The 55599-nt window shown below is 70.6% G+C and carries 57 protein-coding genes (2 of these 57 only partly in view); 33 read left to right on the top strand and 24 right to left on the bottom strand.

What is annotated here, in order from left to right; genetic code table 11:
- From VF557_08885 to VF557_08870, 4 genes are all read right to left on the bottom strand, one after another.
- Positions 1-1089, bottom strand: the 5' portion of a protein-coding gene (locus tag VF557_08885) for an AI-2E family transporter (protein HEX8080312.1). 171 nt of this gene lie to the left of the window's left edge; the window shows 1089 of its 1260 coding nt (coding positions 1-1089); it begins with the start codon at positions 1087-1089; its stop codon lies off the left edge, out of view.
- A 13-nt stretch (positions 1090-1102) separates the two neighbouring features.
- Positions 1103-2323 carry a TerC family protein gene (locus VF557_08880; GenBank protein ID HEX8080311.1) on the bottom strand — a complete coding sequence of 407 codons (1221 nt, stop codon included), beginning with the start codon at positions 2321-2323 and terminating at the stop codon, positions 1103-1105.
- 203 nt (positions 2324-2526) lie between these two features.
- On the bottom strand, positions 2527-3636 hold the full coding sequence (locus VF557_08875) for a hypothetical protein (protein ID HEX8080310.1): 1110 nt from the start codon (positions 3634-3636) through the stop codon (positions 2527-2529).
- Positions 3637-3704: 68 nt separating this feature from the next.
- Positions 3705-4499 (bottom strand): DinB family protein, encoded by a 795-nt coding sequence (locus VF557_08870; protein HEX8080309.1) that lies wholly within the window; start codon positions 4497-4499, stop codon positions 3705-3707.
- A gap of 212 nt (positions 4500-4711) precedes the next feature.
- Between VF557_08870 and VF557_08865 the strand changes: the two genes are divergently transcribed.
- From VF557_08865 to VF557_08855, 3 genes are all read left to right on the top strand, one after another.
- Entirely contained in the window at positions 4712-5860 is a 1149-nt protein-coding gene (locus VF557_08865; GenBank protein HEX8080308.1) for a M20/M25/M40 family metallo-hydrolase, read from the top strand.
- A 1-nt stretch (position 5861) separates the two neighbouring features.
- A complete protein-coding gene (locus tag VF557_08860; protein HEX8080307.1) occupies positions 5862-7013 on the top strand; it encodes a diaminopropionate ammonia-lyase in 1152 nt (383 codons plus the stop codon).
- Positions 7014-7188: 175 nt separating this feature from the next.
- Positions 7189-8232 carry a methyltransferase gene (locus VF557_08855; GenBank protein ID HEX8080306.1) on the top strand — a complete coding sequence of 348 codons (1044 nt, stop codon included), beginning with the start codon at positions 7189-7191 and terminating at the stop codon, positions 8230-8232.
- Between the two features lie 145 nt (positions 8233-8377).
- Here VF557_08855 and VF557_08850 read toward each other — a convergent pair whose 3' ends face one another.
- Positions 8378-9568 (bottom strand): cytochrome P450, encoded by a 1191-nt coding sequence (locus VF557_08850; GenBank protein HEX8080305.1) that lies wholly within the window; start codon positions 9566-9568, stop codon positions 8378-8380.
- Positions 9569-9755: 187 nt separating this feature from the next.
- Between VF557_08850 and VF557_08845 the strand changes: the two genes are divergently transcribed.
- Positions 9756-9896 carry a hypothetical protein gene (locus VF557_08845; GenBank protein HEX8080304.1) on the top strand — a complete coding sequence of 47 codons (141 nt, stop codon included), beginning with the start codon at positions 9756-9758 and terminating at the stop codon, positions 9894-9896.
- A 96-nt stretch (positions 9897-9992) separates the two neighbouring features.
- Here VF557_08845 and VF557_08840 read toward each other — a convergent pair whose 3' ends face one another.
- Positions 9993-10760: a DUF6008 family protein gene (locus tag VF557_08840; GenBank protein ID HEX8080303.1), complete on the bottom strand. Its 768-nt coding sequence runs from the start codon at positions 10758-10760 to the stop codon at positions 9993-9995.
- Between the two features lie 281 nt (positions 10761-11041).
- Here VF557_08840 and VF557_08835 point away from each other — a divergent pair, with 281 nt between their 5' ends.
- Genes VF557_08835 through murD form a run of 4 tightly spaced genes read left to right on the top strand, consistent with a single transcriptional unit; the run spans position 11042 to position 15330 of the window.
- Positions 11042-11344 carry a metal-sensitive transcriptional regulator gene (locus VF557_08835; protein ID HEX8080302.1) on the top strand — a complete coding sequence of 101 codons (303 nt, stop codon included), beginning with the start codon at positions 11042-11044 and terminating at the stop codon, positions 11342-11344.
- Positions 11345-11397: 53 nt separating this feature from the next.
- Positions 11398-11619, top strand: a complete 222-nt coding sequence (locus tag VF557_08830; protein HEX8080301.1) for a heavy-metal-associated domain-containing protein — start codon at positions 11398-11400, stop codon at positions 11617-11619.
- A 7-nt stretch (positions 11620-11626) separates the two neighbouring features.
- On the top strand, positions 11627-13945 hold the full coding sequence (locus VF557_08825) for a heavy metal translocating P-type ATPase (GenBank protein ID HEX8080300.1): 2319 nt from the start codon (positions 11627-11629) through the stop codon (positions 13943-13945).
- Positions 13942-15330: a UDP-N-acetylmuramoyl-L-alanine--D-glutamate ligase gene (murD, locus tag VF557_08820; protein HEX8080299.1), complete on the top strand. Its 1389-nt coding sequence runs from the start codon at positions 13942-13944 to the stop codon at positions 15328-15330. Before VF557_08825 ends, murD begins: the two co-directional genes overlap by 4 nt.
- A 30-nt stretch (positions 15331-15360) precedes the next feature.
- Here murD and VF557_08815 read toward each other — a convergent pair whose 3' ends face one another.
- On the bottom strand, positions 15361-16809 hold the full coding sequence (locus tag VF557_08815) for a hypothetical protein (protein ID HEX8080298.1): 1449 nt from the start codon (positions 16807-16809) through the stop codon (positions 15361-15363).
- Between the two features lie 158 nt (positions 16810-16967).
- On the opposite strand from VF557_08815, the gene VF557_08810 reads away from it, so the two are divergent.
- A complete protein-coding gene (locus tag VF557_08810; protein HEX8080297.1) occupies positions 16968-17696 on the top strand; it encodes a DUF72 domain-containing protein in 729 nt (242 codons plus the stop codon).
- A gap of 153 nt (positions 17697-17849) precedes the next feature.
- Here VF557_08810 and VF557_08805 read toward each other — a convergent pair whose 3' ends face one another.
- Entirely contained in the window at positions 17850-19481 is a 1632-nt protein-coding gene (locus VF557_08805) for a GMC family oxidoreductase N-terminal domain-containing protein (protein HEX8080296.1), read from the bottom strand.
- A gap of 128 nt (positions 19482-19609) precedes the next feature.
- Positions 19610-20992 carry an aspartate aminotransferase family protein gene (locus VF557_08800; protein HEX8080295.1) on the bottom strand — a complete coding sequence of 461 codons (1383 nt, stop codon included), beginning with the start codon at positions 20990-20992 and terminating at the stop codon, positions 19610-19612.
- Between the two features lie 471 nt (positions 20993-21463).
- Here VF557_08800 and VF557_08795 point away from each other — a divergent pair, with 471 nt between their 5' ends.
- Both VF557_08795 and VF557_08790 read left to right on the top strand, forming a co-directional pair.
- Positions 21464-22486 (top strand): SDR family oxidoreductase, encoded by a 1023-nt coding sequence (locus VF557_08795; GenBank protein HEX8080294.1) that lies wholly within the window; start codon positions 21464-21466, stop codon positions 22484-22486.
- A 57-nt stretch (positions 22487-22543) separates the two neighbouring features.
- Positions 22544-22906 carry a VOC family protein gene (locus VF557_08790; protein HEX8080293.1) on the top strand — a complete coding sequence of 121 codons (363 nt, stop codon included), beginning with the start codon at positions 22544-22546 and terminating at the stop codon, positions 22904-22906.
- Positions 22907-23121: 215 nt separating this feature from the next.
- Here VF557_08790 and VF557_08785 read toward each other — a convergent pair whose 3' ends face one another.
- The 8 genes from VF557_08785 to VF557_08750 form a co-directional block, all read right to left on the bottom strand.
- Positions 23122-23412 carry a hypothetical protein gene (locus VF557_08785; protein HEX8080292.1) on the bottom strand — a complete coding sequence of 97 codons (291 nt, stop codon included), beginning with the start codon at positions 23410-23412 and terminating at the stop codon, positions 23122-23124.
- Positions 23413-23487: 75 nt separating this feature from the next.
- Entirely contained in the window at positions 23488-24333 is an 846-nt protein-coding gene (locus VF557_08780; protein ID HEX8080291.1) for a PRC and DUF2382 domain-containing protein, read from the bottom strand.
- 193 nt (positions 24334-24526) lie between these two features.
- Entirely contained in the window at positions 24527-25102 is a 576-nt protein-coding gene (amaP, locus tag VF557_08775; protein ID HEX8080290.1) for an alkaline shock response membrane anchor protein AmaP, read from the bottom strand.
- On the bottom strand, positions 25102-25641 hold the full coding sequence (locus VF557_08770; protein ID HEX8080289.1) for a DUF6286 domain-containing protein: 540 nt from the start codon (positions 25639-25641) through the stop codon (positions 25102-25104). The genes amaP and VF557_08770 overlap by 1 nt, the downstream gene beginning before the upstream one ends.
- Positions 25642-25662: 21 nt before the next feature.
- Entirely contained in the window at positions 25663-26118 is a 456-nt protein-coding gene (locus VF557_08765) for an Asp23/Gls24 family envelope stress response protein (GenBank protein HEX8080288.1), read from the bottom strand.
- The gene (locus tag VF557_08760) at positions 26115-26297 is read right to left on the bottom strand and encodes a hypothetical protein (protein ID HEX8080287.1); all 183 of its coding nucleotides are present in this window, start codon (positions 26295-26297) and stop codon (positions 26115-26117) included. The genes VF557_08765 and VF557_08760 overlap by 4 nt, the downstream gene beginning before the upstream one ends.
- Before the next feature lie 215 nt (positions 26298-26512).
- A complete protein-coding gene (locus tag VF557_08755) occupies positions 26513-26965 on the bottom strand; it encodes a hypothetical protein (protein ID HEX8080286.1) in 453 nt (150 codons plus the stop codon).
- Complete coding sequence (locus tag VF557_08750) at positions 26962-27426, bottom strand: Asp23/Gls24 family envelope stress response protein (GenBank protein HEX8080285.1); 465 nt, start codon at positions 27424-27426, stop codon at positions 26962-26964. Before VF557_08750 ends, VF557_08755 begins: the two co-directional genes overlap by 4 nt.
- A gap of 265 nt (positions 27427-27691) precedes the next feature.
- Between VF557_08750 and VF557_08745 the strand changes: the two genes are divergently transcribed.
- The 4 genes from VF557_08745 to VF557_08730 all read left to right on the top strand — a co-directional run bounded on the left by VF557_08745 (position 27692) and on the right by VF557_08730 (position 30735).
- Positions 27692-28249, top strand: a complete 558-nt coding sequence (locus VF557_08745) for a sigma-70 family RNA polymerase sigma factor (GenBank protein HEX8080284.1) — start codon at positions 27692-27694, stop codon at positions 28247-28249.
- A 7-nt stretch (positions 28250-28256) separates the two neighbouring features.
- A complete protein-coding gene (locus VF557_08740) occupies positions 28257-28946 on the top strand; it encodes an Asp23/Gls24 family envelope stress response protein (GenBank protein ID HEX8080283.1) in 690 nt (229 codons plus the stop codon).
- A gap of 192 nt (positions 28947-29138) precedes the next feature.
- Positions 29139-29873 (top strand): GAF and ANTAR domain-containing protein, encoded by a 735-nt coding sequence (locus VF557_08735; GenBank protein HEX8080282.1) that lies wholly within the window; start codon positions 29139-29141, stop codon positions 29871-29873.
- A 70-nt stretch (positions 29874-29943) separates the two neighbouring features.
- Positions 29944-30735 carry an aminoglycoside 3'-phosphotransferase gene (locus VF557_08730; GenBank protein ID HEX8080281.1) on the top strand — a complete coding sequence of 264 codons (792 nt, stop codon included), beginning with the start codon at positions 29944-29946 and terminating at the stop codon, positions 30733-30735.
- Positions 30736-30813: 78 nt separating this feature from the next.
- Here VF557_08730 and VF557_08725 read toward each other — a convergent pair whose 3' ends face one another.
- A complete protein-coding gene (locus VF557_08725) occupies positions 30814-31542 on the bottom strand; it encodes a DUF2071 domain-containing protein (protein ID HEX8080280.1) in 729 nt (242 codons plus the stop codon).
- A gap of 93 nt (positions 31543-31635) precedes the next feature.
- Between VF557_08725 and VF557_08720 the strand changes: the two genes are divergently transcribed.
- Positions 31636-32028 carry a hypothetical protein gene (locus VF557_08720; protein HEX8080279.1) on the top strand — a complete coding sequence of 131 codons (393 nt, stop codon included), beginning with the start codon at positions 31636-31638 and terminating at the stop codon, positions 32026-32028.
- Here the strand turns inward: VF557_08720 and VF557_08715 are convergent.
- Positions 32025-32852, bottom strand: coding sequence for a UbiA family prenyltransferase (locus VF557_08715; GenBank protein ID HEX8080278.1), 828 nt, complete (start codon positions 32850-32852; stop codon positions 32025-32027). The genes VF557_08720 and VF557_08715 overlap by 4 nt on opposite strands.
- Positions 32853-32915: 63 nt before the next feature.
- Here VF557_08715 and VF557_08710 point away from each other — a divergent pair, with 63 nt between their 5' ends.
- The 4 genes from VF557_08710 (at position 32916) to VF557_08695 (ending at position 36309) form a co-directional block, all read left to right on the top strand.
- A complete protein-coding gene (locus VF557_08710) occupies positions 32916-33986 on the top strand; it encodes a 3-oxoacyl-[acyl-carrier-protein] synthase III C-terminal domain-containing protein (protein HEX8080277.1) in 1071 nt (356 codons plus the stop codon).
- Entirely contained in the window at positions 33980-34507 is a 528-nt protein-coding gene (locus VF557_08705) for an isoprenylcysteine carboxyl methyltransferase family protein (protein ID HEX8080276.1), read from the top strand. Before VF557_08710 ends, VF557_08705 begins: the two co-directional genes overlap by 7 nt.
- The gene (locus VF557_08700) at positions 34504-35520 is read left to right on the top strand and encodes an NAD(P)/FAD-dependent oxidoreductase (protein ID HEX8080275.1); all 1017 of its coding nucleotides are present in this window, start codon (positions 34504-34506) and stop codon (positions 35518-35520) included. The genes VF557_08705 and VF557_08700 overlap by 4 nt, the downstream gene beginning before the upstream one ends.
- 219 nt (positions 35521-35739) lie before the next feature.
- The gene (locus VF557_08695; protein HEX8080274.1) at positions 35740-36309 is read left to right on the top strand and encodes a hemerythrin domain-containing protein; all 570 of its coding nucleotides are present in this window, start codon (positions 35740-35742) and stop codon (positions 36307-36309) included.
- A 21-nt stretch (positions 36310-36330) separates the two neighbouring features.
- Here the strand turns inward: VF557_08695 and VF557_08690 are convergent, their stop codons facing one another.
- Entirely contained in the window at positions 36331-36534 is a 204-nt protein-coding gene (locus VF557_08690) for a hypothetical protein (protein HEX8080273.1), read from the bottom strand.
- Positions 36535-36630: 96 nt separating this feature from the next.
- Between VF557_08690 and VF557_08685 the strand changes: the two genes are divergently transcribed.
- Positions 36631-37428 carry an SDR family oxidoreductase gene (locus tag VF557_08685; GenBank protein ID HEX8080272.1) on the top strand — a complete coding sequence of 266 codons (798 nt, stop codon included), beginning with the start codon at positions 36631-36633 and terminating at the stop codon, positions 37426-37428.
- Between the two features lie 36 nt (positions 37429-37464).
- On the opposite strand, the gene VF557_08680 is transcribed toward VF557_08685, so the two are convergent.
- Positions 37465-37983, bottom strand: coding sequence for a DUF1360 domain-containing protein (locus tag VF557_08680; protein ID HEX8080271.1), 519 nt, complete (start codon positions 37981-37983; stop codon positions 37465-37467).
- A gap of 47 nt (positions 37984-38030) precedes the next feature.
- Positions 38031-38402, bottom strand: coding sequence for a hypothetical protein (locus VF557_08675; GenBank protein ID HEX8080270.1), 372 nt, complete (start codon positions 38400-38402; stop codon positions 38031-38033).
- A 360-nt stretch (positions 38403-38762) separates the two neighbouring features.
- Between VF557_08675 and VF557_08670 the strand changes: the two genes are divergently transcribed.
- From VF557_08670 to VF557_08620, 11 genes are all read left to right on the top strand, one after another.
- Complete coding sequence (locus VF557_08670) at positions 38763-42212, top strand: EAL domain-containing protein (protein ID HEX8080269.1); 3450 nt, start codon at positions 38763-38765, stop codon at positions 42210-42212.
- Between the two features lie 210 nt (positions 42213-42422).
- On the top strand, positions 42423-43382 hold the full coding sequence (locus VF557_08665) for an NAD-dependent epimerase/dehydratase family protein (GenBank protein ID HEX8080268.1): 960 nt from the start codon (positions 42423-42425) through the stop codon (positions 43380-43382).
- Between the two features lie 204 nt (positions 43383-43586).
- A complete protein-coding gene (locus tag VF557_08660; protein HEX8080267.1) occupies positions 43587-45356 on the top strand; it encodes a carbamoyltransferase C-terminal domain-containing protein in 1770 nt (589 codons plus the stop codon).
- The gene (locus VF557_08655; protein ID HEX8080266.1) at positions 45353-46876 is read left to right on the top strand and encodes an HAD-IIIA family hydrolase; all 1524 of its coding nucleotides are present in this window, start codon (positions 45353-45355) and stop codon (positions 46874-46876) included. Before VF557_08660 ends, VF557_08655 begins: the two co-directional genes overlap by 4 nt.
- Entirely contained in the window at positions 46873-47952 is a 1080-nt protein-coding gene (locus VF557_08650; GenBank protein ID HEX8080265.1) for a glycosyltransferase family 9 protein, read from the top strand. Before VF557_08655 ends, VF557_08650 begins: the two co-directional genes overlap by 4 nt.
- Positions 47949-48929 carry a glycosyltransferase gene (locus tag VF557_08645; protein HEX8080264.1) on the top strand — a complete coding sequence of 327 codons (981 nt, stop codon included), beginning with the start codon at positions 47949-47951 and terminating at the stop codon, positions 48927-48929. The genes VF557_08650 and VF557_08645 overlap by 4 nt, the downstream gene beginning before the upstream one ends.
- A 16-nt stretch (positions 48930-48945) precedes the next feature.
- Positions 48946-50268, top strand: coding sequence for a glycosyltransferase (locus tag VF557_08640; protein ID HEX8080263.1), 1323 nt, complete (start codon positions 48946-48948; stop codon positions 50266-50268).
- Positions 50265-50993 (top strand): SIS domain-containing protein, encoded by a 729-nt coding sequence (locus tag VF557_08635; protein ID HEX8080262.1) that lies wholly within the window; start codon positions 50265-50267, stop codon positions 50991-50993. The genes VF557_08640 and VF557_08635 overlap by 4 nt, the downstream gene beginning before the upstream one ends.
- A complete protein-coding gene (gene rfaE2, locus VF557_08630) occupies positions 50990-52411 on the top strand; it encodes a D-glycero-beta-D-manno-heptose 1-phosphate adenylyltransferase (protein ID HEX8080261.1) in 1422 nt (473 codons plus the stop codon). The genes VF557_08635 and rfaE2 overlap by 4 nt, the downstream gene beginning before the upstream one ends.
- Positions 52411-53424 (top strand): glycosyltransferase family 9 protein, encoded by a 1014-nt coding sequence (locus VF557_08625; GenBank protein HEX8080260.1) that lies wholly within the window; start codon positions 52411-52413, stop codon positions 53422-53424. Before rfaE2 ends, VF557_08625 begins: the two co-directional genes overlap by 1 nt.
- Positions 53412-54152 (top strand): SDR family oxidoreductase, encoded by a 741-nt coding sequence (locus VF557_08620; GenBank protein ID HEX8080259.1) that lies wholly within the window; start codon positions 53412-53414, stop codon positions 54150-54152. Before VF557_08625 ends, VF557_08620 begins: the two co-directional genes overlap by 13 nt.
- Before the next feature lie 21 nt (positions 54153-54173).
- Here the strand turns inward: VF557_08620 and VF557_08615 are convergent, their stop codons facing one another.
- The gene (locus VF557_08615; protein HEX8080258.1) at positions 54174-54779 is read right to left on the bottom strand and encodes a GreA/GreB family elongation factor; all 606 of its coding nucleotides are present in this window, start codon (positions 54777-54779) and stop codon (positions 54174-54176) included.
- Between the two features lie 288 nt (positions 54780-55067).
- Between VF557_08615 and VF557_08610 the strand changes: the two genes are divergently transcribed.
- Positions 55068-55520, top strand: a complete 453-nt coding sequence (locus tag VF557_08610) for an STAS domain-containing protein (GenBank protein HEX8080257.1) — start codon at positions 55068-55070, stop codon at positions 55518-55520.
- 50 nt (positions 55521-55570) lie between these two features.
- On the opposite strand, the gene VF557_08605 is transcribed toward VF557_08610, so the two are convergent.
- Positions 55571-55599: the final stretch of an ATP-binding protein gene (locus tag VF557_08605; protein HEX8080256.1), read on the bottom strand. It continues 3139 nt past the right edge of the window; 29 of the gene's 3168 nt are visible here — the last part of the coding sequence; its start codon lies beyond the right edge, outside the window; it ends in the stop codon at positions 55571-55573.

The following is a 55599-nucleotide window of genomic DNA, read 5'->3' as shown; positions in this document are numbered from 1 at the left end:
AACGGCGAGAAAGGCGCCGGTGATGCCGGCCAGCGCGCCGCCGGTGGTGACCGCCAGGATGACCAGCGCCGCGTGCAGGTCAAGGGCCCGCCCGACCAGGATCGGCTGCAGGATGTGCCCCTCCACCTGCTGCACGACCAGTACCAGGACCACCACGATCAGGGCGCTGGTCAGCCCATTGGTGACCAGCGCGACCAGGGCGGCCAACGCGCCGGTGACGAAGGCGCCGATGATCGGGATGAAGGCGCCGAAGAACACCAGCACCGCCAGCGGCAGCGCGAACGGCACTCCCAGGATCGCCAGGCCGATGCCGATCGCGACGGCGTCGACCAGCCCGACGGCGGCCTGGGCCCGGATGAACCCGCTCAGGTTGCCCCAGCTGCGCACCGAGAGCTCGCCCAGGTGGCGACCGGCCCTCGGGCCGACCCAGCGGGTGAGCCAGGGGACGAACTTCGGCCCGTCCTTGAGGAAGAAGAAGCACAGCACCAGCGCGAGCACCCCGTGGACCAGCAGGTGGCCGACGGTGGTGACCCCGCTGAGCACGCTGCCGACGATCGAGCCGGAGTTCGACTGCAGCCGCTCGACGGCCTGGTCGACGTACTCGCTCAGCGCCGCGGCGTCGAGGTTGAACGGAGGGCCGGCGACGTACTCCTCGAGGTCTTCGATCCCGGCGGCCACCGCGTCGGTGAGCTCGGGCCACTCGTCGCTGACCTGGGGCACCAGGATCGCTCCCAGGCCGGCCAGGATTCCCAGCGCGCCGACCAGCGTCAGCAGTGCGGCCACTGCCGGCGGGACGAACCTTCGCAGCAGGCGGGTCACGGGCCAGAGCACCGAGGCGAGCAGCAGCCCGAGCACGATCGGCAGCACCGCGTCCCACAGCTTGCCGAGCACCCATGCCACTACGACCAGGGCTGCCGCGGTGAGCAGCAACCGCAGGCTCCAGGTGGCCACGCTCGCGCCGACCCGTTCGATGACCGCGGTCGATCCGGTGGTGGCAGGACGGCGGTGGTCGGCCGTCGTTTCCGCCGCGACCGGCGCCGGTTCGGCTACCGAAGGCGCTGTGTCTGAACGAGATCGACGGGTGAACATAGGGGGGCACTCCTCAGCTAGGCGGTGCGGGGCTGGACACGGCTTCTCCTCTGGCCACCGCGGCGTCGTGGCTGGCGCGGGCACGTTCGAGCAGTTCCATCAGGGCGGGTTCGTCGCGGACCTTCTGGCGGTACTTCGGGCCCAGGGCGATGATCTGGTCGCGCTCGACCAGCAGCGCGCGGTAGATGCGCTCGCGCTCGGCCGGGTCGGCGGTGTACTCGCTGTCGAGGTAGGCGCCGGCGTGGCGGCGAGCGTTGGTGATGGCGTTCTGGGCCTTGCCCGCGGGGCTGAGCAGGGAGGCCAGGACCGTGACGAGCAGCACGCCGATGATCACCGTCAACGAGAGCGCGGTGCTGATCTCGGTCACCGGCACGGGCTCGCCGTCGTTGATGAACGCCACGTTGTTCTCGTGCAGCGCGTGCAGGATCAGCTTCACGCCGATGAAGCCCAGGATCGCCGCGAGCCCGTAGGAGAGGTAGATGAGCCGGTCCAGCAGCCCGTCGATGAGGAAGAACAGTTGCCGCAGCCCGAGCAGTGAGAACGCGGTGGCGGTGAAGACGATGAAGGTGTTCTGGGTCAGCCCGAAGATGGCCGGGACGGAGTCCAGGGCGAAGAGGATGTCGGTGCCGCCGATGGCCACCATGACCAGCAACATGGGGGTCATCGCGCGCTTGCCCTCATGCACGGTGAACAGCTTGTCGCCGTCGTAGTAGTCGGTGGTGTGGAACACTTTGCGGGCCAGCCGGATGATGAAGTTGTCGGCCGTGTGTGACTCCTCGCCCTCGGGCTTGAGCAGGTTGCCGGCGGTGAGCAGCAGGACCAGGCCGAAGAGGTAGAACACCCAGGCGAAGGACTTGATCAGCGCCGCGCCGATGAAGATGAAGCCGGTGCGCGCGATCAGCGAGAAGACGATGCCGAACAGCAACACCTTCTGCTGGTCCTCACGCGGCACCCGGAAGCTGGTCATGATGATCAGGAAGACGAAGAGGTTGTCGACCGAGAGCGCCTTCTCGGTGACGTAGCCGGCGAAGTACTCCGAACCCGCCGCGCCGCCTCCGAAGACCAGGACGCCCACGCCGAAGAGCAGGGCCAGTCCGACGTAGAGGGCCGACCAGTTCGCCGCCTCGCGCAGGGTGGGGACGTGGGCCTTGCGGACGTGGAAGAAGAAGTCGAACGCCAGCAGCCCGCCGATCGCGGCGATCGTCAGGGCCCAGACGAGGGGTGATGCCTCCACAGGTGCTGCTCCTGCCTAGCTCCGGCCGGGGTGCGGCGCAAGGTTGACCGTGCCCCGGGTCGACCCGGGGCACCCTTCACGGTAGAGGCGTGCGGTCACTGTGTCACAACGCCACCAGTGTGATGGGGATCAAGTTGTGCGAGTCCCTGGGCCGGGGGTCAGCGAGGTCAGCGGCGTCAACGGCGTCAACGGGCAGGACGCGCTCAGGGGGCGACGGCGAGAAAGAGGAAGGCCGCCAGGATCACCAGGTGCACCCCGCCCTGCAGGCGGGTGGAGCGGCCTGGCACCACGGTGAGCACCCCGACCACCACGGTGAGCGCGAGCAGGATCATCTGGGTCGGGCCGAGTCCGAGGATCAGGCGGGTGTCGATCCACAGCGAGGCGACCGCGATGGTCGGGATGGTCAGCCCGATGCTGGCCATCGCGGAGCCGAAGGCCAGGTTGAGGCTGACCTGCAGCCGGTTCTGCAGCGCGGCCCGGGCTGCCGACAGCGTCTCGGGCAGGAGCACCAGCAGCGCGATCACCACGCCGACGAAGGACTGCGGAAAGCCGGCCGCGGCGACGGCGTCCTCGATGGCCGGCGACTCCACCTTCGCCAGCCCCACCACCGCCACCAGCGAGACCAGCAGCAGCGCGAGGCTGAACAGCGCGGTGCGGGTCGAGGGCGGGGCGACGTGCCCGTCCTCGTCCTCAGGCGCGGTCCCAGGGCGGACGGTGACCGGTTCGGGTAGGAAGAAGTCGCGGTGCCGAACCGTCTGGGTGATGACGAACATCCCGTACAGGACCAGCGAGGCCAGCGCGGCGAAGGCCAGCTGCGCGGAGGAGAATTCCGGGCCCGGCCGGCTGGTGGTGAAGGTCGGGAACACCAGGGTGAAGGTGGCCAGGGTGACGACCGTGGCCAGGGCCGCCCCGGATCCCTCGGCGTTGAAGGAGACCAACCCGTAGCGCACCGCGCCCGCGAGCAGGGACAGCCCGACGATCCCGTTGCAGGTGATCATGACCGCGGCGAAGACGGTGTCACGCGCCAGGGTCGCGGTCTCGGGGCCGCCGGCGACCATCAACGTGACGATCAGCCCCACCTCGATGATGGTGACCGCCACGGCCAGCACCAGGGAGCCGAACGGCTCGCCGACCCGGTGTGCCACCACTTCGGCGTGGTGCACCGCGGCCAGCACCGCGCCCGCCAGCAGCGCGGTGACCAGGACGACCAGCACCGGATCGGAGTCCCGTCCCCACACCAGCGGCAACGCCAGCACGGCGAGGACGGGCACGATAGTCGTCCACGGCGGAACCGAAGCGGTGAGGCGAGCCATGTGATCACCTTCTCATCAAGGCTCATCCGTGCTGCCGGGCCGGTGGGGCATCCGGGCGGCTTGGCCGGCTAGCTCGCTGTCGAGCGGGCCTCCAGGACCGCCAGGTCGCGCGTGGCGTAGCGGTGATGCTCGACTTCCTCCTGCATCACCACGCCCAGGCAGCTGCCCACCGTGCGGGGTTCCTCCGGATAACCGGGCGCGGGCTCGCGCGTGCAGGGCCGCTGGAGTTCGTCGTCGGTGAGGCCGTCGACGATGCCTCGCACCAGCGCCATCCGGTCGGCGCGCACCTCCAGCACCTCCGCGTACGAGGGCCGGGCATCGGGGTCGATGCCGAGCTCCGCCGCGTCGGAGTAGGCGGTATGGGTCAGTCCCAGCCGGTGGTAGGGCATCGGCTCGTCCAGGACGGTACGGCTGGCCCAGGCGTCGGTGGCGAAGACCAGGTGGCGCAGCGTCTCGACGAAGGACCACTCGTCATCGACCCGTTCGTGGCGGGCCTGCTCGGGCAGCCGCTCGGCGCGGGCGACCGCCTCGGACCAGAGCCTTTCGAGGGTGTCCCACATCGCGCGGAAATCCTGGGCCGAGCGCAGCTGCTGCAACTGCGCGCGTTCGGGGTGCCGCCGGCACAGCTCGGCCTCGACGAAATCGGTCACGTCGACGTCGTTGACGACGACGTTCTCCAGGTAGCCGGACACGCTGACGCCGACCAGCCACGAGTCGACGATCTTGACCTGGCTCATGTCGCAGTCGCGGAACCGCGTGCCGGTGAGGTCACAGACCGTGAACTCCGCGCCCCGGAACGCGTCGGTGTGGGAGATGTCGCGATCACCGGCCGACCACCGGTGTGGACCGTATTGCGCCGCCATCACGCCATTGTGGCCGATCGGTCGCCGGTCAGGTAAGCCGGCCCGGCCGCCACCTTCGGCGGCGGTGTCTGCCTTTTCGGAGCGGTCAAGTCGCTGGACCGCGGGGGCGACGCGAGGCACAGTGTGCCCATGACGTCGATGCCTCGACCCGCGCAGCCTGCTCGACCCGCGCACTTGGCCAGCTCGCCCGCCAGCGCTTGCGGTGGTGCGGCGTGAATCCTGATCGCGAGGTGGTGGACCTGCTGGCTGAGCTGTCAGCGATCGACTCGGCCAACCCGTCGCTGCTGCCGGGCGCAGCGGGCGAGGGCAAGGTCGCCCAGCGCGTCGCTGACTGGGCGACGAACGCCGGCCTCGGTGTCGAGGTGCTCGAAGGCACGCCGGGACGTCCGAGTGTGTTGGTGCGCAGCCGGCCGGCCGGCGAGGGCAAGGGCCGGTCATTGATGCTGTGCGGGCACCTGGACACCGTCCCGCCGGGTGACATGGCTGATCCCTGGGAGGCGCGGATCGACGGCGACCGGATCTATGGCCGCGGCGTCTATGACATGAAGGCCGGCCTGGTCGCCGCGCTGATCGCCTGCCGGGACGCCGCCGCCGCCGGGGTCGCCGGTGAGGTCATCGTCGCCGCGGTGGCCGATGAGGAGCATGCCAGCCTCGGTGTCCAGGAGATCCTGGCGGCCGGGATCCGGGCCGATGGCGCCATCGTGACCGAACCCACCGAACTGGTGGTCGCCACCGCCCACCGCGGGTTCGTGTGGACCGAGATCGAGGTGGTCGGCAAGGCTGCTCACGGTTCGCGCCCGCATCTGGGTGTCGACGCCATCCTCAAGACCGGCCCGATCCTGGTGGCGCTGGAGGAGCTCAACCAGCGGCTGCGGGGGACTGCCCATCCGAGCCTGGGCCCGGGCACCCTGCACGGCTCACTGATCAGCGGCGGGGTGGGGGAGTCCACCATCCCGCCGTCCTGCCTGCTGACCATCGAGCGCCGCACGTTGCCCGGCGAGACGCTGGCCGACGTCGAAGCCGACATCGAGAGCCTGCTCGCCGGCTGCCGTGCCGCCGATGCCGGCCTCGAGGTCAGCGCTCGCACCACTCTGGCGCGCGAGCCGTTCGAGGTCACCGCCGGCAGCGACATCGAGCGGACGGTGGTCGCGGCGGCCGAGCGGACCCTGGGCCGGCCGGTGCCGATCGGCGGTGTCAGCTACTGGGCCGACGCGGCGTTTCTCGCCGCGGCGGGCATCCCCACCGTGCTGTTCGGCCCCAGCGGCGACGGCGCGCACGCCGCCGTCGAGTGGACCGACCTGCCCAGCACCGTGGCCTGCGCTCGCGCGCTCACCGCCACCGCGATCCAGTTCTGCCGCTGACGTGAGTTCTGCCGCTGACGTGCCGCACCCGCACTGGTACTCCCGCCCGGCCGCCCGGTCCTGGCGCACCACGCCGGCCCGGGCCGCGCTCACCTGGGCGTTTCACTCCGGGCTGCCCGGCTCCGCCGCGACCCCGCTGGCGGAGCTGCCGGCGCTGGCCGATGAGCTCGGCGTCGGCCGGGTGTTCGTCAAGGACGAGTCCTCGCGTCTGGGACTGCCGGCTTTCAAAGCTCTCGGCGCCTCCTGGGCGATCGCCCAGATCCTGGCCACTCGCGCGGGCCTGAGCGGGCCGTTGACCCTGGACGTGCTGCGCTCGGCGGCGGCCGTCGATCCGGTCACCCTGATCACCGCGACGGACGGCAACCACGGCCGGGCGGTCGCCCGGATCGCGGCGCTGCTCGGGCTGCCGGCGTGGGTGTTCGTGCCGCGGGAGGTTCCTGGCGGAGCCGTGGCGGCGATCGCTGCCGAAGGCGCGGAGGTCACCGAGGTGCCGGACAGCTATGACGTCGCCGTCAAGCACGCCGCGGCCGCGGCGGCTGATCACGCCAAAGCGGTGCTGGTGCAGGACACCGCCTGGGCGGGTTATGAGCAGATCCCGGGTTGGGTAGTCGAGGGGTACGCGACGCTGCTCGCCGAGACCGACGCCCAGCTCGCCGAGGCCGGCGCCGGCCCGCTCGGGCTGATCGCGGTTCCGGTCGGGGTGGGGTCGCTGGCCCAGGCGGTGGTCACCCATCACCGCAGCGCGGCATCGCCCGCGCCGTCGGTGCTGGGCGTCGAGCCCGAGACCGCCGCGTGCGTGCTGCACAGCCTGCTCAGCGGCGCTTTCAGCAGCATCGCGACCTCAGCGACGGTGATGGCCGGGCTGAACTGCGGCACCCCGTCACAGCTGGCCTGGCCGGTGCTGCAGGCCGGCCTGGACGCCGCGGTGGCGGTCACCGACGCCGCCGCTGAGCAGGCCGTCACCGACCTCGGCGCCTACGGGGTGTCGTCCGGTCCCAGCGGGGCATCCACCCTCGCCGGCGCCCGGGCCGCACTGACCGGCGCCGGCGCGGACCGACGCCGGGCGGATCTCGGTCTCGGCGCGGACAGCGTCGCGGTGCTGCTCAGCACCGAAGGCCGCGACTCCACCCGCTCCCCGGCGTCCGGTTCGTAGCCGGACTCCGGCAAATCCGGAGACGTGGCCGTCGCCCGGAGCGGGCATCCTGTCCGCTAGGGCGGGCAGCACTGCTCGCCTCTGGGGGCGGCGCGGTCGGGCCGAGCTGCCTCGCCGGCGGGCTTGCCGCGGCGTGCGCGCCTGCGAGTGTGAGCCCTAAGCATAGGAGAACCTGTTGACACACCTCGACGAGGCAGCGGCCCCGCTCTGGGCGATGGCCCATCTCGGCACTCCGATGGCCGTCCGCGTGGCGGCGACGCTGCGCATCGCCGACCACATCGCCGCCGGCCTGCGCAGCGCGGCGGAACTGGCCGCCGCGACCGGCGCCGACCCCGACGCCGTCGAGCGGCTGCTGCGCTACCTTGCCGTCCGGGGCGTGTTCAGCCTGGACGAGGCCGGCAGCTACACGCTGACCCCGCTGGGTGAGCCGCTGCGCAGCGATCATCCGGCCAGCGTGCGATCGGGCCTGGACATCGAGGGCGTCGGGCGTTCGGAACTGGCGTTCGTCCACCTGCTGCACAGCATCCGCACTGGCGAGGCGGCCTTCGCCCAGCTGTTCGGCCATGACTTCTGGCAGGACCTGGCAGCCGATCCGGCCCGCCGCGAGGCCTTCACCGGCTTGATGCACTCGATGGTGCGGTCGCGGACCTCGCAGATCCTCTCCGGCTACGATTGGGGCTCGCTCAGCCGGCTGGTAGACGTCGGCGGCGGCAACGGCGCGATGCTGGTCGCCCTGCTCACCCGCTACCCGCAGCTGCGCGGCACGCTGGTCGATCTGGCCGAGAACACCGACGACGCTCGGAAGGCGCTGGTCGCGGCGGGGCTCGCCGACCGCAGCGAGGTGGTGCCCGGCAGTTTCTTCGACCCGCTGCCGGCCGGCGCTGACGGATACCTGCTGTCGCTGATCCTGCACGACTGGAACGACAAGCTCGCTGGCCAGATCCTGCGGCGCTGCGCCGAGGCGGCCGGGAGTTCCGGCCGGGTGTTCGTGGTGGAGGAGGTCGGCGCGGACAACGACCGGCCGCACACCGGCATGGACCTGCGGATGCTGGCTCTCTACGGCGGCAAGGAACGCCGGCTCGCCCAACTCAGCGCACTGGCCCTGGACGCCGGGCTGACGGTGGCCGCCACGCACCCGGCCGGGGCCTTCTCCATCGTGGAGCTGCGCGCTGCCGATCAGGTTCGGGCGGAGCGGCGCGACCCGCCTGAGCCGGCCTGAGCGAGCCGGCCTGAGCGAGCCGGCATGAGAAGGCCGGCATAGAAAAAAGAGGGTGGCCGTGGAATCGAAACCCACGGCCACCCTCTCTGCCTCCGATCGGTCTGCCCGGTCACCCTCCAGGACCCAGGCAAGCCCGATGGCGGCCTCACCGCAGCCGCACCGGCAACTCCGTCAGTCCGTGCATGATCAGGCTGACCCGCCAGTCCAATTTCTCCGGCGGCACGTCCAACCGCACGTCCGGATAGCGGGCCAGCAGCGACCTGATGGCGATGCCGCCCTCCAGCCGGGCGAGCGGGGCGCCGAGGCAGTGGTGGATCCCGTAGCCGAAGGCCACCTGGGGGTTGTTCCGGCGGGACAGGTCCAGTTGGTCTGCCTGGGCAAAACGCTGCGGGTCCCGGTTCGCCCCCAGCAGCGACACGATGACCGATGAGCCGGCCGGGATGGTCACTCCGGCGATCCGGACGTCTTCGGTGGCGTAGCGCATCGCCGCCTGCACCGGGCTCTCGTACCGCAGGAGCTCCTCGACCGCGCTGGGGATCAGGGCCGGGTCGGCGCGCAGCCGCTCCAGTTGATTGGAATGGGTGAGCAATGCCAGGCTGCCATTGGCGATCAGGTTGACCGTGGTCTCCTGGCCGGCGATCAGCAGCAGGAACACCATCGATGTCAGCTCGTTCTCGGTCAGCCGGTCCTCGCCGTCGCGCACCGCGACCAGCGCCGAGAGCAGATCATCCTTGGGCTCGCGGCGTTTGAGCTCCAGCAGCGACCGGGTGTAGTGCAGCATCTCGGTGCCGGCTGCCACTAGCTCCCGCGTCGGCAGCGCGCTGGTCGTCAGCGCGGTCGTCCAGCCATGGAAGGCGTTGACCTGCTCGTCGGGCACCCCGAGCAGCTCGGTGAGGACCCGGATCGGCAGCGGGATTGCCAGCGCCTGGACCAGGTCGACCTGGTCCAGCTCAGACATCGCCTCGAGCAGCTCGCCGGTGATCTGCTCCACCCGCGGGCGCATCGCCTCCATCCGGCGGCGGGTGAACGCCGAGGAGATGAGGCGGCGCAACCGGGTGTGGTCCGGAGGGTCACGGTTGAGCATCTGGCTGTTCATGCCCAGCTCCAGCTCCTCGGGCAACCGCCTGCCCGCGCCGATGGCGCCGGTCCGCCCCTGCAGCCGGGGGTCGACCAGTGCCTTGCGAACCGCTTGATATCCGGTCACCAGCCAGCCGGTGCTACCAGAGGGCAAGGTGACTTGATGCACCGCGTTGTCGCCCTGCAGCCGCGCGTACGCGGCGTGCCGTTCGGCAGCGCCTTCCAGCAAGAAGTGGGCGGTGAGCAGATTCTCGGTCATGCCCGCCATCGTCTCGTCAGCGCGTCACGGAGAGCACTTCGCACGTGCCGATCACGCGCCCCGGGCCTCTCGCCAATGGCTAACGCTGGTACAAAAGGTTAAAATACCGCTTCGATTTCGGATAGGCCCGGCATCACCGTGCGTCCAGTCGACGGTGGCCGTTGCCGCCGATCGAAGGGAGCTCGAGATGGCGGAGGCAGAACGCGCAGCCCGAGCAGCCGGCCAGTCCTACGCCGCTGAGAATCGGGCGCAGCTGAAAGCGATGCGCCCGTCCCGGTTCGGGATGTTCCGCCGGCTGCTGAGCCGGTTGGGCCGCGCCGGCCGGTGAGGTTGGGCTCCAACGCAGTCCGGCGTGGTCGCATCTTGGAGGATGCGGCCACGCCGGACCGGTTCTTGCTGTCGTGCTACATCACGCCTGCCTGGGTCAGGCGCCGGCCGGCTCCGGAGTCCGCACCGGCTCAGGAGTTCCCACCGGCTCCTTGACCGCCGAGGCATCGGCGCCAGCGTCGACCCTGGTACCGGCGTTGAAGGACGCTCGGACCGTGTCGCGCTCCTTCCACAGGTGGTAGACCGCGATGGCGAACACGATCGAGCCGACCAGGTTGGCCAGGCCGTGCCACCAGATCCGGTAGGTCCACAGCCCCGGTCCGGCCGGCAGCGCGCCGAACCAGGTCGACAGGCCCCACGCCCGGCTCGCGCCGAAGACGATCGAGAGCGTCAACACCACGTGCTCCACGCCGTGGATACCCTGCATCCAGACGCCCATCTTGCCCCAGCGGCGGGCCTGGGACCTGTGGACCCGCGCCGTGATCAGCACCACGCCGGCCAGGCCGGCCAGGAAGATGAAGTTGCCGACCAGATGCAGGATCTCCATGCCCAGCGAGGGCTTCGAGTGGTCGATCTGACCGTAGCCCCTGGCCAGGCTGTCGCCCCACGGCGTCATCCAGGGCTTGGACTCGGGATTGGCGATCCAGTAGGCGGATTGCGCGACGTGCTCCTGCACGTGGCCGACCTGGCCTACCAGGCCGATCCCGATCACGCCGGCGGCGCCCCAGAACACCCCGGGCCGCACCCCCCTGCGGTTGGCTACGGCCAGCATGGCGACCGCGCCCCACATGGCCACCGCCCACCCGAGCAGCAGTACCGCTCCGATGGTGTCCCATGCCGACACCGAATGATGCATGTTGCCCATCGCAGTCCTCCTAGACTCCGGCTGAGGCTCTCCCTGAGAGGGCAAGCCCCTGGTTTGCTGGATCTCTGGCACTGGACGCTGGCTGGCTGGACCACTAGATACCGCTGAGATCTAAGAGAATTGTTGGGGACATATCCCCTCGCTGTCTTCCTTGGGCTTGCTCTTTAGGCAGCGAATTCGTCTAGCGTGGAAGTTGCCGCGGCAGTCAGCGTTTTGAACCCGATACCGGTATGGGGTACCCTGGAGGGTGGGGAAGCGTCAGCAGCTGAGGGAGTCTTCACGTGCCAGAGCAGGACCAGCACCCGCCGGGATATTCGACCACCAAGGACGCCCACCTCAAACGGCTGCGCCGGATCGAGGGGCAGGTGCGAGGCCTGCAGCGGATGGTCGAGGCCGACACCTACTGCATAGATGTGCTCACCCAGGTCGCGGCCGCCACCAAGGCGCTGGAGGCGGTGGCCCTGTCACTGCTGGAGGAGCACCTCGGGCACTGCGTGGCGGGCGCCATCCAGGCTGGCGGTCAGGATGCCGAGGACAAGGTCAAGGAAGCCTCGGCCGCCATCGCCCGGCTGGTGCGCTCCTGACCGGCCAGCCAGCGCCGGGCATATCGATCAAGGCAATTACTTAGGAGGACAGTGTGACCAGCTCCACCTACCAGGTGGCCGGCATGACCTGCGGCCACTGCGTCAATGCGGTCAGCAGCGAACTCAAAAGCATCGACGGGGTGTCCGACGTGGCGGTCGATCTCGACCCGGCAGGCGTCTCCGCCGTCACCGTGACCAGCGCGCAGCCGTTGCGCCCGGAGCAGGTGAACGCCGCGCTGGACGAGGCCGGCGATTACCGCCTGGTCGAAGGCTGACCCTTTCGTGACTCTCGGACACCGCCCCGGCCCGGTCGGGGAACTGCCCGGCGCGGACGCCCCAACGGCCGCGCCCGGTCACGCCGTCGAACTGAACATCGGCGGGATGACCTGCGCGTCCTGCGCGGCGCGGGTGGAGAAGAAGCTGAACAAGCTGGCCGGCGTCACCGCCAGCGTCAACTACGCCACCGAGACCGCCAAGGTCCGCTTTCCCGACAGCGTCACCGAGGCCGAGCTGATCGCCACCGTCGAAGCCACTGGCTACACCGCGACGCTGCCGCGCCCGTCCCGAGCCCCGGACGCCGAGCCCAACGCCCAGCCCGACTCCGACACCGCTCAGCTCAGGCAGCGGCTGCTGGTCTCGGCCGCGCTGGCCGCGCCGGTGCTGGTGCTGGCCATGATCCCGTTTCTGCAGTTCGACTATTGGCAATGGGCCTCGCTGACTCTGGCCGCGCCGGTCGTCGTGTGGGGCGGCTGGCCGTTTCACCGGGCCGCGCTGGCCAACGCCCGGCATCGGGCCGCCACCATGGACACCCTCATCTCACTCGGGGTGAGCGCGGCGTTCCTGTGGTCGTTGTGGGCGCTGTTCCTCGGCGATGCCGGCATGCCCGGCATGCGTATGGACTTCACCCTGCTACCGGCTCGCGGCGGCGCCGATGAGATCTATCTCGAGGTCGCCTCGGTGGTCACGGTGTTCCTGCTCGCCGGACGGTACTTCGAGGCGCGCGCCAAGAAGCAGTCCGGCGCGGCGCTGCGCGCGCTGCTCGACCTCGGGGCCAAGGACGTCACGGTACTGCGCGCCGACACCGGCGCCGAACAGCGGATCCCGATCGGCCAGCTCGCCGCCGGGGACGTGTTCGTGGTGCGGCCCGGTGAGAAGATCGCCACCGACGGCATCGTTCTAGAGGGAAGCTCGGCGGTGGATGCCTCGCTGCTGACGGGTGAATCCGTGCCGGTCGAGGTCGGCGCCGGTGACAGCGTGGTCGGCGCGACCCTGAACTCCGGTGGCCGGCTGGTGGTCCGCGCCAACCGTGTCGGCTCTGACACCCAGCTGGCCCAGATCGCGCGCCTGGTCACCGAGGCCCAGAACGGAAAGGCCGAGGTGCAGCGGCTGGCCGACCGGGTGTCGGCGGTCTTCGTGCCGATCGTCATCGGCCTGTCACTGCTCACCCTGCTGGCCTGGCTTCTCTCCGGCGCCAGCTCGGCCACCGCGTTCGCCGCGGCTGTCGCGGTGCTGATCATCGCCTGCCCGTGCGCGCTGGGCCTGGCCACTCCCACCGCGCTGCTGGTCGGCACCGGCCGCGGCGCGCAGCTCGGCATCCTGCTCAGGGGCCCTCAGGTTCTGGAGTCGACCCGGCGCATCGACACGATCGTGCTGGACAAGACCGGCACCGTCACCACCGGGCGGATGAGCGTGACGGGCGTGTTCCTGGCCCCGGGCGCCGACGCCGATCAGCTGCTGCGACTGGCCGGCGCGCTGGAGGCTGCCTCGGAGCACCCGATCGCGCGCGCGGTCGCCGCGCACGCCCTCGACAAGGTCGGCGCGCCGCTGGGCGCGGTGTCGGAATTCCGCAACCACGAGGGACTCGGGGTGTCCGGCGTGGTAGCCGGTCATGCGGTCGTCGCCGGCCGGCAGCGCTGGCTGCAGGAACAGCACGCGATGACCATGCCGGCCGAGCTGACCGCGGCCGCCGAGCACGCGCACAGTCTCGGGCAGACCGTGGTCTGGGTTGGTTGGGACTCCCGGGTGCGAGCCGCCATCGCCGTCGCGGACACCGTCAAGGCGAGTTCGGCCGCCGCCGTGCGCGAGTTCCTCGAGCTGGGGCTGAAGCCGGTGCTGCTGACCGGTGACAACCGCCGGGCCGCCGAGGCGGTTGCGGCCCAGGTCGGGATCTCCGAGGTGATCGCCGAGGTGCTGCCAGCCGGCAAGGTCGCGGTCGTGCGCGAGCTGCGGGAGCGGGGGCAGCGGGTGGCCATGGTCGGCGATGGCGTCAACGACGCCGCGGCGCTGGCGGCGGCCGACCTCGGCCTGGCCATCGGAACCGGCGCTGACGTCGCCATCCAGGCCGCTGACCTGACTTTGGTGCGTGGCGACCTGCGGACCGCGGCCGATGCCATCAGGCTGTCCCGCGCGACGCTGAAGACCATCAAGACCAACCTGTTCTGGGCGTTCGCCTACAACATCGCGGCGCTGCCGCTGGCCGCCTTCGGGCTGCTCAACCCGCTCATCGCCGGCGCGGCGATGGCGGCGAGCTCGGTGTTCGTCGTCTCCAACAGCCTGCGGTTGCGGCGTTTCGAACCGCGCGCCCGGACGGCGGCCGCGTGAAGCTGACCGAGCTGCGCGGGCGCCGGGTGGTGGTGTGGGGCACCGGTCGCGAGGCGATTGCGGCCGTGAAGGCGATTGCCCCGATGCGACCGGCCGAACTGATCGCGGTGCAGGACCAGGAGACGTTCCTGGCCGGCGGCGCCGGCTGGGCGGAGCTGGCCGGTTCGGTGCCGCTGCGCACCGGCGCCGAGGCCCATGCCGCGATCCTGGAGGCGCAGGTGCTGGTGCGCTCGCCCGGTGTGGCGCAGACGCATCCCTGGCTGATGGAGGCCCGCTCGCGCGGGGTGCGGGTCACCGGCGGAACGGCGCTGTGGATGGCCGATAACGCGGCGGGAGCCATCGGCGTGACGGGCAGCAAGGGCAAGAGCACCACCGCGACGCTCATCTCCCACCTGTTGACGGCGACGGGACGGCCCAACGTGCTCGGCGGCAACATCGGCACGGCGGCGCTGGCGCTGCCCGAGAGCGAGCTCTACGTCCTGGAGCTGTCGATGTACCAGTGCGCCGACCTGGAGGACTCACCACGAACCGCGGTGCTCACCTCGCTCTACCCAGAGCACCTGGACTGGAGCGGCGGAGAGCGGGAGTACTACCGGGACAAGCTCAACCTCATCGCGCACGGTCCCGAGCGCGTGGTGTTCAACTCCCACGACCAGCGCCTGACGACGGAGTTGCGCGCGTTCGGTCCCGATCTGCCGACCAGCCCGGTCGGCGGCCCGGACAGCTTTCGCGTGGCCCCGGGGGCGGGCGGGGAGCCCTGGATCCACCTCGGCGCCGAGCCGCTGCTGCCCCGGGCCGCGCTGCCCCTGGTCGGGCGGCACAACGAGAGCAACCTGTGCGTCGCCCTCGGAGCGTTGCAGGCGGTAGGAGTCGACTGCCTGGCGCAGCGGGACGCGCTGGTCGCCGGCCTGAGCGGCTTCGCCCCGCTCGCGCACCGGCTGATGCCGATCGAGGACCCGTCCGGGATAACCTTCGTCGACGACTCGATCTCGACCATCCCAGAATCGGCGATCCACGCGATCGAGGCCTTCGCGGACCGGCCGCTGACGGTGATAGTCGGCGGCCAGGACCGCGGTGTGGATTACAGTCCGCTGCGCGATTTCCTGCATTCCCAGCAGATCGTCGCCACCGTCATCGCGATCCCGGACAGCGGTGAGCGGATCCTGCAGGAGATCGCCGACGTGCCGACCCTGCTGACGCTGAGTGCTGAGGACCTGGCCGCCGCGGTCCGGCTGGCCCGCCGGCACACCCCGGCGGGCGGGGTGGTGCTGCTGTCGCCGGCGGCGCCGAGCTACGGCCGGTTCGACAACTACGAGCACCGGTCACGGGTGTTCGCCGAGGCTATCGCCCAGACCGCGCCGCCGGCTGCCGCCGATCCCGGCTGACAGCCACCGGCGCCGGCCGGATCGAGCAACCTAGGAGCTCGTGGGCGCCGCGCCCGTCAAGCCTTTCAGCGACTGGAGAAAGCTCTCAGGCGCGTAGCTCGGGCCCTGCCGCTCCAGCACCTCTGACCACGGTGGCAGCGGCCCGTCGATCTCGGTGAGCAGTCGCTGAACCACCACCGCGTCGCGCCACGACGGCAGCTCGCCGAGCCGGAGCACCGCGGCCCGGGACTCCTCGATCTCGCCGACGCACTCGAACGGCTTGTGGCTTCCGATGCCCAGCAGGGCTCGGTATCCGGGCAGCTGGGCCTCGTCCTGGAGGAGATTGGCGCCGAAGATGGCGACCATCCGCTCGACGCCGGCGAACGGGGCCAGCGCCAGGAAGACGAACCGGCACTTGGGGCAGTCCCGGCACCAGCGCCGCGTCGCCTGGCGGTCGATCGTGTACGCGTTGTTGCAACTGGTCAGCACGTCGTCATAGGCGGTGCTCGCGCAGAACAGCCGCGCGATCTGCATCTCATTGAGGTGGCGCAGCAGGGAGAAGTACAGCCCGCTCACTCCGAGCCGGCTGCGCAGGGCCGCCTGCAGCGCAAGCTCGGCCTCGGCGGACTTCGACCACTGGTGATTGACGGGCTCACCAAGCCAGTGCAGGTTGGGCGAGGACGCCGAGGACTCGTTGGACATCACCACCGGGCCGAGACCGTGCAGCACGCTGCAGGCCACCGCGATCAGTGAATTGACCGCAGTCACCGGGACATGGCCGTTGTAGACGCCCTGGCGGTTCAGCTGGAACAGCCGTTGGTCCAGCGTGCGAGTCACCTTGAGCAGCTTCAGGCCGGAGGCGCGGACGACCGCGTCGATGATGTGGTTGGGGTTCACCGCAAAGGCGACCGGAGCGCGTCCCGACCGCATCATCGCCTCGGTGCTGACAATGGAGTCCTTGCCGCCGCCGCAGGGCACCAGAGGCGGCGAATCGGCTGAGAACCATGAGGCATCGCCGCGTTCGACCGGAGCCAGGACCGGCTCGACCCCGCCGGCGGTGAACCGGGTGCTCAGCACGGCTGGCAGGTCGTTCTGGTACGCGAACTCGCGCAGGCCGTGCAGGTACACCGCCCGGACGTAGTCCAGCTCGGCAGCTGTGAAGGCAGCTGCTCCGAGGTCGATCACCGGCGGGGCCGCGGTCTTGTAGTAGCTGACCCCGGCGACGGCGTGCAGCAGCCGCAGCACCGCAGAAAACGCCTCGCGCCGCTCCTGACTCAGCTCGTGCGGCGGCGCGGGGAACCGCAGCCGCTCGGTGAAGGTGATCGGGGCGCCGCTGCCACCGCGGAGCTGGTAGTCCAGAGCCACCTCGCCCGATGAGGCGTCGATCCGCAGGTCCGCGAAGTGGAACACCGTGTGATCCAGCGGAACGGCGGGATCCGGAACCGGGTGGTCCGGCGCGACAGTCACCGCGGCTGGCGGCGACTGCGGCTGGTTGCTCATTGGGTTCACTTTACAGTGGGAGGTCGCGGCGCAGTCGGCGTGACCCGCGTCGCTGGCGGCCTCGATGCCACGGAAGAATCCACTTCTGGCAGTAGGCCGGGCTGACCGGTGAGCACGACTGACCCGAGTGTGTCGCGGGGAGTTCGGAGGAGTGGGTAATGAGCGTGCAGGTCGGCACGTCGGGGTGGAGTTATCCCCACTGGGACGGCGTGCTGTACCCGCCCGGCACCCCGGCCGCATCCAGGCTGGCCCTCTACACCCGCCAGTTCGCGACCGTCGAGCTCAACGCCAGCTTCTACCGCTGGCCGGCCGACCGGACGTTCGCGAGTTGGCAGGCGCGGCTGCCGCCCGGGTTTCAGCTGTCGGTGAAGGCAGCGCGCGGCCTGACCCACGGCAAGCGGCTGTACGCGCCGGAGGCCTGGATAGGCCGGATGGCCTCCTGCTGGCATCAGCTCGGCGCGCGGCGTGGCGTGCTGCTGGTGCAGCTGGCACCCGGTCACGCGCGTGACGACGCCCGGCTGGAGTACTTCCTCGCCCAGCTGCCGGGCTGGATGCGCGTCGCGGTGGAGTTCCGGCATCCGAGCTGGCAGGACGAGGCGGTCTTCGCCTTGCTGGAACGGCGCGGCGCGGCCTATTGCGTGATGAGCGGCGCGAACCTGCCCTGCGTGCTGCGCGCCACAGCGGATTTCGTCTACGTCCGGATGCACGGCCCGGATCACCAGCATCTCTACGGTGGTTCCTACTCCGACGCGGACCTGGGCTGGTGGAGCCAGCGCATCCGGGAGTGGGAGGCCGGCGGCCGGGACGTTTACGTGTACTTCAACAACGACGGGGCTGGTCACGCGGTCCGCAATGCCACCTCCCTGCGCCGCCTGCTCGGACAGTGAGCCGTGCCGAAGTGGCCGCCGTCGGCGCCTACGCGTTCCTCGACCTGACTGCGCTGGGTCGCCAGGAGGAGTGGGCGGAGCCCAAGGGCCGGGTTGCCAGGACGCGGAGCGCTGTGCCGGACTTCACAGGCTAGCGCCAGCCGCAGCGGCAGGTCACCGGTTCGCGGGTGCCAGCTCCGCGGGCGCTGAGGTGCGGCCCCGGATCAGGTCTGCCGCCCGCTCCGCCAGCGCCACCGTCGGAGCGTTGGTGTTGCCGCGCGGAATGCTCGGCATGATCGAGGCGTCCACCACTCGAAGCCCGCTCACGCCGTTGACCCTCAGCTCGGCGTCGAGCACCGTGCCCATCGCGCAGGTGCCGACCGGATGGAAGATCGAGTGCGTGCCGGCTCGCGCGTAGGCACGAAGGTCGGCGTCAGAATCCGAGGCCGGATAGCTGTGGCGCTGCTCGGTGTACGGGATCAGCGCGTCCTGCCGCGCGATGTTCATCGCTACCCGCAGCCCGGCGACCATGGTCTCCAGGTCTGACTCGGCCGAGTAGTAGTTGTGCCGGATCCGCGGCTTGACGGTCGGGTCGCTGGAGGCCAGCGTGACCTCGCCGCGGCTGTCCGGCTTGAGCACGCACGGCCCGAACGAGATGCCGTGCGCGGGCGGAACGCCCAGGGCGCACTCCATGAACATCACCGGCAGGACGTGGAATTGGACGTCCGGCGCCGCCAGCTCTTCGCGGGTGCGCACGAACCCGCCGGCCTCGGGGACGTTGGAGGTCAGCGGCCCGCGGCCCTCCTCCTCGAACAGCCGCACGTACTCAGCTTGGCCCGCGCTCAGCAGGCTGATCGGGTGCGAGTGGCTGAACACCAGGTAGCTGGCCGGGTGGTCCTGAAGGTTGCGCCCCACCTCCGGCTGGTCCACCCACACCGTGATGCCCAGCCCGGTCAGCAGGTCTGCCGGGCCGATGCCGGACAGCATCAACAGCTGGGGTGAGTTGTACGCGCCCGCGGACAGGATGACCTCGCGCCGGGCGTTGATCCGGTAGGTCTCGTCCAGCCGCTGGCAGTCCACCCCGCGGGCCTGGCCGCCCTCGATCACGACCCGGTGAGTCTGCACGTGGGTGTGCACGGTCAGGTTCGGCCGGTCCATGACCGGGCGCAGGTAACCGGCCGCCCCACTGAATCGCCTGCCATTGCGCTGGTTCACCTGGTAGTAGCCGAAGCCGTCCTGGGACGGGCCGTTGAAGTCGATGTTGGCAGGCTGGCCGGATTCGACCGCGGCCTGGACGAACGCCGTCGACATCGGGTTCTTCGACCGGTTCTCCGCCACCGGCAGCGGGCCGCCGACGCCGTTGTACGGCGAGGCTCCGCGCTCGTTGTCCTCACTGCGCTTGAAGTAGGGCAGCAGCTCGTCGTAGCTCCAGCCCGGCAGCTGCCAGTCGTCAAAGTCCAGCCGGTTGCCCCGGATGTGCACCATGCCGTTTATCGAGCTCGTTCCGCCGAGCACCCGCCCCCGGGGCAGGTAGAGGCGGCGGCCGTTGCAGTGCGGCTCGTCATGGGTGTCGTAGTCCCAGTCGTACTGGCTGCGGATCAGGCTCCCGCCGGCGGCCGGGGTCGTGATGGTGGCGACGGCGTCGGAGCCGCCGGCTTCGAGCAGGCACACGCTGACATCGGGGTCCTCGCTCAGGCGCGCGGCCAGCACGCACCCGGCCGAACCGGCGCCGACGATCACGTAGTCATAGGTCGATCCGTTCAGCACCGGCCCGCCGGACAGGTTTCGCGCACCGTTGGTGGCCATCAAAGTCGCCTTTCCCTGGCTAGCCGCCGCAGGGCAGTCGGCCGCCTACCATCTCGATTCGTCATTGCGGAAGACGTTCGGGCGCGCGGGCGTCGGTCACCACGGCGCTGAAGAAGTACCGGGCAGGCTCACTCACGAGCCCCGGCCAGCTGCCCGTCGGCGCCCAGCCGCGACAGCACTTCGTGCAGCGCGGTCGAGGCCTGCGCCACCTGCTCCGGCGCTATCACCAACGGTGGGGCCAGCACCAGGTTGTTGCCGTAGTCGCGAACCAGGACACCATGCCGTCGGCGCATCTCGATGGCCACGTCACCGGCCATCAGCGGTTGGCGGGTGCCGCGATCAGCCACCAGTTCGATGCCGACAGTGGCGCCGGCGATCCGGATGTCGCCGACCACTGGCAGGTCGGCCAGCGGAGCCAGCTCGGTCTTGAACCACTCGCCGATGGTGTGAGCGCGGGCAATCAGGCCCTCCTGCTGCAGCACGTCGAGGTTGGCAAGCGCGATCGCGCACGGCAGCGGATGACCGGAGTAGGTGTGGCCGTGGAACAGGTGCGCGCCCGCGCCGGCCACCGTCTCGGCGATGGCGTCGGACATCAGCACCGCGCCCAGCGGCGCGTACCCGCTGGTGAGGCCCTTGGCGGTGACCAGGATGTCAGCTGCCATGCCGCGCTCGACCGAGTCGAACCAGGCGCCGGTACGTCCGAAGCCGGTCACCACCTCGTCGGCAATCAGCAGGATGCCGTGGCTGGACAGCAGCTCCCGCACTCGGGGCCAGTAATCCGCCGGAGGAACGAGTACTCCGGCGCCTCCCATGACGGGTTCGCCGATCATCGCGGCGATGTTGCCCGCGCCGATCCGGGCGATGGTGTCGGACAGCTCCGCTATCAAGAAGTCGGTGGGGTCCTGGTCGTCGTACAGATCCGCGGCCCGGTACGGGTGCGGCAGCGACACCTTCGCCACATGCGGCAAGGGAAGCCCGATTCCCTCGTTGAATCCAGGGAAACCGGTGGCTGCTCCGCTGCCGAAGGTGGTCCCGTGATAGGCGAACTGGCGGGCGATGATCCAGGTCCGATCGGGCTGCTTGCGGTGATGGTGGAACAGCCGGGCCAGCTTCATCGCGGTCTCCACCCCTTCGGAACCGCCGGAGATGAAGAACACCCGGTCCAACCCTGCCGGGGCGAGGGCGACGAGTCGCTGCGCCAAGCGGATGGCGGTCTCGTTGGAGTAGATGTCGAAACCGGTGAAGTATTCGAGCTCGCTCAACTGCCGGGTGGCCGCCTGCACCAGCTCAGGCCGGGCGTGACCGACCTGCGCCACCCAGTTGCCGCCGCCCATCGCGTCCAGCATTTCGTTGCCGTGAGCGTCCCATACCGTGCAGTCAGCCCCTCGGACGATGACGCACCGTTCGTGATGCGCGCCGCTCTGGTGCGGGTGCACCAGCACTTGCCGGTCCAGATCTTCCAGCTGGGTGGCCGAGTACGCGATCCGCGGTTCGTTATGGGTGATTGTCATGTGGGCACTCCAATTCAGGCGCGACTGCGCCCAGAGGTGGTAGCTGCTCGTTGGGCGCGGTGACCGACTGCCGCAGCACGCGCCGGTGCTTGTCCTCGTGCGGTCATGAGTGGTTTCCCTTCGCGGCAGCGGCGGCAGTGATCGATCAGGAGGAGGCCCGGAACGGTGGCCTCTCAGACGCTGTCTTTTGCCCATCCTTGGCGCCGCAGCGGTCCGCGGCATCTTCCACGGTGCCGCTCTCCGTCCAGCGGTGGCTTGGGCATTTCCGGAGCATCGGTGGCGGTCGGCAGCTATGAGGGGTTTCGCTGTATTGTCGCCCGGACGCCCGATCCGCTGGCGCGTCAGCCGAGTCTCTACCGGGCGTGACTGTTGAGGTGGTCCCACCTTGATCGACAAGCCAGCCGGTTCTCTGAGCTGAGGGCGCGGCGCCGCCATTGCGCCGGAGCTCAGGGTCGGGGCAAACTCGCTCAGATGAGCCAACCCAGAAAAGCCCAGGTCGTCGTCATCACCGGAGCCAGCGGCGGGATCGGCCGAGCGAGTGCGGTGGCGTTCGCGGCTCGGGGAGGCACCGTGGCGTTGCTGGCCCGGGGCGAGAGAGGGCTTGCCGGGGCGGCCGCCGAAGTCGAGCGAGCCGGGGGTCGGGCGCTGGTCGTGCCCACCGATGTCGCCGACGACGAGCAGGTGTCCGCGGCCGCGGCCCGGGTCGAGTCCGAAGCCGGCCCGATCGACGTCTGGGTCAACTCGGCGTTCACCTCGGTCTTCGCGCCGTTGGACAAGATCACCCCGGCGGAGTTCCGCCGGGTCACCGAGGTCAGCTACCTGGGCTACGTCTATGCCACCATGGCCGCCCTGCGCCACATGAAGCCACGGGACCGGGGCGTCATCGTTCAGGTCGGTTCTGCCTTGGCCTACCGGGGGATTCCGTTGCAGTCGGCCTACTGCGGCGCCAAGCACGCGATCCAGGGATTTCACGAGGCGTTGCGCTGCGAGTTGCTGCACGACAAGAGCGGCATCCGGGTCACCATGGTGCAGATGCCCGCGGTCAACACCCCGCAGTTCAGCTGGGTGCTGTCCCGGCTGCCGCGCCATGCCCAGCCGGTGCCGCCCATCTACCAACCCGAGTTCGCTGCCCGGGCGATCCTGTTCGCCGCCGATCACCCCGGGCGGCGCGAGTACTGGGTGGGCTCATCCACCGTGGGCACGCTGGCGGCCAACGCGCTGGCCCCCGGACTGCTGGACCGCTACCTGGCTCGAACCGGTTTCAAGTCCCAGCAGAACGAGCGCCCTCAGGACGCGGATGCGCCGGTCAACCTGTGGGAGCCCGCCGACGGCCGGGACGGCCATGATTTCGGCGCGCACGGCGTCTTCGACGACACCTCGCATGAACGCGATCCGCAGCTGTGGGCCTCACAGCATCACGGCGTGCTGGCCGCCGGCGCGGCGAGCCTGGCGGCGGCGGTGCCTTTGCTGCGACGGCGCCGCTCGACACGCTGAGCGCCTGCGCCACGGCCGTTGGGATCGCGCGGCCCTGGTCGGTGGCAGTATGGCCGGATGAGGATCGCTCGACAAATCCTGGTATTCGACGCCGCCGACCTGAGCGCCGAGAGCACGTTCTGGGCCCGGCTGCTGGGCGGCACGGTGGACGCGGACGACGATTGGCACACGATCTACGCCGACGGCGAGCCGCGGCTGGCTGTCCAACTCGTGCCCGATCACCTTCCGCCCGACTGGCCTGACGGCACGCCTCAGCAGATGCACCTCGATGTGTTCGTCGAGGACATCGATGCGGCCCATGACGAGGTCATGTCGCTGGGCGCCCGGCTGCTGAAACCGGCCGAGGACATCAAGGCGGCCGAGGGCTTCCAGGTCTATGCCGACCCCGCCGGGCATCCGTTCTGCCTGTGCTGGGATTGAGGCTGAGATGGGACTGGGGGACTGACGCCAGGGGTGCGGCCACAAGGCTTGACGCGGCCGTGACCGCCGGCCGGCTACCCCGGGGCCGGGTGAACGACACCCCGAGGCGCTGGCTGTTTAGCGTGTTCCCTTGCGTGTTCAAGGCCCGGAGCGTGCCCCCCATGTCTATCCGAGTTGGTTCACTCCTGCCACTTCGCACACGGCAGTGCCCAGGTTTAGCGGTGGTTGATGCGGATCCGGCGATGCCGGCGCAGCGCGGTTCTGACATAACCGGCTACCACCTCATCGACCGCGGCCTGGCACTCGGCGCAGCGCGGGCACAGCGACGCCGAGCCCCAGCCCCGGGTTGGTTCGGGAAAGCCGACCCGGGGCGGCCGGCCGCCATGGGCTGCCAGCATGGCCGTCTCCAGGTCGAAGGCGTGTTCGAGCAACCCGGTCCGGGTGCCGCTGCCCCGGTCGAGGTCGGCGCCGCGATACTCGATGGCGACTATGAATGCTCCTAGCACGGCGTGCACCTCGAGTCGGTGATCCGGCGCGAGGGCCGGCTTGGATAAGCCGGCCCTCGCCCGGATCAGCCGGCTCTAACGCTGGTCGCCGCGGATGTCGGTCTGCGGCTCCTCGATCTGCTCCTTGCGCACCTGCTCGGACACCGTCTCTTCGTTGGTGACCGTCTCGGTGGCCAACCGGACCCGCTCCACCGGAACGGTCTCCTTCTCCACCACCGGGCGCTCGGCGTGCAGGGTCACCTCGTGCTCCTCTTCGGTGAGGTCCCCGCCTGACATCGCCTTGCCCACGTTTGCGTCGGTGATCGGCTCGCGCTCGATCCGGACCTCCTCGTGGCTGACCGGCACCGTCTGGGTGACGTTCTCGGTCACGATGTACTTGCGCAGCCGGGCCCGGCCGGTCTCGACGTTCTGGGTGCCGACCCGGACCCGCTCCTCGGACCGCGTCATCGCGTCGTCGGTGGTCGGGCCGGAGGTGTCGTGCCCCACCACGCCGGACTGGTCACTGAGGTCCTGACGACCGCCTTGCTCGACGTAGTCCTGATCGAGGTCAGCCCGGCCGCCGGTGTCGCCCACCATGCCGCCGGTGTCGCCCATCATGCTCTGATCGCCCAGGTAACCCTGGTAGTACTGGTAGAGCGCCTGCACCTCGGACTCGTCCAGGTGACCGTCGTTCTCGACGTTCGGCGCGTCCTTGACCATCGCCTTGGATACGGCGAGCATCAGGTTGTCACCCTCGGTGCGCGAGCCGTACAGCGGCGCGAAGGACTCCTTGGTGCCGAACATGCCGGTGCTGACAGTGACCCACTGGGGATCACCGGTGCTGTCGTCGAGGTAGATCTGCCCGATCCGGCCGATCTTGTCGCCGCTGGAGTCGACGGCGTTCTGGCCGATCATGGTCTGCAACTGCTCTGGTGACATCATGAACGTGCTCCCTCATTGGTCTGCCCTGATGGGGCCGAACACGCGATCCGCAGGCTGCGTTCGCGTTTGGGTTTGCAAATACTGGCCAAACCCAGTGTGGTTAATCCGGTGGTGTTTCACCGTGAGACGGATCGCCACCCGAGGGGGTGGTGACCCGAAGTCTTCGCGCCCTGGCGCGGCCGGCTGGCCGGCTTCAGGCGACCCGGTTGGCTTGCCGGGTGGTGACCGTCAGGTCCAGTCGCACCGGCAGCTCCGGATCAGCCAATGCCTGCCGGGCATGCTCGACGGCGTTGGCTTCGATCCGCCGGCGCAGGCCGGGCAGATCGGCGCTCTCCTCCAAAGTAGCGGTGACCACCAGGGTCGGGGCGAGCGGGTCACCGATCAGCCGGGCCCGGGCCGAGTGGACGCCGGGGTAGCTGTCGATCTCGGTGGCGACCGCGTCGGTCAGGGCGGGCGCCGCCAGGGTGGTGCGGCCGGCCGAGCGGTCACCGGTGATCGGCAGGTCACCGGCGCGGTCGGTCGAGAACAGCAGGGCGAGCAACCAGCGCAGCGCCAGCAGCGCGACGATCAGGGCGACGGCGGCGATCACCGGCCAGAGCCAGTCACCGTGCCGGCCGAAGTACGCGCCGACCCGGTTGGCCGGCAACTCACCGTGCTTGGTGACCGGGCCCAGGGCGCCGAAACCGGCGAGCGCGCCGACGGCGCCGGCGGCGATCAGCGCGATCGCGAACAGTATGAGCATCGCCCGGTTGGTGCGGTCGGCGTGCATCAGCGGCTCCTCGCGCCAGGGGTGCTGACGGTGACCGCCAACGCCGGCGGTTCCTGAAGTTCCAGGGCGTCCAGGCGCTGCCGGGCGGCCGTGGTGGCCGGCTCCTGCAGGCTTTCGGCGGTGAACGGTTGCAGGCCGGCGGTGGTGGCCTCGACCTTGACCTTGCGCCGGCTCACCGACACCGCCGCCGAGTTGATGCCGTCGACGTCGTTGACGGCTGAGCGGATGGTCGCTGCGACCCCGCGCCGGGTGTACGCGGCGTCGGTGGCCTCCGATCGGACGGCGAGCCGGCTCGGCTTGCTGCGCTTGAGCTCGGCAACCAGCAGCAGCAGGCCGAGGACGATCAGCAGGATGCAGGTCACCCGGACGCTGCCCTGCTGCCAGGGGGTGCGGTTGGCCCACTCGTACAGGCGTGGCCAGTCCACGACCACCGGTCGCCGGCCCAGCCGCTGGGCGATCACCTCGATCACCACCAGGACACCGGCCACGATCAGGGCGAGGCTGAGCAGGGCGGCAAGCAGTCGGTTGAGAAGTCTCATCGGGGCAAGTTCCTTCTCCGGTCAGCGCACGCGTCGGGGTGGTTGGGCGAGCTCGGTCACCAGGTCGCTCACCCGGATGGTCACCTCGGCCACGATCAGGCCGGTCAGTTCCGCCACCCGGGTCCGGACATGCTCGCGCACGGCCGCGGTCACCGCGGGCACCGAGACCGGCCACCGGACGCTGATCTCCAGCCGGATCAGCGCCATCGAGCCGTCGACGTGGGCCGATGCCTTGGGCAGCGCGGTGAGGCTGGTGGGCCGGACGCCTAGGCTGCCGGCTCCCGGCAGCGACCGGCCGAGCAGCCGGGGGGCTGCCGCGCCGGCGTCCGGAATCTCCATCGCGGCCTGCGCGGCCAGCTTGGCGACCACCGACTCGCTGATGCTGATGGTGCCCAGCTCACCGCGCCCCACCTTGGGAGCGCCGTCCGGCGGGCCCGGCGGTCCGGCCGAATGTTCGGTGATGGCGGTCGCGGTCATTGGCTGGAGCGCCGGCCCGAGACGTACTGGCTCAGGTCCAGGTCCCCGTCGAGGATCTTGGCCACCACGAAGCCGACCACCGCGAACAGGGCGACGATCAGCATCTGGCCGAAGTCGCCGAACGCCAGGGCGAATCCCAGTGCCAGCCCGACGAGGGTGCCGAGTGTGCTGCGGTTCATGTCTTCTCACAATCTTTCAAGAGTCGCCGGCCCGGCGGGGCGAACCGGCCGCTCAGGCCAGGCTCACCGGACGCGTAGCCGGCGCCGACGCCGGATGCGTCGCAGCGTCGAGGTGACCGCGCTGACCGGCCACCGCTGGTGGGCGATGATCACGATCGGTGGTGCGGATTCGTCTGTCGGTTCAGACGGCGGTTGATCGAAGTGGCGCAGGCCGGCTAGGAATTCGGCCGGATCTCCGCCTCGGTCGGGATGGTGGCTCCGGATGAACTCGCGCCGCTGGGCGCGCCGGATGCGCTCGCACTCGTCCACGGCTCCACAGTGCCATCCACGGGCACTGAGGGTGTAGCGGTTGGGGGGGTAGCGGTTGCGGGTGTAGCGATGTCGGTCAACACCACGTCGATGACCTTGCCCGCGCTCAGCGTTGCCAGGGCAGCACGTATCTGCTGGGCGATGAGGCTGGCCGGCTGGTTCCAGACCGCCCGGACATGCACCTCGATCCGGTCCGTCTCGATGCGGATCCCCGGAACCCGGCGCCCGGGAAGGTAGGTCGCGACGCCACCGAGCCGTCCGCCGTCGAGGTCATCCACCGCTGGGCAACCGCGCACGGCTGTCGCCACGGCATCGACGTCGATCCCGTCCACCAGGGCGGACTCGGCAGGGCTGGTCATGACACCCGGGCTGGCGCGTCCTGCTGCTGGTCATCGCTGGGCAGGTAGACGTCATCGACGTTGACGTTCACCTCGACGACCTCCAGGCCGGTCATCCGTTCCACCGACTGCTTGACGTTGCGCTGGATGCTCTTGCCGAGATCAGCGATCGACACGCCGTACTCGACGACGATGTCCAGGTCGATCGCCGCCTGGGTCTCGCCGACCTCGACGCCGACGCCCTGGGCGACGTTGGGACCGCTGCTGCCCGGGATCCGCTCGCGCAGCGCCCCGAAGGCGCGCCCGCTGCTGGTGCCCATCCGGTGCACCCCGCTCACCTCGCGGCAGGCCATTCCGGCAATCTTCTGAACGACATTCTCAGCGACGCTGATCCTGCCCTGGTCGGTCTGCAGCCGCGGCGGGCTGGCGGGGGCGTCGGCGCCGGCCGGACTCACGGCGGTAGTGCTGGTGGGTTTGGTCATAGGGGGACTCCCGTGCTGGTCATGCCTACCCCTGGGAGCGCTGGTCACTGCGCCTCGGGCTGGCGACGAGGAATGCGGGGGCTATGCAGGGTCCTCCCACATAGGACACCAGACCGGGAAAAAGATCGCACCCGTTGGTGGAAAAAGTTCTGCGGCCCGGCCGCGCTGCCAACGCCGCCGCGTGACCAAGGAGGAAGCGGGAAGTTACGGTCTAAGTGGGCGCTGACCGGCTGGTGGGCATCCGGTTATCAGGCAGGGGACGCGCATGAGCCAGGACGGCGAGGCTGACGGCTTCGACGACGGCTACCTCGTGCGCCGGGCGCAGGAGGGCTATCTCGACGCCTACGCCGAGCTGGTGAACCGGCACAGCCTGCTGGCCTACCGGGTGGCGTTGCGCATCCTGGGCCACCACCAGGACGCCGAGGACGTCGCCCAGGAGGCGCTCGTCACGGCCTGGCAGCAGCTGCCCCAGTTCCGCGGCGAGTCCGGCTTCTCCACCTGGCTGTACCGGATCGTGACCCGCCGGGCCGTGAACCGGATCAACCGGGACCGCCGGCACAGCTCGACCGACGTGCTCGCGGAGTGGGCCGATGACAGCAGCCAGACCGAGACGGCGTTCGAGCGCACCCAGACAGCCGGCGCGGTCACCGACGCGATCCAGGCGTTACCGCCGGCGCAGCGGATCGTTGTGGTTCTGCACCACCTGGAAGGGCTGTCCTACGCCGATGTCGCCACTGTCACCGCATCCAGTGTCCCGGCGGTGCGAAGTCATCTGTACCGGGCGCGCCGCACGCTCGGCCTAACGTTGGCGCAGTGGAGGTGAGCCGGGCATGACCGAACCGTCGCGGGCCCGCCGCCTGCTCGAGTCCACCAACACCCAGCTGGCCTGCGGCGCCGACGTCGACGCGTTGCTGGAGCAGGTGGCCGACGGTGACGCCGGACGCCTGGACTCCCACCAGCGCGACTGCTCGCACTGCCAGGTCGCGATCGCCGAGTTCGGGCTGCTGTGGGCGCCGGTTCAGGAGTACGCGCGGCAGCCGGTCAGCCTTCCGTCGCGGCTGCGGGCCTCGGTGATCAAGCAAGTCGACCGGTTGGTGCACGACGTGTGGTACACCCTGCAACTGACCGAGCTCGGGGCGATCCGAGTGGCGGCCCGGGTGGTGGCGGCAGCGGCCCGTGACACCGCCAGCCGGGTGCCCGGTGTCCGGGTGGCGCTGGGCCGGAGCACCGAGTCCCGAATCGCTCAGCTGGTCGCCAAGGCCACCGCCGGCCACCTGCACCCGCACGCGGCGGTCGGCGTGCTCGGTCGCACCGCGGTGATCGATCTCGCCCTTGCCGTGAGCTACGGCGAACCGGTTCATGAGGTGGCTCAGGAGGTGCGCCGCCGGGTGATAGCGGAGCTGAAAGAAAACATTGGATTACAGAGCGTGACGGTAAATGTCACAGTGGATGACGTGTTGGTAAAACCAGCCGAAGTTTTCACCGAACCGGCCCGCGGGTTGGCAGAACCCGCTGAATAGCGAGCGTTGAGTGCGCGTGACCGGTTGACTCGGGCCGACAGTTCTTAGCTGATGTGACAGTTGATGCCGCAATTCTTGTGCAACGGCCTGCCAGCTAGGCGGCCCGGCGAATCTCTATTACATTGTCGCCAAGCCGTGCAGCCGAGAAAACGTGCTGGCACAGCGGTCAGAGTCGAATAGGTGCGAACAGCCTTGAGCGATCTCCCCGATATGGACAGCGCGCGCTGGTTTGCTGCGCTTGCTCGCGATTTAGCCGAACAACCTGACCGGGACGCCACTGCCTCCCGGATACTCGAACTCATCACCGGCGCCACCGGTTGCTCCTTTGCCGCGATAGCCCGTCTCTCGCCGCAAGGCGTTCTCATTCACCACCACTCCACCGACCGGGCGTTGCTCGGCAAGGTCGCCGCCATTTCCACCGCTACCGGCGAGGGTGTCGCCTGGCAGGCGTTGCGCGAGCGCCGCACGGTGCTGGTCGAGGATCTGCACTCGGAGTCCCGCTGGCCGCAGTACACCGCTCGACTGCGCGCCGAGACCCCGTTCCGATCTGCTTTGGGATACAGCTTGATCCTGGACAACCTGGTGCTCGGGGCGATGGTCCTCTTCTCCGCCGAGCCGGGCTTCTTCACCAGTGCCATCTGCCGTTTCGGCGATGTGTATGCCGATCACGCCGCGATCGCGCTGGCCAGGGTGACCGATCACGAGCGGGCTGAGAACCTCGAGACCGCGCTGCAGAGCAACCGCGAGATCGGCATGGCGGTCGGCATCCTGATGGTCCGCTACGGGCTCACCGATCAGGCCGCCTTCGACCTGCTCCGGGTCACCTCTCAACACGAGCACCGCAAGCTTCGCGAGATCGCGGCCGAGACGGTGTACAGCGGTGAGCTTCCGCAGCGCCCCGAGCGGGCCGTCCTGCGGCTGGCTTGACCGGCGAGCCGGCGAAGCCCGGCTCGGCACGCCGCTTTAAAATCGAGCACGATCTAATCGCAGACGGTGAGTGTTGAACCGCGACGGGGAGCTGCGATTGCCGTCGCCGGTCCGGACGGCGATAGCGGCAGGCAAGCCGGTGCGGCTGGCGTGGGTCAACGAGGTCGGCGGCCGGACCTTCGAGGTCGGCGACGGGCCCGGGCGGCACTTTCTCAAGTGGACGCCGGTGAGCAGTGGCATCGACCTCGACCGCGAGGTGGCCCGGCTTCGTTGGGCCGCCCGGTTCACTCCGGTGCCGGCGGTGCTGGACCAGGGCCGGGACGCGGCCGGATCGTGGATCATCACCACCGCGCTGCCCGGTGACAACGCTGTCGCGGACCGGTGGCTGGCTGACCCGGTCCGTGCGGTGCGAGCCATCGGCGCCGGGCTGCGGGCGCTGCACACCGCGTTGCCGGTGCCCGACTGCCCGTTCTCCTGGTCGGTTCAGGACCGGATCGCCGACGCCCGGCGCCGGGCCGGTCAGCTGGATCCGGCCGGCTGGCATCCCGAGCATCGGGGGTTGAGTGTCGAGGCGGCCCTGGACGCGCTGTCACAGCCGCCGGGCATCGACCAGTTGGTGGTCTGTCATGGTGACTCGTGCGCGCCGAACACGCTGGTGAGCGTCGAGGGGAGCTGGACCGGCCACGTCGACCTCGGCTCGCTCGGGGTCGCTGACCGGTGGGCCGATCTGGCGATCGCGACCTGGAGCACCGAGTGGAACTACGGCCCGGGCTGGTCGCAGGAGTTGCTGGCGGCCTACGGCATCGAGGCTGATCCGGTCCGGATGCGGTTCTACCGGCTGCTGTGGGACCTGGGTCCCTGAGACCGGCTGTGGGACCTGGGTCCCTGAGACCCGGGGTTTCGGGTGATCGGCGCGGTGCGAGTACGGCCACCTCAGCGCTCAGTCCAGCGCGACCGGCCTGCCGAACCGGGCCCGCACCCCCGGTGACCACAGGGCGCGCAGCTGGTCACCGGTTGGCGCCACTCCGGAGGCCGCCAGCAGGTCGTCCCGCAGTTCCAGCACCTCGGCCTGATGCAGCGGCCACGGGTCGTGGGCATTCGGTACCCAGCGGGTGCGGCCGCGGATCACGGCGTGCAGGCCCCACCGCGCGGTGAGCCACTGCTCCAACGGGGTGGGTTCGACCGGTCCCGTCACCCGGATCGACACCGTGCTCGCCAGCCCGCGGCGGGGCCATCGGCGCCGTGCCTCGTAACGCCAGATGCCCCCGGCCTGCTCGTGCACCCGCATGCGCGACCAGGTGTAGGGCACCCCGAACAGCAGTCGGGCGAGCGGGACGATCGCCAGCCGCTCGGTGTCCAGCGAGCAGAAGACGACGCCGTGCCGGCCGGCATCGTCCACCGAGTACAGCCGGATGTTGGTTTCGGCGAATGAGCCGAAGTAGGGAATTCGACCGGCGCGGCCGAGGCCGGCGTGGCGCAAGTGAAAAGGCACCAGGCCGACGTAACTGCGGCCCTCGACCACATCAGGGCGGCAACCGGGTGGAAACAGGTGGGTAATCGTGGACGGCTCGACCGGCCAGTGCAGAAAGCTGACATTGCGCCACTGCTGATCGAAGACGATCGGAGGCCGCAATGGTGGCGCGCCCCGAGTGAATTCCCATTCCGCCATGACCTCAGTGTCCAGTGCGTCGGATCCGCGATGGTCAGCGGCACGGCGGTGCGCCGGCTTGGCCTATTCGAATATCTGTTCGATACTTGCGGGATGACTCCCCGGGTCGTGGTACGGCTGGTGCGCCAACTGGCCGACCTGCATGCCTGGGGTCGCAGCGGGGGCAGCTGGTGGGGCCTGGTCTCCTGGCGGACCTACGGCAGCTTCGCCGACGGGGTCAACGGCTACCTGCACACCTCGGCCTGGGTGCCGGCCCGGCTGCTGGACCCCTCCGGTGACCCCGACGCGATCCGGGAATACCGGACGGTGCAGCGTTTCGACCTGCCCGAGGACCGCTCGGCCTGGCCCCGGCCGGCAGCCGGCGCGGGCCGTCGCTGGCGGCACTGCGGGCCGCTGGAGGCAGCGCCGCCGCCCGCGTCGGAGCTGACCCCGCTGATCGGCGGGACCGGGCTGCCTCCGGTGCGCCGGAATCCACCCGACAGCTAGCCCAGACCGCGGTTGACGGCCAGGATGGCCACATCGACGGCAGCGGCGGCCATCGTGGCCAGGAACGCGCCCTGACCGCGGGGGCGTCTCAGGGCGCAGCCGAGCGCGATCAGCGCCAGCACCAGCACCGCGGCCGTCCCGAGCGCCGTCAGCACCGGATTGCGGAAGCCGGTCTGGAAGTCGATGATGCCGGCGGCGATCAGCAGTGCCGCGATCGCGGCGAGCACCGAGCCCTTGGTGCCAAGCCGCTGCGGCAGCCCCAGCACCCCGGCTGCCAGGTCATCGGGCAGATCCGGCAGCACGTTGCCGAAGTGCGCGGCCACCCCGACCAGGCCGGCAGCCAGCATCGTCCAGGCCGGCGCCATCTCCGACCCGGGTGTCGCCGAGGTCGCGATCGCCGGCAGCGCGGCGAACGCCACGAAGTAGGCCAGCGCCGACCAGGGCGTCGCCTTCAGCCCCAGGTTGTAGGCCCAGCCGCCGGCCACCGTGACACCGTGCAGGGCGGCCGCCCGCCAGCCCAGCGTCAACGACAGCAGCACTGCCAGCACCAGGGTGACGCCGAGGGCGGCCCTGACCTGGCGGGCCAGCTCAGGCGCCACCGCCAGCGGCTTGTCCCGGCGGCCGGCCGCCCTGTCACGCCGGGCGTCGATCAGGTCGTTGGACCAGCCGATGCTCAGCTGGCCGGCCAGCACCGCCGCCGCTCCCAGCAGGCACACCGTCAACGGCTTGCCGGCCACGGCGAACAGCGCGGTCGCCAGGGCCGTGACCGCCACGCACGGGATCGGATGACTGGTGCGGATGAGAACCGAGGGGCGCACCAGCACGGGCCTGAGCATAGGGGCTGTGCGTGGAGCGGCGCCCCCGGCGGACAGACCTAAGCTGGGGTGATGACCACCATCGCCGGCGTCCGGGGCGTGCTGCCCGAGCACCGCTACAGCCAGCAGGACATCACCGACGCCATCGCCGACTGGTGCCTGCCCTCGGCCCGTGAGCGGGCGCTGCTGCGCCGGTTCCACCAGAACGCCCAGGTCCGCACCCGGCATACCGCGGTGCCGCTGGAGCGCTACCGGGAGCTGGCGGACTTCGGCTCGTCCAACGACGTCTTCATCGAGCAGGGCACCTTGCTGGGCGCGCGAGCGGTGACCGAGGCGCTGGCTGCCGCCGGCCTGGAGGCCTCGGACGTCGACCTGATCCTGTTCACCACCGTCACCGGGGTGGTCGCTCCGTCGCTGGACGCGCTGATCGCCCCGATGGTGGGGCTGCGTCCGGACGTCAAGCGGATCCCGGTGTTCGGCCTGGGCTGTGTCGCCGGCGCCGCGGGCATCGCCCGGGTGCACGACTACCTGAAGTCCCACCCCGACGAGGTGGCCGTGCTGCTGTCGGTGGAGCTGTGCTCGCTCACCATGCAACCGCAGGACCGCTCGGCTGCCAACATGGTGGCCACCGGCCTGTTCGGTGACGGCGCCGCTGCCGTGGTGCTGGTCGGCTCCCACCGGGCCGAGCAGCTGGGCATCGCCCAGATCAAGCCCACGGTGCTGGATTCGCGCTCGCACCTCTACCCCCACACCGAACGCATCATGGGCTGGGACGTCGGCGCCGCCGGGTTCAAGATCGTGCTGGACGCCGAGGTCCCGGTGCTGGTGGAGAAGTACCTGGCCGGTGACGTGGCGTTGCTGCTGGACGCCCACCAGCTGGACAGCACCGAGATAGCCGGCTGGGTCTGCCACCCGGGCGGGCCCAAGGTGATCGAGGCCATCCAGCGAACCCTGGGCCTGGAGCAGGGTGAGCTGGAGCTGACCTGGCGCTCGCTGGCCGCGATCGGCAACCTGTCCTCGTCCTCGGTGCTGCACGTGCTGGCCGACACGGTCCGCGACCGCAGCTTCGAACCGGGCAGTCCCGGCCTGCTGATGGCGATGGGCCCGGGCTTCTGCTCTGAGCTGGTGCTGCTTCGATGGTGAGCTCGGGCATCGCGTACACCGCCCTGATCCTGCTGGTGGGACTGGAGCGGCTGGCCGAACTGGTGGTCTCCAACCGCAACCTGCGCTGGAGCAGGCAGCACGGCGGCATCGAGACCGGGGCCGGGCACTACCCGGCGATGGTGCTGCTGCACAGCGCGCTGCTGGTCGGCTGCCTGGCTGAGGTGTGGCTGCTGGACCGGCCGTTCCTGCCGTTGCTGGGCTGGTCGATGCTGGCCCTGGTGATCGCCGCCCAGGCCCTTCGCTGGTGGTGTATCAGCACCCTGGGACGGCAGTGGAACACCCGGATCGTGGTGGTCCCGGGCGCCGGGCGGGTCACGTCGGGCCCCTATCGCTACCTGCGGCACCCCAACTATGTCGCGGTGGTGATCGAGGGAATCGCGCTGCCGCTGGTGCACACCGCCTGGCTCACCGCGGTGACCTTCTCCGTGCTGAACGCGGTGTTGCTGAGCGTCCGGATCCGCAGCGAGTCCGGGGCGCTGGCGATGCTCGGTCGGGCGTGATCGACGTCCTGGTCGCCGGTGGCGGCCCGGTGGGCCTGGCCACCGCGCTCTTCGCCCACCGCGCCGGCCTGGAGGTCACGGTGCTGGAGCCCCGGTCGGCGCCGATTGACAAGGCCTGCGGCGAGGGCCTGATGCCCGCGGCGCTGCAGGCGCTCGCGGAATTGGGGCTCGAGCCGCCCGGCCGGCCGTTGCGAGGGGTGCGCTATGTCGACGGCTCGCACTCGGCGCAGGCGCTGTTTCCCGGGCCGGCCGGTCGCGGCGTGCGCCGGACCGTCCTGCAGTCCTGCCTGCGCGAGGCGGTCCTCGCGCGCGGGATCGCGGTGCGCGAGGCGTCGCTGACCGAGCTGCGCCAGGACGAGGGGTGCGTGCGGGCCGCCGGGCTGACTGCCCGGTACCTGGTCGGCGCCGACGGCCTGCACTCCACGGTGCGCAGGCTGGCTGCCCTGCACCTGCCGAGCCGGTCGACGGCTCGCTGGGGGCTGCGCCGCCATTACCGGATCCAGCCGTGGGCAGACCTGGTCGAGGTGCACTGGTGCCCGTCGGCGGAGGCCTACCTGACTCCAGTCGCACACGATCAAATCGGGGTCGCTATTTTGAGTGGCGACCGGGCCGGCTTCGACGACCAGCTGATCCGGTTTCCCGAGCTGGCGAAACGGCTCTCGGCCGCACCGGGATCCAAAGTGCTGGGCGCCGGCCCGCTGCGGCAGCGAACCCGGGCCCGGGTGGCCGGCCGGGTCCTGCTGGTGGGTGACGCCGCCGGTTACGTCGACGCGCTGACCGGCGAGGGGATCACGGTAGGCCTGACGGCTGCCCGGCTGCTCGTCGACTGCCTGGCGGCCGACCGGCCGGCCGATTACGAGCGGCTGTGGTCACGCAGCTCCCGCCGGTACCGCGCGCTCACCGCCGGCCTGCTCTGGACGGCCGGCCGGCCGGTGCTGCGCCGTGGCATCGTCCGGACCGCCGCCGCCGTGCCGAAGGCCTTCGAGGCAGTGGTGGGACAGCTCGCCCGCTGAGCAGCCGGAACAGCCCTCGGCGGGACGGGCGCCGGCCGCGGCGATGGTGATAGGTTTTTTATGGCTGAACGCCCAGCCGGTCCGGACAGCGACCGAGCACCCTGGGCAACGATCTGAGCGCCTGAGCACCAATGCGGCCGCGCTCAGCGCGGCGTCTCGCTCGCCTTCCGGCACAGTGACGAACCGTCGATGCCCATGGGGCATCGAAAGGAGTTCCAGGTGGACGAGCAACGCGATGTGATCGAGATCCTGAGCCATGACCATCGAGAGGTCGAGCAGATGTTCGCCGAGCTCGAGAGCCTGCGCGACGCCGCCGACGAGCAGTCCAGCTCCAGGCGCAAGGACGTCGCCGAGCAGGTGGTCATCGAGCTTGTCAGGCACGCGGTGGCCGAGGAGGCCGCGGTCTATCCCAAGGTGAAGGAGAAGCTCAGCGAGGCCGAGGCCGAACATGCCAAGCACGAGCACGCCGAGGCGGAGGCGAGCATGAAGCGGTTGGAGAAGCTCAGCCCGCAGGACCCGGCGTTCGAGGCCGAGCTGCACACCTTGATGGCCGAGATCCGCGAGCATGTGGCCGAGGAGGAGAACGAGATGTTCCCCCGCATGCGCTCGGTCTTCAGCCAGCAGGAGCTGGTGAAAATGGGTCAGCAGGTCGAGGCGGTGAAGAAGATCGCTCCGACCAGGCCACATCCCAGCGCGCCCGACCAGCCGCCGGGCCACCTGATGATCGGGCCGGTCGCCGGGCTGTTCGACCGGTTACGCGACGCCGTGACCCACCGCGGCGTCAGCTGAGCCCAAGCGGCAGCAGCCGAGCTAGTGCGAGTCCGGCTCGCCCAACCCCTGCTCGGGCTGGTCCTGTTCGGCCTGGTCATCGGACTGCTCGGCAGGCTCACCCGCTCCGGGATGCAGGCCGGGCTGAGGCTCCTCGGGCGGGTTGGTCCCCGGCCGGCCACGGTCGGGGGCCTCGCCGTCCTGGCCCAGGACACCCTCGCTCATGTTCTGCAGAAATTCCGACATCCGCTCGCTCCTGACGTTGCGGCGAGTCTCTTCCCATCGCCGTAGGACTTCTTTCCTACCACCCGAGCTGTGCACCTTGAGAAAAGGATCATCGAGATGGCATTCACCCCGCGGACGGCAATCGTGACCGCCTCCGACTCAGGCATCGGCAAGGCGACCGCGGTGGCGCTTGCCCGGGCCGGCATGGACGTCGGGATCACCTGGCATTCCGACAAGGCCGGCGCCGAGCAGACCGCCGACGAGGTGCGCTCGCACGGCCGGCGGGCCGTGGTGGCCCGGCTGGACACCACCGAACTGCCGGGCTGCGGAGATGTCATCGACAGCCTGGCTGATGAGTTGGGCGGGCTGGACGTCTTCGTCAACAACGCCGGCACCGGTGACAACGCTCCGCTGCTGGAGATGGAGTACCAGCAATGGCGTCACACCGTGGCCACCGACCTCGACGGCGCCTTCGTCTGCCTGCAGCGGGCGGCCCGCCGGATGGTTGGCGCCGGCCAGGGTGGTCGGCTGATCGCGGTCACCAGCGTGCACGAGCACCAGCCCAGGGTCGGCTCCAGCGCCTACGACGCGGCCAAGCACGGCCTGGGCGGCCTGATGAAGACCATCGCGCTGGAACTGGGCGCTTACGGCATCACCGCGAACTCGGTGGCGCCGGGTGAGATCGCCACCCCGATGACGGGGCAGGAGGACCAGGATCCGCATTCCGAGCACCGGCCCGGGGTGCCGCTGGGCCGTCCGGGTGACGCCCGCGAGGTCGCCGCCGTGATCGCCTTTCTGGCCTCGCCCGATGCCAGCTATGTGACCGGGGCGTCCTGGGTGGTCGACGGCGGGATGCTGCAGATGGGCCCGCAGGCCGGGTCACACCTCAGCAGCGACGATTGGCGGCACGGCTGAGCGACTGGAGCGGGTGAGCCGCTGGGCTCAGCGGGCTCACTCCTTGCCCTGGGCGGCGCTGTAGCCGAATTGAAGGAAGTCCGAGACAGCGACGGTGGCGAAGGTGGCCGCCACCAGCCGGGCGGCCCGGGGCGCGAAGACCAGGCCGGCGCCGAACATGGTGGACACCCACTGGGCCAGGCAGAACGGGCAGGTCAGCAACTCCCCCACCGCGTGGCGCAGGTGCGAGTCGGTGCGGACCTCCTCGTGCAGCTCGGCCGGTCCCTGCACGCCGCCGTAGGTCGTGAACGGCGCCCGGACCGGGCTCGTCACCGCGTCCTTGGTGAGGGTCCGGGTCACCCGGTGGGTGGCGATCCCGAACAGCGCGACGTCCCACGGCGTGATCTGCTGCGGCGCGCGCACGCCGAGCCGGCGCCCGAGCAGCGTCAGGCCGGTCACCGCGCCGGCGTAGACGCTCATGGCGGCGAGGTAGCCGCCGAGCGGGCGGTCCTCGCCGTTTCGATAGATCTCGGCCTCGCGCTGGGCCCAATCCTTGATGACGCTGGCGTTGGTCATGGTGAACTCCGGTAGCTGGTGCGGGCGGGTCGGAAACTCCGGGCTTCTCAGGAGGCGTCGCGGTTGACCAGCTTGTTGAACCGGCTGGTCTGGCCGTCCGAGGTCTTCTCCTGGTATACGAAGGCTAGTCCCCGGTCGTCGAAGACCTTGAAGAACTCGTCCCAGTCGGCGTCATCGAGCCGTTCCTCGGAGGCGTCGAACTCGATGCGCAGCACCCCGCCGCCTTGAGCGGAGTCCTCGGTTCCCGACACCGTCGCAGGCCGGCCGCCGCGGGCCTGCGCCCAGGCGCGGATCACGTCGTGGTCGGTGGTGGTGTAGCTGGCCGCGGTGGTCTGGCTCTTGGTGTTGCGGGTGACCTCGTCCACCGCGTCGGCCTCCTGCGCTGCCTGCGATGCGTGGCCGTCCTGCTTGTCGGTCATAACGGTGGGTCCTTTCGTGCTCGGCCGCCGACGGGCGAAGACCACGAGGGCCAGCTGATGTCTGGTGGTGCCCTGGGTGGCGTGAGAGGCCGGCAGCCGATGGCGGCCGTCGGCCGCGAGAGGTGGCTCGTACTTGAGCCGTGATTCCAACTTAAAGCATCTCTGGCCTGGCGCAACAGCCAGCCGGGTCGGCTGTGGGATCAGCCGTTGCCTGCTATCGCCGCCGGCCTGCTGGGACTGGCCTGGCACACGCCGAAGGCGTCACCGAGGACGGGGTGTCAAGTGTCGAGATGTTTGGTCGATGTGATCTTGACAGCTCAAGAGGCGATTAACTGCCTATAAGCGACGGAAGGTATGGCTGTGCGATCAGGTCCACCGCGCCAACCGGCTGGCAAGGCTCGGTGGACCCCGTGGCTGGCCGGGCTGGCGATGGCGCTGGCCGGGCTGACGCTGAGCGTGTTCACCACCCGGCTGCTGCGCCACCCGACACTGGTCAGCGCGGCCTGGTGGCCCGCCGCGGGGCTGACGCTGGCTGTGATGGCGCGTACCCCCAGGCGCTGGTGGCCGCACCTGCTGGCAGGCGTGGCGTTCAGCAGCGGCCTCGGCAGGTTGCTGGTCGGCACCCCGGTGCTGGCCAGCGCGTGTTACACGGTGGCAGGCGTGGTCGAATGCGTGATCGCCGCCCGGTTCCTGACCGCGGGCGTCGCACACCGGTCCAGGCCGCTGTCCAGCGTCGCCGACGGAATCCGGTTGATCACCGGGGCGGTGCTCGGCGTCAGCGCCGCGGCGTCGGTGATCGCCCTGCGCTTCCTGCTGGTCGGCCAGCCATGGGTCGCCGGAACAATCGGCTACGTGCTGAGCCATGGGCTCGGGCTGGTCATGCTCACCCCGCTGCTGCTGGCGCCCAGCCGCCGGGCGGTGTGGGCGGAGTTCGGGCACGGCCGGCGCAATGCCGAATGGATCCTGCAGTTCGCACTGGTCATCGGCGCGGCGTGCTGGATCTTCGTCCCGGCGCACACCGCCGGCCAGGCGTTCCTGGTGCTGCCGCCGCTGCTGTGGGGTGCGGCCCGGCTGGGCGCGTTGCGGGCGATGATCTCGGCGCTGGCGGCCGCGGTGCTGGCCACCATCGGAACCCTGGGCGGGGCCGGCGCGCTGAGCTCGATCAGCGATCCGCAGCACCGGCAATGGGTGCTGCAGGCCCTGCTGGCGGTGATCTGCCTGGCGACGCTGATCCTGGTGCTGAGCGGCCAGGCCCGCGACGGCGCGCTGGCGGCCGCGGCCGAGCGCGAGGAAGCGCTGGCCGAGGCCCAGCGGCTGGCCACGCTGGGCTCGTGGACGTGGGACCTGGAGTCGCCGGAGATGACCTGGTCAGCCGAGATGTACCGGATCTTCGGGGTGCGCCAAGGGATCTTCCGGCCCAGCCTGCAGAACTGGGTGTCGCTGGTGCAGCCGGCTGACCGGACCGCGCTGATGACCGCGATGCGGACCGCGCTGGCCGAGAATCAGCCCTACGAGCTGGAATTCGCCATCGAGACGCCGGGCCGGCCGGTGCGCATCGTGCACGGCCGGGGCGGGGTGCAGGTCGATGAGAACGGCGCCCCGGTCCGGATGAGCGGCACCGCGCACGACGTCACCGACGCCCGGCGCTCGGCGCGCGAACTGGCCAACGCCCGGGATCTCTATCGGGGAGTGCTGACCGCGGCCAGCGGGATGTCCATCATCGGCACCGATCCGCTGGGCCAGATCACGGTGTTCAACACCGGCGCGCAGAAGATGCTCGGCTACACCGAGGAGCAGATGCTGGGCAACAGCACGATCGTGCTGCACGATCCGGCCGAGCTGGCACTGCGGGCCGCCGAACTCGGTGTCGGGGCCGACTTCCGGCTGTTCATCTCCGACGCCAACTCCGAGAACCCCGAGAGCCGGCAGTGGACCTACCTGACCCGTTCCGGACGCCGGCTGCAGGTTGAGCTGACCGTCACGGCGATGACCGCCCCGGACGGCTCGCTCAGCGGCTACATCGCAGTGGCGACCGACGTCACCAGCCAGCGGCAGGCCGAGCTGGCCCTGCGCGAGAGCGAGCAGCGCTTCCGGCTGGCCTTCGACGCGGCGTCGGTGGGGATGTGCATGGTGTCACTGGATCCGGCGACGGCCGGCCAGCTGATGCGCGCCAACCAGGCGATGTGCGACTTCACCGGCTACACCGAGGCGCAGTTGCTGACGCTGGACGTGGTCGAGCTGTCGGTTCCCGAAGACGCCGCGGTCACCACCGCCGCGCTGGACGCCATGGTTCGCGGCGAGGTCACCCAGGTGCAGCGCGAGGCGCTCTACCGGCACGCCGACGGAAGCGACCTGTGGGGGCTGCTCTCGACCTCGACGGTGACCCCGGCCGATGGCAGCGCGCCCTACGCCATCTCGCTGGTCGAGGACATCACCGGCCGCAAGCGCGCCGAGGCGGCGCTCACCCATCAGGCGTTGCACGACGGCCTCACCGGCCTTGCCAACCGCAGCCTGCTGCTGGACCGGCTGGAGCACGCGCTCGCGGCCAACGCGCGCTCGCCGCGCGGGATCGGGGTGGCCTACCTCGACCTCGACGGGTTCAAGCAGGTCAATGACGGAGCCGGGCACGCCGCTGGTGACGAGCTGCTCGTGCAGGTCGCCAGCCGGCTGCAGAGCTCGGTGCGTCCCGGTGACACCGTCGGCCGGCTCGGTGGCGACGAGTTCGCCATCATCTGCGCCGACCTCGGCGCCGGCTCGGACCTCGGCGCCGTCGCCGACCGGGTGCTCAAGGCGCTTCGGGAGCCGTTCCTGCTGCCGTCAGGCGCCTTCACCATCAGCGCCAGCATCGGCCTGGCCACCGCTGACCCCCAGAGCACCGGCGAGCAGCTGCTGGCCACCGCCGACGCGGCGATGTACACGGCCAAGCGGGCCGGCCGGGATCGGGTCACCGTCGTCGACCCGCAGCTGCAGGCTCGAGCTGCCCGCAGCAATCGGCTGCGCCCACAACTGGAAACGGCGTTGAGCGCCGACGAGCTGGTGATGTACGGCCAGCCGGTGCTGGATCTGCTGTCCGGGCAGGTGATCGCCGTGGAGACCCTGCTGCGCTGGAACCATCCCCGGCGGGGCGTGCTCGGACCGGGCGAGTTCCTCGATGTCGCCGAGACCAGCCCGTTGATGATTCCGATCGGCCGGCGCGCGCTGCGCGAGTCCTGTCGGATGGCTGCCAGCTGGACAGACCAGCTGGGTGACCGGGCGCCGGACTTGCACGTCAACATCTCAGGACGCCAACTGGAGGCGGGCAACCTCACCCAGGACGTGCTCGCCGCTCTGGGCGAGTACGGCGTGCCGGCCAGTCGGCTGGTGCTGGAGTTGACCGAGACGCACATGCCGCTGATCGCCGACTCGCTGCGCAAGGATCTCAGCAAATTGCGCGAGCTGGGCATCCGGATCGCGATCGATGACCTGGGAACCGGCTACAGCAGCCTCACCCGGATCACCGAGCTGCCGGTCGACATGCTCAAGATCGACCTGCGATTCATCGCGGGACTGGGCACCGACCCCGGGTGCACCGCGGTGGTGGCGGCCATCCTGGAGATCGGCAAGACCCTCGGGTTGGAGGTGGTCGCCGAAGGCGTCGAAACCGCCGCCCAAGCCCGGTTGCTGGCGCAGTACGGCTGTCAGACGGCGCAGGGTTACCTCTACAGCCGGCCGCGGCCGGAGGCGGACCTGTCCTTCCACCTGGCCAGCGCCGCGGCCCAGCATCCGCAACGCGCCGTGCCGAGCGCGCCGGTGCTGCGAGCGCTGGCCTGAGTGGCGTTGTCCTGAGTGGCGTTGTCCGACGCGAGCAGTGCGCTCTAGGCTGGCGAGCGGGATCGCCGGAAATGTGATCCTGGTGGCAGGCGCACCAGCGCATGACAAGCAGCCTGGCCGGCTGCCAGGAGGGGCGGGCATGACGGCGCAGCGGTTACCGGCGAATTTCCTGACGGTCAAAGGGCTTTCTCTCTCACCGCTGGCGCGCCGATGAGGACCTTTCGGCACGCGGTGGTGACCGGCGGCGCCGGCTTTCTGGGCTCACACCTGTGCCAGGAACTGCTCGAGGCCGGCACCGAGGTCACCTGCCTGGACAACTTTCTGACCGGCGTGCCGGGCAACCTGGCTCATTTGCGCTCCGACGACCGCTTCCGGCTGATCAAGTGCGACGTGACCGACTACCTGCACGTGCCCGGATCGGTGGACCTGGTGTTGCACTTCGCCTCTCCGGCCTCGCCTGCTGACTACCTGCGGTTGCCGATCGAGACCATGAAGGTCGGCAGCATCGGAACCCTGCACGCCCTCGGCCTGGCCAAGGACAAGCGCGCCCGGTTCGTGCTGGCCTCCACGTCGGAGACCTACGGCGATCCGCAGGTGCACCCGCAACCGGAGGACTACTGGGGTCACGTCAACCCGGTCGGCCCGCGCGGTGTCTACGACGAGGCCAAGCGGTTCGCCGAGGCGCTGACGGTGGCCTATCGCAACACCCATGGCATCGACACCGCTATCGTCCGGATCTTCAACACCTACGGCCCTAGGATGCGCGCCGACGACGGCCGGGCGATCCCGACCTTCATCCAGCAGGCGCTGGCCGGTGAGCCCCTGACCGTGGCAGGTGACGGCAGCCAGACCAGGTCCGTCTGTTACGTGGACGACACCGTGCGAGGAATCCTGGCGGTCACCGCCAGCGACCTCGCCGGGCCGGTCAATGTGGGCAGCCCGGATGAGATGACGATTCTGCGGATTGCCGAACAGATCGTCGCGGCCACCGGTTCGCGTTCAGAGATCCGGTTCATCGAATTGCCGGTTGACGATCCGCTGGTTCGCCGTCCGGACACCACCCTGATCGAGCGAGAACTGGGCTGGCGACCGCAGATCAGTTGGGACGAAGGCATCCGGCGCACCATTGCGGCCATTCAAAACCAGCGCCTGGCCGCTGGTTTCGGGTGAGTGCTGGCGGAGAAGCGCTTCTCTGACCTAGAGTCGCTGCTAGCTGAGCAGTCAGCTTTGCGGCAGCACCTCGATTGGACGTGACCATCGAGCAGCGGTGAACCACACCGCCCCTTACTTCGCGGACTTACCTGATCGCTTTCGCGGACTTACCTGATCGATCGTGCGGCCGCGCTCGCAGATGTGTCGACGACGGCAGGGAAGATGCGAATCCTGGGCATCAATGCTCTCTATCACGATCCGGCGGCAGCGCTGATCGTGGACGGTCAGATAGTCGCGGCCGCCGAAGAGGAACGGTTCAGCAGGCGCAAGCACGGCAAGCGCCCGGTGCCGTTCTCCGCGTGGGAATTACCCGAGCTGTCGGCGGCGTGGTGTCTGGAACAGGCCGGTTTGAAACCCGGTGACCTAGACGCAGTGACCTATTCTTTCGACCCGGCGTTGCACCTGCCTGCGGACCAGTTGGGGGTGTTCGACCCCTGGGACGAACTTCGGCAGCGCTATGCGGTCGCCGCTCCGGATTTCCTGGCCAGCGCGTTGCCCGGACTGGACCCCTCACAGGTGAGTTTCGTCGCGCACCATGTCGCGCATGCCGCGTCGGCCGGACTGGCGGCGCCGTTCGACCAGGACTGCGCCGTGCTGGTGCTCGATGGCCGGGGTGAGCGGCACAGTTCACTGGCAGGCCTTTATGAACAAGGGGAATTGCAGATCCTGCACAGCCAGCAATTGCCGCACTCGCTGGGGTTGCTGTACGAGGACGCCACCGAGCACCTTGGTTTTCTGCGGAGTTCGGACGAGTTCAAGGTGATGGCGCTGGCCTCCTACGGCACGCCCCGTTACCTCGATGACCTGCGCCCGCTGGTGCACGCCCACCCTGACGGCGGGTTCCGGACCAGCGGTGTCGACTGGAATTCCCTTGCCAAGAAACGCCGACCGGACGAGCCCTGGAGCGCTGAGCACGCCGATCTGGCGGCCAGCCTGCAGGCGGTTCTGGAAGAGGTGCTGCTGGAGCTGGCCCGCTGGCTGCGAGCCCGGACCGGCAGCACCAAGCTGGCGCTGGCCGGCGGGGTCGCGCTGAACTGCGTTGCCAACAGCCGGTTGTGGCGCGAGAGCGGGTTCTCCGAGGTATGGGTGCAACCGGCCGCCGGTGACGCCGGCACCGCCCTGGGAGCCGCGCTTGCCGGCGCCCAGCAACTCGGCGAACCGGCTGCCGCGATGCCCGGAGCGGACCTCGGCCGGCAGTGGAGCGACGCCGAGATCGAGGCGGCGCTGCGAACGGCGAAGCTGCCTTACGACCGGCCCGCCGACATCGCCGAGGCGGCCGCCCAGACGCTGGCCGCCGACGGCATCGTGGCCTGGTTCCAGGGCCGCAGCGAGTACGGCCCGCGGGCGCTCGGGCACCGGTCGCTGATGGCGCATCCCGGCCGCGCCGAGAACCTGGAACGGCTCAACGACGTCAAGGGCCGCGAGCAGTTCCGCCCGGTGGCGCCCATGGTGCTGGCCTCCCGGGCCGCGGAGTTGTTCAGCGCCGGGCCGATCCCGTCGCCGTACATGCTGTTCGTCCACCAGGTGGCCGACCAGTGGCGCGAGAAGATCCCGGCAGTGGTGCACGTCGACGGAACGGCCCGCATCCAGACCGTCGATCCGGCCACCGAGCCGCTGGTGGCCCGGCTGCTTGAACACTTCGCCGAGCGCACCGGCCTGCCGGTGGTGGTCAACACCAGTCTCAACACCGCGGGCCGGCCGATGGTTGATTCGCCCCGTGACGCGCTCGAGTGCTTCGGCTCCACCCCGGTCGACCTGCTCGCGATCGGCCCGTTCGCGGTGCGCCGGCCCGGCCTGGGAACATCGCCCGTCCTGTTGCCGCAATTGGGGTTGCCGGACCTGGGATCGTCGGACTCGGGGCCGTCAGACACTGGGTTGCCGGACTCAGGGCCGTCAGACACCGGATTCTCGGACTCGGGGCCGCCGCAATGAGCGCTGGACCGAGCTACGCGGTGGTGATCCCGACCGTCGGTCGCCGCTCGCTCCCAGTGTTGTTGGACAGCCTTGCCGAGTCGGCGACGGTGACCGGGCGGGCGTTGCCGCCGGTCGTGCTGGTGGATGACCGGCCCGATCCGGCAACTGCGCTGGAGCTGGCCGGGCACCGGGCGGCGGGCTGGCCGATCACGGTGCTGCGCAGCGGAGGCCGGGGGCCGGCTGCCGCCCGCAACGCCGGTTGGCGGGCGTGTGACAGCGACTGGGTGGCGTTTCTGGACGACGACGTGCTGGTAAGCCCGACCTGGCTGGCTGGTCTCGAGCACGACCTGGCCACGGCATCGGCGGCGGTCAGCGGTTCGCAGGGGCGGATCGAGGTGCCGCTGCCGGCTGACCGGCGGCCACGGGACTGGGAGCGCGGCACCGCCGGATTGGCGACCGCCGCCTGGATCACCGCTGACATGGCCTACCGGCGGTCCGCCTTGCTGGACTGCGGCGGCTTCGACGAGCGGTTTCCACGCGCCTTCCGCGAGGACGCCGACCTGGCGCTGCGGATGCTGGATCGCGGGTGGCAGCTGTGCCGGGGTGATCGGCGGACGGTGCACCCGGTGCGGCCGGCGGGCTGGTGGGCCAGCGTTCACCAGCAGCGAGGCAATGCCGATGACGTGCTGATGCGACGGTTGCATGGCCGAGGGTGGCGCCGTCGTGCCGCCGCGCCGTTGGGCCGGCGTCCCCAGCACCTGCTCAGCACGGCGGCCGCACTGGCGGCCCTGACCGCCGCGGCCACCGGCCACCGGCGGCCGGCGGCGCTGGCCGGGCTGGTGTGGGCCGGCAACACCGCCGAGTTCAGCTGGCGCCGGATCGCGCCGGGTCCCCGCGACCGGGCCGAGGTGCTGCGGATGATCAGCACCAGCGTGCTGATCCCACCCGCCGCCAGCTGGTTCTGGTTGCGGGCGCTGGCCAGCCGCGGCACCGGCCGGCCCGGCGAGCCGGCTGCCGATCGGCCGGCCGCGGTGCTGCTGGACCGCGACGGCACGCTGGTGCGTGACGTGCCCTACAACGGCGATCCGGCGGCGGTGTCGCCGATGCCAGGAGCCCGGCGGGCACTGGATCGGCTGCGAGCTGCCGGCATCCCGGTGGCGGTGATCACCAACCAGTCCGGCATCGGCCGTGGCCTGCTCAGCGCGGCCCAGGTCGAGGCGGTCAACGCCCGGATCGAGGCGCTGCTGGGGCCGTTCGACGGCTGGTTCGTCTGCCCGCACACCGACGAGGCGGGGTGCGGGTGCCGCAAGCCCGCACCCGGCCTGATCCGCCAGGCGGCCGCCGAGCTGGGAGTTTCGGCCGGCAACTGCGTGGTCATCGGTGACATCGGGTCCGACATCGGCTCGGCCGCGGCGGCGGGCGCGGCCTCGATCCTGGTTCCGACGGAGCAGACCCGGCGCGAGGAGGTGGCGGCCGCGCCGCTGCGGGCCGCCGACCTGGCCGAAGCGGTAGATCTCGTCCTGGCCGGCCTGCGGTGAGCCGCCGCTTGCTGGTGGTGCGCCTGGACAGCATGGGTGATGTGCTGGTGTCCGGGCCGGCGATCCGGGCGGTGGCAGCCGCGGCGGACCACCTGACGCTGCTCACCGGGCCGTTGGGGCAGGCTGCCGGTCGGTTGCTGCCCGGGGTGGACGAGGTGCTGGTGTGGGCCTGCCCGTGGATCGCGAACCCCGCGCCCAGCGTGTCGCCGGCGGAGATCGCCGATCTCGTCGAGCGGCTGGCCGGCCTGGGACTGGACGAGGCCGTGATCCTCACCTCGTTCCACCAGTCACCCCTGCCCACCGCGCTGCTGCTGCGGCTGGCCGGCGTTCGGCGGATCGTGGCCAGCAGCGAGGACTATCCCGGCTCGCTGCTGGACCTGCGGCTGCCGGTCGCCGAGGACGGGCCCGAGCCCGAGCGGATGCTGGCCACGGTGCGGGCAGCCGGCTATGAACTGCCGCCCGGCGATCAGGGCAAGCTGGCCGTTCGGCTGCCGGCGCCGCCGGACGGCTGCCTCGCTGAGCCGGAATCTTGTTATCTGGTAGTGCATCCGGGCACCACGGCGGCGGCCCGAGCCTATCCCGCTCCGCTGTGGGCCGAGACCGTCCGGCAGCTGTGCGTGGCGGGTTGGCAGGTACTGGTGACCGGTTCGGAGTCCGAGCGCGAGCTCACTGCCGGCATCGTGGCCGCGGCGCATGCGGGCCTGCCTACCGCCCTTGCGGCCAAGGCGCTGGATCTGGCCGGCCAGCTGGAACTGGCCGAACTCGCCCGGTTGCTGGCCGGAGCCTCGGCTGTGCTGGTCGCCAACACCGGTCCGGCGCATCTGGCCGCGGCGGTCGGCACGCCGGTGGTGTCGCTGTTCTCCCCGGTGGTGCCGGCCACCCGGTGGGCCCCGTACGGGGTGCCGGTGGCGCTGCTCGGCGATCAGGACGCGGCCTGTCGGGGCAGCCGCCGGACAACGTGCCCCGTGCCGGGGCATCCCTGCCTCAGCGGGGTCGATCCGGCGACGGTGGTCGCTGCTGTCATACGGATTGTCAGACAACAGACGACCGCACCGGCTTTGGCGGTGACCGGATGAGAATCCTGCTCTGGCACGTGCACGGAAGCTGGATGACGGCCTTCGTCCAGGGCAGCCACGACTACGTCGTTCCGGTGTTGCCCGACCGTGGCCCGGACGGTCTGGGACGGGCTCGCACCTGGTCGTGGCCGGGTTCGGTCACCGAACTGGCGCCTGCCGCGCTGCGCGAGCAGGACTTCGACGTGGTGCTGCTGCAACGGCCGAACGAGCTGGAGCTGGTGCGCCGGTGGCTGGGCCGCGAGCCGGGCAAGGAGCTGCCCGCGGTCTACCTGGAGCACAACACCCCGGACGAGTCGCCCTGCACGCAACGGCACCATCTCGCTGACCGCTCCGATATCGCGCTGGTTCACGTGACCCATTTCAACAAGCTGTTCTGGGACAACGGCCGCGCGCCGAGCACCGTCATCGAGCACGGCATCGTCGATCCCGGCGCCCGCTACACCGGCGAGCTGAGCCGGGCCGCGGTGGTGGTGAACGAGCCGGGCCGCCGGGGTCGGATCGTCGGAGCGGACCTGATCGAGCAGTTCCTTCCGGTGGCGCCGGTCGATCTGTTCGGCATGCAGGCAGAGCAGTTCACCGACGGGCGGGCTCGCGCTGCCGGCCTGGCGCCGGACCGGCTGGTCGGGTACTCCGAGATCGCCACCCAGGACCAGATGCATACCGAGCTGGCCCGGCGGCGGGCCTACCTGCACCTGACCCGGTGGACCTCGCTCGGCCTCACCCTGATCGAGGCGATGCAGCTGGGGATGCCGGTGCTCGCCCTGGCCACCACCGAGGCGGTGGCCGCGGTGCCCCCCGAGGCCGGCGAGATCAGCACCGACGTCAGCCGGCTGGCGTCGCGGCTGCGCAGCTTCCTCGCCGAACCGGAGCTGGCCCGGGCCTGCGGGCTGGCCGCCCGGGCCGCGGCGCTCGAACGCTATGGGCTCAAGAGATTTCTGGCCGACTGGGACGTGCTGCTGGACGGGCTCACCAGATGAGAGTGGAGGCGAGCAGATGAAGATCGCGATGGTCTCAGAGCATGCGAGCCCGCTGGCCTGCCTGGGCGGGGTCGACGCGGGTGGCCAGAACGTGCACGTGGCCGCGCTCTCGGCCGCGCTGGCCCGGCGCGGGCACCAGGTGGTGGTCTACACCCGCCGGGAGGACCCCAGCACGCCGACGAGCGTGCCGCTGCTGCCAGGCGTGCGGGTCGAGCACCTGAGCGCCGGCCCGGCCGCGGCTATCGGCAAGGACGAGTTGCTGCCGTTCATGGACAGCTTCGGCCTTCAGCTCGCCGAGCGCTGCCGGCGGCAACGGCCCGATCTGGTGCACGCGCATTTCTGGATGAGCGGGCTGGCGTCGCTGCAGGCCGCGGCGGGGCTCGGATTGCCGGTGGTGCAGACCTTTCACGCGCTGGGAAAGGTGAAACGGCGCTGGCAGGGCAGCTCGGACACCAGCCCGCCGGAGCGGATCGGCGCCGAGCGGCTGATCGCGCGCACCGCCGACCTGGTGATCGCCACCTGCACCGACGAGGTCAGTGAGCTGCGGTCGATGGGGGTGCCGCGCGACCGGGTGGAGATCGTGCCCTGCGGCGTGGATCTGGACCTGTTCACCCCGGCCGGACGGGCGGCACGCGGCGACGGCGACCGGCCGGCCCGGTTGCTGATCCTGGGCCGGTTGGTGCCTCGCAAGGGCGTAGCTGACGCGATCGAGGCACTGGCCGGGGTGCCCGACGCCGAGTTGCTGGTGGTCGGCGGGCCGGCCCCGGACCGCCTGGCAGATGACGAGGAGTCCCGGCGGCTGCTGGCGCTGGCGGCCGGCCACGGAGTCGGGGACCGGGTCCGGCTGCTGGGCCGGCAGCCGCATGCCCAGCTGCCCGAGATCATGCGCTCGTGTGACCTGCTGCTGGCCGTGCCCTGGTACGAGCCGTTCGGCATCACCCCGCTGGAGGCGATGGCGGCCGGCCTGCCGGTGGTCGCCACCGCGGTCGGCGGGTTGCGCGACACCGTGCTCGACGGCGTCACCGGACGGCTGGTGCCGCCGCGACGTCCGGAGCTGCTGGCGGCGGCGGTGAACGAGTTGCTGGCCGACCGGCCCCGGCGGCTGGCCATGGCCCAGGCCGGTCGGGACCGGGTGCTGGCCCGCTACGGCTGGAGCACCGTCGCCGAGCAGACCGAGGCGTGTTACCGCAGCGTGCTGGCCGAGCGGCTGGCGCCGGCAGTCCCGCTGGCCCGGCCGGCGACGGCAGGCCAGCTTTCCCGGCCGGGGACGGCAGGCCCGCTGGCCCGGCCGGCGACGGCAGGCCAGCTGTCCGACGTGACCGTGGAGGTGGCGCGATGACCGAGCTGCTGACCGGCCTGCCCAGGCGGCTGGCGATGGCCCACGTCCAGGCGCTTGCCCAGGCGCTGACCGAATTCGGCCCGGCCGCCGAGATCGCCGCGGACTGGGGGACCAGGCTGGCTGGCGCGCTCAGCTCCGGCTCGCGGTTGCTGGTCGCCGGCAACGGTGGCAGCGCGGCCCAGGCCCAGCACTTCAGCGCCGAGATCGTCGGTCGGTATGCCGAGGACCGGGCGCCATTCTCGGCCGTCGCCCTGCACAGCGAGCCGTCGGCGTTGACCGCCATCATGAACGACTACGGCATCGAGGAGGTCTTCGCCCGGCAGGTCCAGGCGCACGGCCGACCCGGTGACGTGTGCGTGCTGATGTCGACGTCGGGTCGCAGCCCGAACGTGATCGCCGCTGCCGTCCGGGCTCGGGACTGCGGCCTGCGGACCTGGGCGATGACGGGCCCGGTTCCCAATCCGCTGGCCGAGGTCGCCGAGGAGGTGCTGCCGATCTGCAGCCCGGCGACGGCCACGGTCCAGGAACTGCACCTGGTGGCCCTGCACCTGATCTGCGAGGCGATGGACGCCGAGCTGGTCCGCGGCGAGGCTGGGCTGATCCGCAGCGAGGCTGAGCTGATCCGCAGCGAGGCTGAGCTGATCCACGGTGAGGCTGAGCTGATTCCCAGTGAGGCTGGGCTGCCCCCCGGCGAGGCTGAGCTGGGCCGATGGTGGGCGCGATGACCGCGCCGCTGGTGGTGGTCGGCGATGTGATGCTCGACATCGACCTGATCGCCGACTCGGCCCGGTTGTCGCCGGAGGCGCCGGTTCCGGTGCTGCACGATCCGGTCGAGCACCGGCGTCCGGGCGGCGCGGCACTGGCCGCGGTGCTGGCGGCGCGGGCAATGGCGGGCCGGCGGCCGGTGGTGCTGGTCGCGCCGGTGGCGACCGATGATGCGGGCCGGCAGCTGCGCCGGATGCTGGCCGGCCGGCTCGAGTTGGTGGCGGTGCCCTGGGCCGGCAGCACCCCGGTCAAGACCCGGTTGCGGGTGGCCGAGCACCCGGTTGCCCGGTTGGACCGCGGCGGTGCCCCTGGGGCGATCGGTCCGCTGCCCGAGCGCGCGTTGGCCGTCCTGAGTTCGGCCGCCGCGGTGCTGGTAGCGGACTACGGCCGGGGCGTGAGCGCGGATCCGGCGTTCCGAGCCGCGCTGGCGGCGCTGAGCTGCCCGCTGGTCTGGGATCCGCACCCGCGAGGCGCCGCCCCGGTTCCCGGCAGCACCCTGGTCACTCCCAACCTCGCCGAGCTGGCCGGCTTCGTGACGATGGACGCGGGCGCGTCGCTGGCCGCCATCAGACGCGGCGCTCAGCAACTGGCCCGACAGTGGCAAGCCGGATCGGTCTGCGTGACGCTCGGCTCCCGGGGCGCGATGTTCTGCCTTGCCGACAATGCCCCGCACCTGATTGCGCCGACCCAGGTCAGCGCCGGTGACACCTGCGGGGCGGGGGACTGCTTCGCCGCCGCGGCCGCCGCGGGGCTGGCCGACGGCGTGCTGCCCAGCGAGGCGGTCGCGCTCGGTGTCGCGGCAGCCGGCCGCTTCGTCGCCTCCGGAGCGGCAGCCGGTTACCGGCTCGAACCGTCCGACGCGGAACTGTCCGACGCGGAACTGTCCGACGCCGAATCAGCCCTCGCCGGACTGGACGCGCTGCTGGACCGGGTCCGGCGCCAGCGTGGCGTGGTGGTGGCCACCGGCGGCTGTTTCGACCTGCTGCATGCCGGGCACATCGCCACCTTGCAAGCCGCCCGAGCGGTCGGAGACTGCCTGGTGGTGTGCCTGAACTCCGATGACTCGGTGCGCCGGCTCAAGGGCGCTCAGCGGCCGTTGCAACCCGCTGCCGACCGGGCCCGGGTGCTGGCCGCGCTGGAGTGCGTGGACGCGGTGGTGGTCTTCGAGGAGGACACCCCGGCCACCGTGCTGCGCCGGATCAGGCCGGACATCTGGGCCAAGGGCGGCGACTACTCCGGGGTGCCGCTGCCGGAGGCGGCGGTGCTGGCCGAATGGGGTGGCGAGGCGGTGACGGTTCCGTACCTGCAGGGCCGCTCGACCTCCGCCCTGGTCGAACTGGCAAGGCATGCCGAACTGGCCGCCGGCGGCCCGGCGTAGTGAGCCCGACCGACGGCCGGCCGGTTGTGCTGGCCTTGCGCGCGCTGGGGCTGGGTGACTTCATCACCGGGCTGCCGGCGCTGGGCCTGATCAAAGCCGCGCTGCCCGGCCACCAGGTGGTGCTGGCAGCGCCGGCGGTGTTCGCGCCGCTCGTTCCGCTGATCCCGGCGGTGGACCGGTTGCTGCCGGCGGCCGAGCTGGCGCCGATCAGCCCGAGGCCGGCCGGCCTGGACGTGGCACTCGACCTGCACGGCAACGGCCCGGCCAGCCGGCGGTTGCTCAGCGCCCTCACGCCCCCGCGCCTGTACGGCTTCGCCGATCCCGCCCGCAGCCTGGTCGGGCCGCGGTGGCTGGCCGGCGAGCATGAGGTCAGCCGGTGGTGCCGGCTGGTCGCCGAGGTGCTGCCGGCCCCCGGCAGCCCGCTGGAAAGCCCGGCCGGCTGCCAGGCGGTGGGCTGCATGCGGCTGCCGCCGGTGCGAATGCCGCCGTCGCTGACGGTGCTGCACCCGGGCGCGGCCGCCCCGTCCCGACGCTGGCCGGCGCGGCGGTTCGCGGCGCTCGCCTCGGCGTTGCGCGAGCGCGGTCATCGGGTGGTCGTCACCGGTGGGCCGGACGAGGCCGCGCTGGCGCGTTCGGTGGCCGAGCAGGCGCAGGCGCCGGCACTGCTGGGGTTGTCCTTGCCGGAGCTGGTGTCGCTGATCGGGCGCGCCCGACTGCTGATCTGCGGCGACACCGGGGTGGCCCACGTCGCCTCGAATTACCGCACCCCGTCGGTGCTGCTCTTCGGGCCGGTGTCACCGGCGAGCTGGGGGCCACCCGCGGGCGGCCCGCACCGGGTGCTGTGGCACGGCGACGGGACCGGTGACCCGCACGGCCAGCAGGTGGATCCGGCCTTGCTGGCGATCACCGTCGAGGAGGTGCTGGACGCGGTCGAGCGGCTGCCCGGCGACCGGCCCGCGATGTTCAGTCAGTCAATGAGCCCTGAGGATGAGGAGTCGACATGCGCACACTAGAGCAACGCGCGGTTCTGATCACCGGCGGTGGTAGCGGCCTCGGACGGGCGATCTCGCGACGGCTGGCTGCCGGGGGAGCGCATCCGGTGGTCGCCGACGTCGATCTCAAGGGCGCTGAGGAAACCGTCCGGCTGGTGTCTGACGCCGGGGGCAGTGCCTCGTCCTGCTTGCTGGACGTGACCGATCCGGCCAGTGTCGCCGAGGCGATCGACACCACCGCGGCCCGGTTCGGCGAGCGCTTCGACGCCCTGGTCAACAATGCCGGAACCGACCGGGGCGCCGGCATCCTCGATATCTCGGACCAGCAGTGGCAGGACGTGCTGGCCGTCAACCAGTCCGGCCCGCTGTACACCACCCGACAGTTCCTCAAGACCCTCGGCGCCGAGGAACGCCGCTATCCCGCTGACGTGGTCAACGTCATCTCGATCTCGGCGATCACCGTCGGCGCGGACGCGGCGGCCTACAACAGCTCCAAGGCCGCGCTGGCGATGCTCACCAAGATCATGCAGCGCGAGGCCTACGAGTACCGCTGGCCGGCTCGGATCCACGGCTTGATGCCCAGCGCCATGAACACCCCGATGATGGATCAGTGGCAGCTGTCCCAAGAGGTGATGATGGACCCGGACACCGTCGCCAGCGCGGTCGAATTCATGCTGACGCTGCCGCCGGACACCTTCGTGCAGAACCTGGTGATCAACTCCCGGCGAGAGCCCGGCTGGCCACGCTGACCAGCCGGCGAACCGCCTCGCTCAGGCCGACTTGGCCGACTGGGGTGTGAATTCCTGGCCGTCGACCGCGATGACTTCCACGGTGATGGTGGTGCGGTTGGCGGCCCGGTAGCTGACCTGGACACCGGGCACCGCGCCCTGCAGCGCCTGCCCGAGCGGGCTGTTGGGCGTGACCACCTCGTCGTCGCCGAGGGCGAGTTCGTGCGGCAGCAGGACGAACGTCTCGCGGCTGCGGCCGCCGTCGAAGCTGAGCTGCACCTGGCTGCCGACCTGGACGGAGCCGGCCGGCCGGCTCTTGCGGCCGGCGCGGCGTGGCTGCCGCAGGCTCTTGGGCGCCTGCAGCATCAGCTCCAGCTCGGTGATCCGGGCCTGCAGGTCTTCGATGGTGATCGCGAGCTCGACGTTGGCGCACCGATCGGCGGCGTCACCGCACGAGCCAGGCGGAGTGTACTGGGCCAGCGCTTCGGCGCACTGGGCCTTGAGGTCGTCCAGCCGGACGCGGATCGCGTGCTCGACGGCATCAGCAGTGGCGGTCGGGGCTGGGACGGACTCGGCAGCGGGCGGCGCCACGCCGGCGGACTTGCGGGTCGACTTGCGGGCAGTGCGAGCAGGAAGGGTCGAAGTCATGGCTGAGCGCTCCGGCGGTTGAGCTGAACTGGCGAAACCACCTGCTGGGCCGACCCAATTCTGAGGTAGACGGTACGGCACGACAGCACCGGCTGCCAGTTTCGCCGAATCGCACAACTATCGACCGCGTGATCTTCTCGTGTGGCACACCGGCGACACCGCCCTCATGGGCCTTCCCTTGCGGGATTTCGGTGTGAAATCCACTGGATGACGGCTACTGTTGACGAAGGGTTGGAACTGCAGCCGCCGGCCTCCCAGCCTTGCTGGGGGTCATCCCGGAGGCGTTAGATGCCCACCGACTTCTTAGCACCTGACCGCGACGACGCGAGACTGGAGTTCGCGCTCCGAGTCGGAGGCGTCGATCCCGAAAGGGCAATCTTCTTTCTCGCGGGCCACCTGCTCGGCTCGGTGTGCCCCGGCTTCGAGAACTTCACCCGCAGCTGTGTCAACGGCGGCACCCGGCGACTGCGCCTGGATCTGGCAGACCTGCAATCCCTTGACATGGACGGGGTGAACGCCCTGCTCAGAGTGCGCGAGCTGCTGACGGTCAGCGGTGGCCGGCTAGTGCTCACCAATGCCAACGCCCACGTCATGTCGGTGCTACGGATGTTCGCCGAGCCGTTGCTGGCCACCGAGACGTCGGTGGTGCTGGGCGCCGGGACGACCCGCGCAGCCGGGCAGGCCAGGTCACGGCAGGCCGGGTCACGGCTTGCCCGGTCCAGGCAGAGCCTGGCCGGCTGAGCGGGTCGCAGCCGCTACCCCGACAGGTGCGGTGGCAGCGATCGCAGCCGCTACCCCGACAGGTGCGACGGCAGCTCTC

The organism is Jatrophihabitans sp., from assembly GCA_036389035.1.
In the GTDB taxonomy this organism is placed as follows: Bacteria; Actinomycetota; Actinomycetes; order Mycobacteriales; family Jatrophihabitantaceae; genus Jatrophihabitans_A.
Note: the sequence above shows the minus strand (reverse complement) of the source record. Positions and strands in the feature narration are given on the sequence as shown.

Bases quoted from the DNA above. Each gene is read 5' to 3' on its own strand.
- VF557_08875 (HEX8080310.1), bottom strand. From the start codon at position 3,636: ATGGCTCGCCTCACCGCTTCGGTTCCGCCGTGGACGACTATCGTGCCC.
- VF557_08870 (HEX8080309.1), bottom strand. From the start codon at position 4,499: ATGGCGGCGCAATACGGTCCACACCGGTGGTCGGCCGGTGATCGCGAC.
- VF557_08850 (HEX8080305.1), bottom strand. From the start codon at position 9,568: ATGACCGAGAATCTGCTCACCGCCCACTTCTTGCTGGAAGGCGCTGCC.
- VF557_08845 (HEX8080304.1), top strand. From the start codon at position 9,756: ATGGCGGAGGCAGAACGCGCAGCCCGAGCAGCCGGCCAGTCCTACGCC.
- VF557_08840 (HEX8080303.1), bottom strand. From the start codon at position 10,760: ATGGGCAACATGCATCATTCGGTGTCGGCATGGGACACCATCGGAGCG.
- VF557_08815 (HEX8080298.1), bottom strand. From the start codon at position 16,809: ATGAGCAACCAGCCGCAGTCGCCGCCAGCCGCGGTGACTGTCGCGCCG.
- VF557_08810 (HEX8080297.1), top strand. From the start codon at position 16,968: ATGAGCGTGCAGGTCGGCACGTCGGGGTGGAGTTATCCCCACTGGGAC.
- VF557_08805 (HEX8080296.1), bottom strand. From the start codon at position 19,481: ATGGCCACCAACGGTGCGCGAAACCTGTCCGGCGGGCCGGTGCTGAAC.
- VF557_08800 (HEX8080295.1), bottom strand. From the start codon at position 20,992: ATGACAATCACCCATAACGAACCGCGGATCGCGTACTCGGCCACCCAG.
- VF557_08795 (HEX8080294.1), top strand. From the start codon at position 21,464: ATGAGCCAACCCAGAAAAGCCCAGGTCGTCGTCATCACCGGAGCCAGC.
- VF557_08790 (HEX8080293.1), top strand. From the start codon at position 22,544: ATGAGGATCGCTCGACAAATCCTGGTATTCGACGCCGCCGACCTGAGC.
- VF557_08780 (HEX8080291.1), bottom strand. From the start codon at position 24,333: ATGATGTCACCAGAGCAGTTGCAGACCATGATCGGCCAGAACGCCGTC.
- amaP (HEX8080290.1), bottom strand. From the start codon at position 25,102: ATGCACGCCGACCGCACCAACCGGGCGATGCTCATACTGTTCGCGATC.
- VF557_08770 (HEX8080289.1), bottom strand. From the start codon at position 25,641: ATGAGACTTCTCAACCGACTGCTTGCCGCCCTGCTCAGCCTCGCCCTG.
- VF557_08765 (HEX8080288.1), bottom strand. From the start codon at position 26,118: ATGACCGCGACCGCCATCACCGAACATTCGGCCGGACCGCCGGGCCCG.
- VF557_08760 (HEX8080287.1), bottom strand. From the start codon at position 26,297: ATGAACCGCAGCACACTCGGCACCCTCGTCGGGCTGGCACTGGGATTC.
- VF557_08755 (HEX8080286.1), bottom strand. From the start codon at position 26,965: ATGACCAGCCCTGCCGAGTCCGCCCTGGTGGACGGGATCGACGTCGAT.
- VF557_08750 (HEX8080285.1), bottom strand. From the start codon at position 27,426: ATGACCAAACCCACCAGCACTACCGCCGTGAGTCCGGCCGGCGCCGAC.
- VF557_08745 (HEX8080284.1), top strand. From the start codon at position 27,692: ATGAGCCAGGACGGCGAGGCTGACGGCTTCGACGACGGCTACCTCGTG.
- VF557_08740 (HEX8080283.1), top strand. From the start codon at position 28,257: ATGACCGAACCGTCGCGGGCCCGCCGCCTGCTCGAGTCCACCAACACC.
- VF557_08725 (HEX8080280.1), bottom strand. From the start codon at position 31,542: ATGGCGGAATGGGAATTCACTCGGGGCGCGCCACCATTGCGGCCTCCG.
- VF557_08720 (HEX8080279.1), top strand. From the start codon at position 31,636: ATGACTCCCCGGGTCGTGGTACGGCTGGTGCGCCAACTGGCCGACCTG.
- VF557_08710 (HEX8080277.1), top strand. From the start codon at position 32,916: ATGACCACCATCGCCGGCGTCCGGGGCGTGCTGCCCGAGCACCGCTAC.
- VF557_08705 (HEX8080276.1), top strand. From the start codon at position 33,980: ATGGTGAGCTCGGGCATCGCGTACACCGCCCTGATCCTGCTGGTGGGA.
- VF557_08690 (HEX8080273.1), bottom strand. From the start codon at position 36,534: ATGTCGGAATTTCTGCAGAACATGAGCGAGGGTGTCCTGGGCCAGGAC.
- VF557_08685 (HEX8080272.1), top strand. From the start codon at position 36,631: ATGGCATTCACCCCGCGGACGGCAATCGTGACCGCCTCCGACTCAGGC.
- VF557_08680 (HEX8080271.1), bottom strand. From the start codon at position 37,983: ATGACCAACGCCAGCGTCATCAAGGATTGGGCCCAGCGCGAGGCCGAG.
- VF557_08675 (HEX8080270.1), bottom strand. From the start codon at position 38,402: ATGACCGACAAGCAGGACGGCCACGCATCGCAGGCAGCGCAGGAGGCC.
- VF557_08665 (HEX8080268.1), top strand. From the start codon at position 42,423: ATGAGGACCTTTCGGCACGCGGTGGTGACCGGCGGCGCCGGCTTTCTG.
- VF557_08660 (HEX8080267.1), top strand. From the start codon at position 43,587: ATGCGAATCCTGGGCATCAATGCTCTCTATCACGATCCGGCGGCAGCG.
- VF557_08655 (HEX8080266.1), top strand. From the start codon at position 45,353: ATGAGCGCTGGACCGAGCTACGCGGTGGTGATCCCGACCGTCGGTCGC.
- VF557_08645 (HEX8080264.1), top strand. From the start codon at position 47,949: ATGAGAATCCTGCTCTGGCACGTGCACGGAAGCTGGATGACGGCCTTC.
- VF557_08640 (HEX8080263.1), top strand. From the start codon at position 48,946: ATGAAGATCGCGATGGTCTCAGAGCATGCGAGCCCGCTGGCCTGCCTG.
- VF557_08635 (HEX8080262.1), top strand. From the start codon at position 50,265: ATGACCGAGCTGCTGACCGGCCTGCCCAGGCGGCTGGCGATGGCCCAC.
- rfaE2 (HEX8080261.1), top strand. From the start codon at position 50,990: ATGACCGCGCCGCTGGTGGTGGTCGGCGATGTGATGCTCGACATCGAC.
- VF557_08620 (HEX8080259.1), top strand. From the start codon at position 53,412: ATGCGCACACTAGAGCAACGCGCGGTTCTGATCACCGGCGGTGGTAGC.
- VF557_08615 (HEX8080258.1), bottom strand. From the start codon at position 54,779: ATGACTTCGACCCTTCCTGCTCGCACTGCCCGCAAGTCGACCCGCAAG.
- VF557_08610 (HEX8080257.1), top strand. From the start codon at position 55,068: ATGCCCACCGACTTCTTAGCACCTGACCGCGACGACGCGAGACTGGAG.